The sequence below is a fragment of the Bacteroides difficilis genome (genome assembly GCF_048319815.1).
Classification (GTDB): domain Bacteria; phylum Bacteroidota; class Bacteroidia; order Bacteroidales; family Bacteroidaceae; genus Bacteroides; species Bacteroides zhangwenhongii.
In genome coordinates this window covers 5,359,074-5,416,744 of sequence record NZ_CP182814.1, presented here as the reverse complement: position 1 = coordinate 5,416,744, position 57,671 = coordinate 5,359,074, and the positions used below count along the sequence as shown (strand labels likewise).

At 45.6% G+C, this 57,671-nt stretch carries 44 protein-coding genes and 1 riboswitch (2 of these 45 cut by a window edge); of the genes, 26 read left to right on the top strand and 18 right to left on the bottom strand.

Going from position 1 to position 57,671, the window contains the following annotated elements:
• Positions 1–2,196, bottom strand: partial view of an inorganic phosphate transporter gene (locus tag ACNOGP_RS21250; protein WP_195474960.1) — the 5' portion only. The gene continues 48 nt to the left of window position 1, outside the view; the window shows 2,196 of its 2,244 coding nt (coding positions 1–2,196); it begins with the start codon at positions 2,194–2,196; its stop codon lies beyond the left edge, outside the window.
• 369 nt (positions 2,197–2,565) lie between these two features.
• The gene (gene ppk1 / locus ACNOGP_RS21245; protein ID WP_418213666.1) at positions 2,566–4,896 is read right to left on the bottom strand and encodes a polyphosphate kinase 1; all 2,331 of its coding nucleotides are present in this window, start codon (positions 4,894–4,896) and stop codon (positions 2,566–2,568) included.
• Positions 4,897–5,078: 182 nt separating this feature from the next.
• Between ppk1 and ACNOGP_RS21240 the strand changes: the two genes are divergently transcribed.
• The 5 genes from ACNOGP_RS21240 to rfbB all read left to right on the top strand — a co-directional run bounded on the left by ACNOGP_RS21240 (position 5,079) and on the right by rfbB (position 8,334).
• Positions 5,079–5,231, top strand: a complete 153-nt coding sequence (locus ACNOGP_RS21240; protein WP_153260233.1) for a hypothetical protein — start codon at positions 5,079–5,081, stop codon at positions 5,229–5,231.
• Positions 5,231–5,731 (top strand): DUF6169 family protein, encoded by a 501-nt coding sequence (locus tag ACNOGP_RS21235; RefSeq protein ID WP_186967377.1) that lies wholly within the window; start codon positions 5,231–5,233, stop codon positions 5,729–5,731. The genes ACNOGP_RS21240 and ACNOGP_RS21235 overlap by 1 nt, the downstream gene beginning before the upstream one ends.
• Before the next feature lie 6 nt (positions 5,732–5,737).
• Positions 5,738–6,232, top strand: a complete 495-nt coding sequence (locus ACNOGP_RS21230; RefSeq protein WP_418213665.1) for a metallophosphoesterase family protein — start codon at positions 5,738–5,740, stop codon at positions 6,230–6,232.
• Positions 6,233–6,306: 74 nt separating this feature from the next.
• Positions 6,307–7,176 carry a glucose-1-phosphate thymidylyltransferase RfbA gene (rfbA, locus tag ACNOGP_RS21225; protein WP_007766688.1) on the top strand — a complete coding sequence of 290 codons (870 nt, stop codon included), beginning with the start codon at positions 6,307–6,309 and terminating at the stop codon, positions 7,174–7,176.
• Between the two features lie 21 nt (positions 7,177–7,197).
• Positions 7,198–8,334, top strand: coding sequence for a dTDP-glucose 4,6-dehydratase (gene rfbB, locus ACNOGP_RS21220; RefSeq protein WP_143865035.1), 1,137 nt, complete (start codon positions 7,198–7,200; stop codon positions 8,332–8,334).
• A gap of 37 nt (positions 8,335–8,371) precedes the next feature.
• Here rfbB and ACNOGP_RS21215 read toward each other — a convergent pair whose 3' ends face one another.
• Positions 8,372–9,262 (bottom strand): 1,4-dihydroxy-2-naphthoate polyprenyltransferase, encoded by an 891-nt coding sequence (locus ACNOGP_RS21215; RefSeq protein WP_143865036.1) that lies wholly within the window; start codon positions 9,260–9,262, stop codon positions 8,372–8,374.
• Between the two features lie 88 nt (positions 9,263–9,350).
• On the opposite strand from ACNOGP_RS21215, the gene ACNOGP_RS21210 reads away from it, so the two are divergent.
• Positions 9,351–10,409, top strand: a complete 1,059-nt coding sequence (locus ACNOGP_RS21210) for a metallophosphoesterase (RefSeq protein ID WP_418213664.1) — start codon at positions 9,351–9,353, stop codon at positions 10,407–10,409.
• Between the two features lie 42 nt (positions 10,410–10,451).
• Here ACNOGP_RS21210 and ACNOGP_RS21205 read toward each other — a convergent pair whose 3' ends face one another.
• The 4 genes from ACNOGP_RS21205 to ACNOGP_RS21190 all read right to left on the bottom strand — a co-directional run bounded on the left by ACNOGP_RS21205 (position 10,452) and on the right by ACNOGP_RS21190 (position 13,809).
• Positions 10,452–11,438: an IS30 family transposase gene (locus tag ACNOGP_RS21205; RefSeq protein ID WP_195477624.1), complete on the bottom strand. Its 987-nt coding sequence runs from the start codon at positions 11,436–11,438 to the stop codon at positions 10,452–10,454.
• A gap of 147 nt (positions 11,439–11,585) precedes the next feature.
• Positions 11,586–12,164, bottom strand: a complete 579-nt coding sequence (nadD, locus tag ACNOGP_RS21200) for a nicotinate (nicotinamide) nucleotide adenylyltransferase (protein ID WP_418213663.1) — start codon at positions 12,162–12,164, stop codon at positions 11,586–11,588.
• A gap of 143 nt (positions 12,165–12,307) precedes the next feature.
• Complete coding sequence (gene gmk, locus ACNOGP_RS21195; RefSeq protein ID WP_195629839.1) at positions 12,308–12,874, bottom strand: guanylate kinase; 567 nt, start codon at positions 12,872–12,874, stop codon at positions 12,308–12,310.
• Positions 12,875–12,930: 56 nt separating this feature from the next.
• Positions 12,931–13,809, bottom strand: coding sequence for a YicC/YloC family endoribonuclease (locus ACNOGP_RS21190; RefSeq protein WP_007751476.1), 879 nt, complete (start codon positions 13,807–13,809; stop codon positions 12,931–12,933).
• A 90-nt stretch (positions 13,810–13,899) separates the two neighbouring features.
• Here ACNOGP_RS21190 and tsaB point away from each other — a divergent pair, with 90 nt between their 5' ends.
• The 7 genes from tsaB to rseP all read left to right on the top strand — a co-directional run bounded on the left by tsaB (position 13,900) and on the right by rseP (position 20,802).
• On the top strand, positions 13,900–14,589 hold the full coding sequence (tsaB, locus tag ACNOGP_RS21185; protein WP_007766672.1) for a tRNA (adenosine(37)-N6)-threonylcarbamoyltransferase complex dimerization subunit type 1 TsaB: 690 nt from the start codon (positions 13,900–13,902) through the stop codon (positions 14,587–14,589).
• 148 nt (positions 14,590–14,737) lie between these two features.
• On the top strand, positions 14,738–15,349 hold the full coding sequence (locus ACNOGP_RS21180; protein ID WP_017142868.1) for a DUF4290 domain-containing protein: 612 nt from the start codon (positions 14,738–14,740) through the stop codon (positions 15,347–15,349).
• Between the two features lie 23 nt (positions 15,350–15,372).
• The gene (murA, locus tag ACNOGP_RS21175; protein WP_007766667.1) at positions 15,373–16,677 is read left to right on the top strand and encodes a UDP-N-acetylglucosamine 1-carboxyvinyltransferase; all 1,305 of its coding nucleotides are present in this window, start codon (positions 15,373–15,375) and stop codon (positions 16,675–16,677) included.
• Positions 16,674–17,228 carry a ribosome maturation factor RimM gene (rimM, locus tag ACNOGP_RS21170; protein ID WP_186967374.1) on the top strand — a complete coding sequence of 185 codons (555 nt, stop codon included), beginning with the start codon at positions 16,674–16,676 and terminating at the stop codon, positions 17,226–17,228. Before murA ends, rimM begins: the two co-directional genes overlap by 4 nt.
• Before the next feature lie 70 nt (positions 17,229–17,298).
• Positions 17,299–18,159, top strand: coding sequence for a M23 family metallopeptidase (locus ACNOGP_RS21165; protein ID WP_143865038.1), 861 nt, complete (start codon positions 17,299–17,301; stop codon positions 18,157–18,159).
• Positions 18,160–18,178: 19 nt separating this feature from the next.
• Positions 18,179–19,363, top strand: a complete 1,185-nt coding sequence (locus ACNOGP_RS21160) for a 1-deoxy-D-xylulose-5-phosphate reductoisomerase (RefSeq protein WP_007766650.1) — start codon at positions 18,179–18,181, stop codon at positions 19,361–19,363.
• 83 nt (positions 19,364–19,446) lie between these two features.
• Entirely contained in the window at positions 19,447–20,802 is a 1,356-nt protein-coding gene (rseP, locus tag ACNOGP_RS21155) for an RIP metalloprotease RseP (protein ID WP_418213662.1), read from the top strand.
• 296 nt (positions 20,803–21,098) lie between these two features.
• Here rseP and nrdG read toward each other — a convergent pair whose 3' ends face one another.
• The 4 genes from nrdG to ACNOGP_RS21135 form a co-directional block, all read right to left on the bottom strand.
• Entirely contained in the window at positions 21,099–21,590 is a 492-nt protein-coding gene (nrdG, locus tag ACNOGP_RS21150; protein ID WP_418213661.1) for an anaerobic ribonucleoside-triphosphate reductase activating protein, read from the bottom strand.
• Between the two features lie 173 nt (positions 21,591–21,763).
• Positions 21,764–24,157, bottom strand: coding sequence for an anaerobic ribonucleoside triphosphate reductase (locus tag ACNOGP_RS21145; RefSeq protein WP_418213660.1), 2,394 nt, complete (start codon positions 24,155–24,157; stop codon positions 21,764–21,766).
• Positions 24,158–24,185: 28 nt separating this feature from the next.
• Positions 24,186–24,376, bottom strand: a riboswitch (cobalamin riboswitch).
• A gap of 378 nt (positions 24,377–24,754) precedes the next feature.
• Positions 24,755–25,405, bottom strand: a complete 651-nt coding sequence (trhA, locus tag ACNOGP_RS21140) for a PAQR family membrane homeostasis protein TrhA (protein WP_195532726.1) — start codon at positions 25,403–25,405, stop codon at positions 24,755–24,757.
• Positions 25,406–25,425: 20 nt separating this feature from the next.
• Positions 25,426–26,325 carry a diaminopimelate dehydrogenase gene (locus ACNOGP_RS21135; protein ID WP_007751442.1) on the bottom strand — a complete coding sequence of 300 codons (900 nt, stop codon included), beginning with the start codon at positions 26,323–26,325 and terminating at the stop codon, positions 25,426–25,428.
• A 187-nt stretch (positions 26,326–26,512) separates the two neighbouring features.
• On the opposite strand from ACNOGP_RS21135, the gene ruvA reads away from it, so the two are divergent.
• Both ruvA and ACNOGP_RS21125 read left to right on the top strand, forming a co-directional pair.
• Complete coding sequence (gene ruvA, locus ACNOGP_RS21130; protein ID WP_418213659.1) at positions 26,513–27,118, top strand: Holliday junction branch migration protein RuvA; 606 nt, start codon at positions 26,513–26,515, stop codon at positions 27,116–27,118.
• A gap of 2 nt (positions 27,119–27,120) precedes the next feature.
• Positions 27,121–28,122 (top strand): DUF3843 family protein, encoded by a 1,002-nt coding sequence (locus tag ACNOGP_RS21125; protein ID WP_195532729.1) that lies wholly within the window; start codon positions 27,121–27,123, stop codon positions 28,120–28,122.
• Positions 28,123–28,241: 119 nt separating this feature from the next.
• Here ACNOGP_RS21125 and ACNOGP_RS21120 read toward each other — a convergent pair whose 3' ends face one another.
• On the bottom strand, positions 28,242–29,081 hold the full coding sequence (locus ACNOGP_RS21120; RefSeq protein ID WP_418213658.1) for a hypothetical protein: 840 nt from the start codon (positions 29,079–29,081) through the stop codon (positions 28,242–28,244).
• Between the two features lie 97 nt (positions 29,082–29,178).
• Between ACNOGP_RS21120 and ACNOGP_RS21115 the strand changes: the two genes are divergently transcribed.
• Complete coding sequence (locus ACNOGP_RS21115) at positions 29,179–30,624, top strand: CCA tRNA nucleotidyltransferase (protein WP_272721294.1); 1,446 nt, start codon at positions 29,179–29,181, stop codon at positions 30,622–30,624.
• Positions 30,625–30,669: 45 nt separating this feature from the next.
• Here the strand turns inward: ACNOGP_RS21115 and ACNOGP_RS21110 are convergent, their stop codons facing one another.
• The 3 genes from ACNOGP_RS21110 to ACNOGP_RS21100 all read right to left on the bottom strand — a co-directional run bounded on the left by ACNOGP_RS21110 (position 30,670) and on the right by ACNOGP_RS21100 (position 35,772).
• The gene (locus tag ACNOGP_RS21110; RefSeq protein ID WP_007766608.1) at positions 30,670–31,833 is read right to left on the bottom strand and encodes a M24 family metallopeptidase; all 1,164 of its coding nucleotides are present in this window, start codon (positions 31,831–31,833) and stop codon (positions 30,670–30,672) included.
• Between the two features lie 273 nt (positions 31,834–32,106).
• Complete coding sequence (gene gdhA / locus ACNOGP_RS21105; RefSeq protein WP_418213657.1) at positions 32,107–33,444, bottom strand: NADP-specific glutamate dehydrogenase; 1,338 nt, start codon at positions 33,442–33,444, stop codon at positions 32,107–32,109.
• A gap of 216 nt (positions 33,445–33,660) precedes the next feature.
• Entirely contained in the window at positions 33,661–35,772 is a 2,112-nt protein-coding gene (locus tag ACNOGP_RS21100; RefSeq protein ID WP_186967368.1) for a prolyl oligopeptidase family serine peptidase, read from the bottom strand.
• A 171-nt stretch (positions 35,773–35,943) separates the two neighbouring features.
• On the opposite strand from ACNOGP_RS21100, the gene ACNOGP_RS21095 reads away from it, so the two are divergent.
• The 7 genes from ACNOGP_RS21095 to ACNOGP_RS21065 all read left to right on the top strand — a co-directional run bounded on the left by ACNOGP_RS21095 (position 35,944) and on the right by ACNOGP_RS21065 (position 48,579).
• Positions 35,944–38,913, top strand: a complete 2,970-nt coding sequence (locus ACNOGP_RS21095) for a PEP/pyruvate-binding domain-containing protein (RefSeq protein ID WP_007751404.1) — start codon at positions 35,944–35,946, stop codon at positions 38,911–38,913.
• Between the two features lie 321 nt (positions 38,914–39,234).
• A complete protein-coding gene (locus ACNOGP_RS21090; protein WP_418213656.1) occupies positions 39,235–41,760 on the top strand; it encodes a DUF4493 domain-containing protein in 2,526 nt (841 codons plus the stop codon).
• A 23-nt stretch (positions 41,761–41,783) separates the two neighbouring features.
• On the top strand, positions 41,784–43,049 hold the full coding sequence (locus tag ACNOGP_RS21085) for a DUF4493 domain-containing protein (RefSeq protein ID WP_418213655.1): 1,266 nt from the start codon (positions 41,784–41,786) through the stop codon (positions 43,047–43,049).
• 11 nt (positions 43,050–43,060) lie between these two features.
• Positions 43,061–45,334 (top strand): DUF4493 domain-containing protein, encoded by a 2,274-nt coding sequence (locus ACNOGP_RS21080; protein ID WP_418213654.1) that lies wholly within the window; start codon positions 43,061–43,063, stop codon positions 45,332–45,334.
• Between the two features lie 57 nt (positions 45,335–45,391).
• Positions 45,392–46,084, top strand: a complete 693-nt coding sequence (locus tag ACNOGP_RS21075; RefSeq protein WP_418214787.1) for a hypothetical protein — start codon at positions 45,392–45,394, stop codon at positions 46,082–46,084.
• Between the two features lie 12 nt (positions 46,085–46,096).
• Entirely contained in the window at positions 46,097–46,960 is an 864-nt protein-coding gene (locus ACNOGP_RS21070) for a hypothetical protein (RefSeq protein ID WP_418213653.1), read from the top strand.
• On the top strand, positions 46,960–48,579 hold the full coding sequence (locus tag ACNOGP_RS21065; protein ID WP_418213652.1) for a PCMD domain-containing protein: 1,620 nt from the start codon (positions 46,960–46,962) through the stop codon (positions 48,577–48,579). The genes ACNOGP_RS21070 and ACNOGP_RS21065 overlap by 1 nt, the downstream gene beginning before the upstream one ends.
• Before the next feature lie 232 nt (positions 48,580–48,811).
• On the opposite strand, the gene ACNOGP_RS21060 is transcribed toward ACNOGP_RS21065, so the two are convergent.
• The 3 genes from ACNOGP_RS21060 to ACNOGP_RS21050 form a co-directional block, all read right to left on the bottom strand.
• Positions 48,812–50,146, bottom strand: coding sequence for an NADP-specific glutamate dehydrogenase (locus ACNOGP_RS21060; RefSeq protein WP_007751388.1), 1,335 nt, complete (start codon positions 50,144–50,146; stop codon positions 48,812–48,814).
• A gap of 164 nt (positions 50,147–50,310) precedes the next feature.
• Positions 50,311–50,487, bottom strand: coding sequence for a hypothetical protein (locus ACNOGP_RS21055; protein WP_007751385.1), 177 nt, complete (start codon positions 50,485–50,487; stop codon positions 50,311–50,313).
• Positions 50,487–52,775, bottom strand: a complete 2,289-nt coding sequence (locus tag ACNOGP_RS21050; RefSeq protein ID WP_418213651.1) for an NADP-dependent malic enzyme — start codon at positions 52,773–52,775, stop codon at positions 50,487–50,489. The genes ACNOGP_RS21055 and ACNOGP_RS21050 overlap by 1 nt, the downstream gene beginning before the upstream one ends.
• 256 nt (positions 52,776–53,031) lie before the next feature.
• Between ACNOGP_RS21050 and ACNOGP_RS21045 the strand changes: the two genes are divergently transcribed.
• The 3 genes from ACNOGP_RS21045 to ACNOGP_RS21035 all read left to right on the top strand — a co-directional run.
• Complete coding sequence (locus ACNOGP_RS21045) at positions 53,032–53,598, top strand: RNA polymerase sigma factor (RefSeq protein ID WP_004297676.1); 567 nt, start codon at positions 53,032–53,034, stop codon at positions 53,596–53,598.
• Positions 53,599–53,695: 97 nt separating this feature from the next.
• Entirely contained in the window at positions 53,696–54,691 is a 996-nt protein-coding gene (locus ACNOGP_RS21040; protein ID WP_287663893.1) for a FecR family protein, read from the top strand.
• A 226-nt stretch (positions 54,692–54,917) separates the two neighbouring features.
• Positions 54,918–57,671: the 5' portion of a TonB-dependent receptor gene (locus ACNOGP_RS21035; RefSeq protein WP_287663895.1), read on the top strand. The gene runs 489 nt beyond the window's last position; 2,754 of the gene's 3,243 nt are visible here — the first part of the coding sequence; the start codon lies at positions 54,918–54,920; its stop codon lies beyond the right edge, outside the window.

Genomic DNA, 57,671 nt, shown 5'->3' with positions numbered 1-57,671 from the left:
GGTGTAAGTCACCACGTTTTGGGCTTCCTGAACCATCGTCAGGTATACCATGCTGACGCGGATACTTCCCGACTGGCTTTGGATGCGCTGCAGTTCTTTACGTTTCAGCAGCGAGAGTTGTCCGTTAAGGTCGTTGGCGCGGCGGATTTCTTCTTCCATGTTATTGTAATCGTTGTTTTCCAGTTTTCTGCGACATTGCTGGATCAGGTAAGTGATGTCTTCGGCCGCGTCGCTGAATTCGCCTTTTTGGATAGCGTCCAATGGGTTGAAGTTGTTGTCGATGTGCTCCAGACACGGTTCGCAGAGACGGGAAATGCTGTACACCAGTTCGCTGGCGAAGTCGTTGCCCTGGTAGTAGTAAAGCCCTTTTTCGAGCACGGTGTTGTTGTCGAGACGGCACATGGCGACGGTTCCGGTACGCTTCATCTGCTTGACGAGCTGCTTCTCGAATTTGGTGGAGCCCATCGCGCGACGCAATCCTCGCAGGTTTTCGTGGAGGAAGGAGGTGACGGTGAGTTCGAAGTTCGTTTCCGCGTATTCCAACACTTTGCCGAGCTCTTCGCGGGTGTGCTTGCGCATCAGTTGCAGAGCTTCTTCGCTGTCGGTGGTCTGCATCAGTTGTTTCAGGGTCTCGTTGCCTTGCTCTTTCGCTTTGCGTTTCTTGTACATCACTTGGCTGCGTATCAGGATGAACACGGCGATGCCGATGAGGGCGATGATGGAAATGTTTCCTCCGTAGTGAAGTACGAGGGCGACGAAGAAGCAGATGGTGAAGGCGGCTCCGGCGGTGATGAACCAGCCGCCGATGACGCTCAGTACGCCTGTGATACGGTAAACGGCGGAGTCACGTCCCCAGGCACGGTCGGCCAGTGAGGTTCCCATAGCTACCATGAAGGTGACGTAGGTGGTGGAAAGGGGAAGTTTCAGTGATGTTCCCAAAGCGATGAGCAGGCCTGCCAGCACGAGGTTGACGGAGGCGCGGACAAGGTCGAACGCTGCGCCGTCGGCTATGATGGCTTCGTCTTTGCGGAAGCGGGTGTCGAGCCATTTCTTGGTGCTGTTCGGAGTGATTCGTGAGATTCCGTTGGCGAGCGCCATGCTGAAACGGACGATTGTACGGGCTATCGGGGTGCTTCCGAAGGTTTCTTCGCCTTCGTCTTGGCGGGAGAGGTCGACGGAGGTCTTGATAACGGCGTGCGCCTTTTTGGAGGTGCAGAGTGCGTAGACCATGATTGCTCCGGCTCCGATCAGGAAGTACCACGGGGTTTTGGCGGGTCCTAGCAGGGAGGTCATCAGGAAGTTGTCCGGGTTGCCCGATCCGTTGGCGGTGTAGTCTATGAAGGAGGAGAAACCGGCGAGGGGAACGCCGATGAAGTTGACGAGGTCGTTGCCGGCGAAAGCGAGGGCGAGGGCGAAGGTGCCCATCAGCACGACTACTTTGAAGACGTTGACTTTCAGCCAGTGGAGGACTTGCATCAGCAGGGTGAAGAATACGAAGAACACGGTGATGAGCGGCAGGGTGTTGTCTTGTATCCAGTGTTTGTTTTCGGGTGTCATGAAGGAGCTGTCTTTCAGCCCTTTGATGAGCATGAAGTAGATGATGGAGGTGGCGGCGATGCCTCCGAAGAGGGCTATGCTGTACTTCATCTTTTTGGTGTAGTTGAAGGTGAATATCACACGGGCAATCCACTGCACAAGCATTCCGAAGAAGAAGGCGATGGCTACGGATACGAAGATTGCCATGATGACGGAAAGGGCTTTGTCGGTGTTGATGAGGTCGCCCAGCGCGAGGGTGTCGCTGTTGTGTACTTTGATGAGCGCGAGGGCGAAGGTTCCTCCAAGTAGCTCGAAGACTAGTGAAACGGTGGTGGAGGTGGGCATGCCCATTGAGTTGAAGACGTCGAGAAGTACTACGTCGGTCAGCATGACGGCAAGCAGGATGCACATGATTTCGGCAAAGTAGAAGTGCTCGGGCTGGTAGATGCCGTGACGGGCTATGTCCATCATCCCGTTGGACAGGGAGGCGCCGATGAAAATGCCGACACCGGCTATGAACAGGATGGTCTTGAACGATGCGGCTTTGGCGCCTACCGCGGAGTTCAGGAAGTTGACCGCGTCATTGCTCACGCCGACAATGAGGTCGAACACGGCAAGGACGAACAGAAAAATGATAATGCATAGGTAAATTGTCTCCATAAATGTATGTATGTAATTTCGGACGCAAAGGACGGAATTTGACGTTGCAGGGAAATGTCATAGATGTTACATTTGTGTTACAATCTTCTTTCTTTTGTCTTGAAACAAAAGAAAGAAGCAAAGAAAAATTCAAGGCTTACTTTTTTCTCCTACTCGCTTCCTGCACTCCGCTGAAGGGCAGAAACTCGCTTCGCTCAAACAGTCTGCCCTTCTTTACGCTCCGTTACGGGAGCTCGCTTGACGGAGAAAAAAGTAGGCCGGGGGAAACCATGCGGATGGGGTGGGGAGGAGACGGGGCATGGTGCTGGTCTTTGGGGTTGCTGGGTGTTGTTGGGCATGGCTGGGGTGGTTTTTTTGGGGGACTGGGTGTTATTGGGGCATGGGTGGTTGGTCTTTGGGTTGCTGGGTGTTATTTGAACAAAGCCAGTTATATAGGGTGTATTGCGCTCGGATGGCGGGGGTTCCGGGTGTTCTTTTTTTGAATATGTTTTGTAGCTTTGCGTCTACTCGGCAGGCTTTTTGGTTGTCGGCGAGTTGGATGGTAAGCATTTCGATTAGGCTGTTGCGCAGGTCGGGGTCGAGGACGGGGGTGATGGCCTCGATGCGGCGGTAGAGGTTGCGACGCATCCAGTCGGGTGAGCCCATGAAGACTTTGGGATTGCCGCCGTTGCCGAAGTACCAGATGCGGGCGTGTTCCAGGAAGCTGTCTACGATGCGGGTGATGCGGATGTTGCGGCTGTACGGCTGGTCGGGGATGAGGCAGCAGATTCCGCGAATGATAAGGTCTATCTGCACACCATGTTCGGAGGCTTCGTAGAGGCGGTCTATCATGGTGGGGTCTTGAAGGGCGTTCATTTTTAGGATGATGCGGGCGGGTTTGCCTTGATCGGCTAGGGCGATCTCACGGTCGATGAGGCGGTTCAACTCTGGGATGAGGTTGAAACGGGCGACAAGGAGGGTGGTGAACTTCGGGTCTTCTTTGCCTTGAAGGGTGCGGAAGAGGTTGTAAAGGTCGTTCACTATTTCTTTGCGACAGGTGAATAGTCCGCAGTCGGCATAAAGTGTGGCGGTTTTCTCGTTGAAGTTGCCGGTGCTGATGTAGGCGTAGCTGGGGATTTTCTCACCGTTCAGCCCACGACGGCGGATAAGGGCTACTTTGGCGTGCACTTTCAGACCGGGAATGCTGTATATGATTTTTATGCCGGCGGCTTGCATCATTTCGGCCGTGGCTAGGTTGTTCTCTTCGTCGAAACGAGCTTTCAACTCTACAAATACTGTGACTTTCTTGCCGTTCTGGGCAGCGGCTATCAGGGTGTTGATGACGGCGGAGTTCTCCGCCACACGGTATTGCGTCACCATGATTTCACGGGTTTCCGGATTGTGCACGGCTTCGTAAAGGAAGTGGATGAAGTGCTCGAAGGAGTGATAGGGGTAATAGAGCAGCAGGTCTTTCCGGGCGACGTAGTTGAAGATGGATTCTTTTTCGTCGAGGATGGTGAGTTTCATCGGCTTCGGCTTTTCGGGGCTGTGGAGTGACTTGCCGCCGGAATTAGGGGACGATTTATCATTGCTAGGAAGTGATTTGCCTGTACTAGGAAGTAGTTTGCCTGTGTTGGGAAGTGATTTGTTGGGGTTGGGGAGATGGCGCAGGTCTTCCAGGTTCAGGTGTTTGTCGCCGGGAACGAGTTCGTCGCGGTGAATGTGAAACGCGTCTACGAGAAAATCCAGAAAGTCGTGCGGCATGGCACGGTCGTAGACGAAGCGGCAGACGTCTCCTATTTTACGCTTCTTTACTTTCTTCTTGAGCTGGGCTACGAGGTCGGCACTGCTGGCGGTGTCGTCAATTAATATGTCGGCGTCACGGGAGATTTTTATACTGTAACACGACTCGACATCATAACCGGGAAAAATTAGATTGAGGTTCGCCTTGATGATGTCTTCGACAAACATCAGGTAATGATTTTTTTCATGACACGGCAACTCGATGAAACGGGGGACTTTTGCGTAGGGCTGCTTCATCACGAAGTAAAGAGGAGGACGGGAGGATTCGAGGATGGGGGATCCTTTTTCTTCTATTCCTTCTTTTGCTTCTATATCTTCTCTTGCTTCGTTTCTTTCTCTTTCTTCGTTTCTTTCTCTTGCTGATTTTATTGCTCTTTCTTCTCTTGTTTCTTTTCCTTCTTCTCCTTCTTTTCTTTCTTCTTTCGGATAGAGTCGGATAGCGAGATAGAGTCGGTTATCTCGTAAGAAAGAGACGATTTTGTCTTTGGAAACGGGTACGGGTTGCAGGTAGGGGAAGATTTCTTCTTTGAAGAAGTCTTTGATAAACTGCTGATGGAACGGTTCTACATGGCTGTCTTGATAAAAGATGATGTGGTTCTTTTGTAGGGCAGGCAATATTTTTTGTTCGTAGATGCGTACACGGTCATCTAGTTGCCGGTTGACTTCCCTGTTGATTTCCTCTACAAGTTCGCGGGCGGATTGTACGCTTTCTTCATCACTTTCCGTTGCGCCGGAAGCAACAGCTTTGTGGTCTGCTACACGGATTTTATAAAATTCTTCGAGGTTGGAAGAGTAGATGGAAATAAAGTTGATGCGTTCGTAAAGGGGGAGACGCTCGTCCAAAGCCTCCAGCAACACGCGGTAGTTGAACGATAGCCAGCTGATATCTCGCTTGAAATATTTATATTTGTTTTCCATGTGCTTTAAGATTTTTCCAAATATAACACCTTTATAGGATTAAACAAAAAAATAAAGATGAAAAACAAGAATCCTATTCTTTTGTTTGTATGAATATAGCAGGATGAAGGATAAATTGATGAAATAAATTGTTTATTGAGGATTAATTCGTATTTTTGCATAAAAATGAAGCCGTTAAAACGATGACAATTAAGAAATTTAAATCGAAAGAGGAAGCGGTAAAAGCTATTAAAGAGGCTGCTACACGCAAACGTATTTGGACTGAACAGGTTCAAAGCGGACGCTCTGTGTCTGAATTGAAGGACAAGGATTTCAAGTTGGTTAAGTTCTGCTGATGTATTGCCTTTCCATAGAACAGATTAACCGAATCTCACCTTACAAAGTAGAAATTGCAAGCGATGGTAACTCACTGCTATTCCATACCCGATATGGATTGGTGTATGAGGTGGGGTTTGTGGAGGATTATACTTTCTTTGATAAAAATACTTATCAGTTTTTTATTGTAGAGAAGAATGGAAGTCGTTTTCTCAAAGATCCACTGGTGAAAGAAACTGTATGGGCTATTATTGAGGTGTTCTTTCGGGAGAACAGTAATGTTTTGCTCTATGTTTGTGATACATCGGATGGTAGGCAGGCTAGTCGTGACCGATTGTTTGATATTTGGTTTTATGAATATGAAAAACAGGAGGAATATATACATTTGACTGCCAAAGTGGAATCGGATTCGATTTATTATTTTGCTTCTGTGATATTAAAAATAACTCATCCTCATTTGGATGAGATAAAAGAGGCTTTTGACGTTTTTACGGAGGATATGAAAGATAAACTTTCTTAAGGAGATATGATAAGAATTGGATTATTATCCGATACCCATGCTTATTGGGATGAGAAATACCTGGAGTATTTTGAGTCGTGCGACGAGATTTGGCATGCCGGCGATATCGGTTCGGTGGAAGTGGCGGAGAGGTTGGCGGCGTTCCGTCCTTTCCGGGCAGTCTACGGAAATATTGACGGACAGGCTATCAGGAAGCTGTATCCGCAGGTGAACCGTTTTACGGTGGATGACACCGAAGTGCTGATAAAACACATAGGCGGCTATCCGGGAAAGTATGATCCTTCGATAATTGGAAGTCTGATGACACGCCCGCCTAAGTTGTTCATTAGTGGGCATTCTCATATATTAAAGGTGAAGTACGACAAAACGTTGGATATGTTGCACATCAATCCCGGAGCTGCGGGGATGTCAGGATTTCATAAAGTGCGTACATTGGTGCGCTTTGTCATCGAGCGGGGGACGTTTAAGGACTTGGAGGTTATCGAGTTGGCGGATAAATAATTTTTCATATTATTTTTGTCATCTCGGATTTCTTTCCGACCTTTGCACTCAGTTTATGAATAACGAAGACGAACATGAAGGGAATTATTCTTGCCGGTGGTAGTGCCACTCGCCTCTATCCGCTTTCTAAAGCGATCTCCAAACAGATAATGCCTGTCTACGACAAGCCGATGATTTACTATCCGCTGTCTACACTGATGTTGGCGGGGATTCGTGAGATTTTGATCATCTCAACTCCGCGTGACTTGCCGATGTTCCGCGATTTGCTGGGGACGGGTGAGGAATTGGGTATGTCTTTCTCTTACAAAGTGCAGGAGCAGCCTAACGGGTTGGCGCAGGCTTTCGTGTTGGGAGCCGATTTCCTGAATGGAGAACCGGGCTGCTTGATTCTTGGAGATAATATGTTTTACGGGCAAGGTTTCTCCGCCATGCTTCGCCGGGCTGCCAATATAGAGAAGGGAGCTTGTATATTCGGCTATTATGTGAAAGACCCTCGCGCGTACGGCGTGGTGGAATTTGACGAACAGGGAAAGGTTATTTCGCTGGAAGAGAAACCGGCAGTGCCGAAAAGCAATTACGCCGTTCCCGGATTGTATTTCTATGATGCCACCGTGACGGAAAAAGCGGCGGCTCTTCGACCCTCAGCACGTGGAGAATACGAAATAACAGACCTCAACCGCCTGTATCTGGAAGAAGGCACTTTGAAAGTGGAACTTTTCGGACGCGGATTCGCGTGGTTGGATACGGGAAACTGTGACAGTCTGCTGGAGGCGTCCAACTTTGTTGCCACCATCCAAAACCGACAAGGTTTCTATGTCAGTTGTATTGAAGAGATAGCCTGGCGTCAGGGATGGATTCCGACCGAACAACTGCTGCTGCTGGGACAACGCCTCGAAAAGACCGAGTACGGCAAATATTTGATAGAACTGGCGAAACAATCCTAAAATCAACATAAAAAGTAAAATATGAAAACTTATCTAGTGACCGGTGCCGCAGGTTTTATCGGTGCAAATTACATCAAATACATCTTAGCGAAGCATAGCGATATAAAAGTCGTGATATTGGATGCATTGACGTATGCAGGTAACTTAGGGACAATTGCGAAAGACATTGACAATGAACGTTGCGTCTTTATCAAAGGTGATATCGGGAGCCGCGACGTGGTAGACAGCCTATTTGCTGAATATCGCTTTGATTATGTGGTGAATTTCGCTGCCGAAAGTCATGTTGACCGTAGTATTGAAAATCCACAACTGTTCCTGATAACCAATATTTTAGGAACACAGAACTTGCTGGATTGCGCACGCCGCGCATGGGTGATGGGTAAGGATGAACAAGGATACCCCACTTGGAGAAAAGGAGTGCGTTATCATCAAGTGTCTACCGACGAGGTGTATGGCTCGCTGGGAGCCGAAGGGTATTTTACGGAGACAACTCCGCTCTGCCCTCATAGCCCGTACAGCGCATCCAAGACGAGTGCGGATCTGTTTGTGATGGCTTATCACGACACTTATAAAATGCCGGTAACGATTACTCGTTGCTCCAACAATTATGGTCCGTATCATTTCCCGGAAAAACTGATTCCGTTGATTATCAAGAATATACTTGAAGGAAAACATCTGCCTGTCTATGGCGATGGAAGTAACGTGCGCGACTGGCTTTATGTGGAAGACCACTGTAAAGCTATCGACCTTGTTGTGCGTGAAGGACAGGAAGGCGAGGTGTACAACGTGGGTGGGCATAACGAGAAGACAAACCTCGAAATCGTGAAGCTGACAATCTCTACTATTCATCGGCTGATGACGGAACATCCGGAATATCGCCAGGTGCTCAAGAAACGGGTGAAAGATGAGAACGGGGAGATTTCCATCGATTGGATCAACGAAGAACTGATTACTTTCGTCAAAGACCGTCTGGGACACGACCAACGTTACGCCATTGACCCTACAAAGATAACAAATGCACTGGGCTGGTATCCCGAAACGAAATTTGAAGTCGGCATCGTGAAAACCATCGAGTGGTATCTGAACAACCAAACTTGGGTGGAAGAAGTGACCAGCGGAGATTATCAGGGATATTACGAAAAGATGTACGGAAAGTAGATTAAAAGAAGTGATTAAATGGGGAATGATCTCGTTTTCAAAGAATCATCCCGATAGCTAAAAGAATTCCCATAAACAGCATATTACGTGAGGTCTCGCCTAATATGCTGTTTAATTTTTTACCGCTGTGTATTTTTACCATTCGCCTCCAGGTGAGGACGTGGGGAACCAGGTAAAGTTGCGGAAGAAGGGCAGCGTAAATATGTCCTTCGCGTAAGAAATATAGGCAGAGTAGGGAAGCCGAAATGCCTAGCAGCAGATAGAAATAGCGTCCGAACTTCTCACCGAAACGGACGATGACGGTCCGTTTTCCGCTACGGGCATCCGCTTCGCGGTCTCGATAATTATTGACAACTAACAGTGTGTCGATTAATAGTCCGCAAATGATGGAGGCGATGGTGACATCCGGTGTCCACGTCAGTGCCTGCACGTAGTAAGTTCCGCCTACGGGAACAAATCCGAAGAAAATGATGACTAACACGTCTCCCCAACCGTTGTAGGAGAGGGGATAAGGTCCGGTAGTGTAAAGGAAGGCGAATAATACACAAAGCGCTCCTATGATGATCAACTCCCATCCGGCAAAAAGTAATAGCGTGCAGCCGATCAGGCAGGCAAGTGTGACGGTAACGGCAATTCCGGTTTTCATTGCCTGCGGTGAGATCCATCCTTGTGCGCAAGCACGTTCGGGACCCAACCGGTCTTCACGGTCGGTTCCTTTGAGGAAGTCGAAAAGATCGTTGATGAAATTCGCGGCTATTTGCATCAGACCGGCAAACAGGCAGCAGACAAGGGCAGGCAACCAATGGAAACGTCCGTCCATTGCCGCTAGGGCTGTACCGATTAAAACCGGAGTGATAGCTCCTGTGAGAGTCTTAGGCCGTGCAGCTAATAACCATGCTTTCAGTGAATTACGCTTTACTTCTTCCATGCTTTAATATTTTATAAAGAGTTTTGATGGACAAAGATACATGATTTTTCGTATCTTTGCACCCCTAAAAACTTCAAACTAAGAGAAGATGAAGAAATCTATTTATCCGTTTCTACTGCTGACGCTGCTTTTACTTGTTTCCTGCAAGTCGAAAAAGAGGATGGTAGCAACCTTGCCGCGTCTTGTTTTGAACACAGACTCCATTGTTGCGGATACGTCCAACGCCATAGCCGGACTGTTTGCTCCGGATCACTCGCAACTCAAAGATCTGAACGTTTCGAAAGGCAGGAAACGCAGAGCCAAGAAAGATAAATCTTCTGCTGATGCATATAAATCGGAGGATTGGGTACTTCGCGGTACGAAAATAACTTCTTCCGAAGTGGACGTTTCCTCCGTTTATTCAGGGGTGGATCGTGTCGTGAAATATGACTTTACCCACCGGGACGTTCCCGAAGCCTTCGAGGGTTTTCGCATCGCTTTTATCTCCGATTTGCATTATAAGAGTTTGTTGAAAGAGAAAGGGCTGAATGATTTGGTTCGTCTGCTGATTGCCCAAAAAGCGGATGTACTCTTGATGGGCGGCGATTATCAGGAAGGTTGTGAGTATGTAGAACCTTTGTTTTCGGCGCTTGCACGGGTGAAGACACCGATGGGGACCTACGGGGTGATGGGGAATAACGATTACGAGCGTTGTCATGACGAGATTATCCGCACGATGAAGCATTATGGAATGCATCCGTTGGAACACGAAGTGGACACACTCCGCAAGGACGGTCAGCAAATTATCATTGCCGGTGTGCGCAATCCTTTTGACTTGGGGCAGAACGGAAAGTCCCCCACGTTAGCCCTTTCTCCCAGAGATTTCGTTATCATGCTGGTGCATACTCCGGACTATGTGGAAGATGTTTCTGTAGCCAATACAGATCTCGCTTTGGCAGGGCATACGCATGGCGGACAAGTACGTGTGTTCGGGATTGCTCCGGTGTTGAACTCGAATTACGGCACACGTTTCCTCACCGGCCTGGCTTATAATTCGGCTAAAATTCCTTTGATTGTAACCAACGGGATCGGAACCTCCCAATTACCAATTCGTATCGGTGCTCCGGCGGAGGTTATAATGATTACTCTGCATCGGTTGAAGGAATAAGTACACGCTGAATTCAATTTGTAAATGCGACACCTCCTTATTTTATAAGTTCAATTTTTTCTTGAGCTGCTTAATCTTTCTAAAATTTTGTGCCTCTTTGGGTGATAAAAATCCCAATCTTTTTCTTGGTCTTTGATTAATTTCTAATGTAATTTCCTCTATATATTGGTGTGTAATATATTCGAACGAAATGCCTTTCGGTATATATTGCCTGACTAATCCATTTAGGTTTTCATTTGCTCCTCTTTCCCATGGGTGATGTGGTTTTGCAAAGTAAAAATCTATCCCTAATTCTTTCGCAATATATTGGTGGTCTGCAAATTCTGATCCATTGTCTGAAGTAATTGTATGTATTCGCCCTTTATATGGTCTCAATAGTTGCACGGTTGCTGCCGCCACATATTTAGCTTCCTTACTTGGCAACTTGTATGTCCATAGCCACCCAGTTTTTCTTTCATTTATTGTAAGAATAGCCCCTTTATTATTCTTTCCAATAATAGTATCCATTTCCAAATCTCCCCATCTCTTTTTTTTCTCCACAATAGCAGGTCTTTCCGAAATATCCTTGCGATTGGGAATACATCCTCTACTATTATGTGCGGAACCTCTCTTTCCATGCTTCCGCCCCTTTCTTCTAAGTGACCGATATAAATCCCCGCCTTTTCGTTTATCGTCCCATATCCACTGATAAAGCCTCTCCACGGAAACCATCGGGAAGCCTAGCCCCTTACATCTTCCTACTATTTGTTCCGGGCTATAATTCAGCTGGACAAGCATGGCTGTGGCTCTGGCCTTGACACACTCTGTGAATTTCTGTGGACGAATACGTTGCTCTTTACGACGTTCGTAACGATACTGTGCATAGTCAGCATCATAAGAGTCCGTGGGATTCCATTTATTGCGACATAACTCACGATAAAGGGTACTACGATGAATACCCAGCAAATGGGCTATTTCATCTTTTTTAATTCCTGCTTGCAGATACGCTTGTAATTTGTATCTTTGTCCTTCGGTTAATTGTTTCATCATGCGACTGATTTGGTAGGAGATTGAGGGAGCAAGATAGAAACTTTATTCCAAGGGAGAAGCAAGATGAAGATTTTTTTCATCCGCTTCTCTCTAAAAATATTTTTCTAAACTATATTCTCACTCAACTGTCGCATTTATAACTTGAACTTAGGCACTTTCTATTTGCTCCCACACCTTCGGATGCAGGAAATACCGGACATCCTTTCCCGCCTTCAGCGCCTCACGAATGAATGTGGAGCTGATTTCAAACACTGGGGAATGGACGAGGCGGACAGTTTCCGGCAATTCTTCCGCTGCTACGGGAAAGCCGGGACGGGGGTAAATAATGATGTGGTTCTCTTTAATGATGCGCTCCGACTGAAACCAGCGGTCGAAACGCGCCCAATTGTCCGAACCGATGATGAGGTGAAACTCACGGTCGGGATAGGCTTCGCGCAATTTTTCGAGCGTATATACACTGTAAGAAGGACGGGGAAGATGAAATTCAAAATCCGAAGCACGGAAATGGGGGTAATCGCTGATACACAGTTCTACAAGCCGGAGACGCAGTTCGTCACTCCATAGCTCATCCTGCGTTTTCAGAGGGTTTTGAGGAGTAACCATGAACCAGATTTCATCCAAGCCTTCGTACTCGCAAAGGTAATTGGCCAATGCGAGGTGTCCGATATGAATCGGGTTGAAAGACCCGCTGAATATTCCGGTTTTCAGTCGATGGCTTTTTTTCATTGGTTGCTTCCTTCCTTTATTGGTTATTTCCTTTATTGGTTGCTTCCTTTCGTTGGGTTCCTTCCTTTCGTTGGGTTCCTTCCTTGTTATAAGCTACTTTTTCCATTGGATTGGTAACTGGAACTCCCTTTTCCAACTTTAGTTTATTTCTCCAGAAACTCCTTAATCACTTTCAGCGTTTCGGCTTTGGCCGTTTCTAGGTTATCATTCACGATGATGCAGTCAAATTGCGGAGCGAAGCTCAATTCATATTCCGCTTTGGAGATGCGGCTTTCTATCACTTCGGGAGTGTCTGTACCTCGTCCTTCCAACCGGCAACGTAATTCCTCCACCGAAGGCGGTTGGATAAATACCGACAACGCACGCTCACCGTAAAACTTCTTGATATTGCATCCGCCTACCACATCAACGTCGAACACGACATTCTGTCCGGCTTCCAATTGCTTTTCCACCTGCTCTTTCAGCGTCCCGTAGTAACGGTCTTTATACACTTCCTCGTATTCCAAAAATTCGTTGTTCTCGATGCGGCTACGAAACTCTTCCGGAGTAAGGAAGAAATATTCCACCCCATGCTGTTCCGTTCCGCGTGGAGGACGGCTGGTGGCGGAGATAGAAAACGCAAGATTCAAATTCTGCGTCAGCAGATAATTGATGATTGTAGATTTCCCCGAACCCGACGGAGCGGAGAATATAATTAATTTGCCAGTCATAGTTAAATTAAGAATGAATAATGAAGAATGAAGAATGAAAGATGAGAGACGTTCGTCTACATCACGTTCAGTACCTGTTCTTTAATCTGTTCCAGTTCATCTTTCATCTGAACCACGATTTTCTGCATTTCGGCATGATTGGACTTGCTGCCCAGTGTATTGATTTCACGTCCCATTTCCTGAGCGATAAATCCCAATTTCTTGCCTTGTCCGTTGCCGCTTTCCAGCGTACTGATAAAATATTTCAGATGGTTGCTGAGGCGTTGTTTCTCCTCGTTGACATCCAGCTTTTCAATATAGTAAATCAACTCCTGCTCCAGGCGGTTTTTGTCGTAGTCCACACTCAGCGTCTTTTCGAGAGCGTCTGTGATACGTTCTTTCACCTTTTCCACACGTTCTTTCTCGTAAGGAGTAATCTTTTCGAGCAGGCTTGTGATGTTGGCAATCTTCTCGCGGAACTTCTTTTCCAGTGCAGCCCCCTCCTGTTTGCGGAAATCCACCAGATGCCCGATCGCTTCCGCTACAGCAGCGTGCACCGCTTTCCATTCTTCCTCCGTAAGTTCCTGAATTTCAGTCTTCGTCATCACGTCCGGCATGCGGAGCAATGTCTGAAACCAGTCGGCAGGAAGAGGAATATTAAGATTTTCCGAGATAGCCAGAATCTGTTTGTAGTAGCCCTCCACAAGAGCCTGATTGATAGGAGTAGCGCTTTCCGCCCCCTCTTTCTTCTCGATCCACAGGCTGAAGTCCACCTTGCCGCGTTCCAGCACTTTGGAAATCTCGTTACGGATTTCGATCTCTTTTTCACGATAAGCCGGAGCGATGCGAGTGGAAAGATCCATAGCCTTGCTGTTGAGCGACTTAATTTCTACATTTATTTTTTTATCAGGGAGTTCGGCTGTAGCTTTGCCGTAACCTGTCATCGATTGTATCATAAATCTTAAAGTTTTGTGCAAAAGTACACGATTATTTTAAGAATTGGAAATTATCATGTAAATTTGCGACAATTTAATAAGCTGATTTTTATGTCGTGTATACTGAATATTGAAACCTCCACCTCCGTTTGCTCGGTGGCAATCAGTGAGGACGGAATGGTTCCGTTTGTGGAAGAAGACCTGAAAGGCCCTTCACACGCCGTTTCTTTAGGAGTTTTTGTCGATGAGGCATTGTCATTTATCGACAGTCATGCTATCCCGTTGGATGCGGTTGCGGTCAGTTGCGGGCCGGGATCTTACACCGGACTCCGGATCGGGGTTTCTATGGCGAAGGGCATTTGTTACGGACGCAACATTCCGTTGATCGGGATTCCGACGCTTGAGGTGCTGTGTGTTCCGGTCTTGCTGTATGAGAATCTTCCCGAAGACGCTTTGCTCTGTCCTATGATCGACGCCCGCCGTATGGAAGTTTATGCAGCCGTTTACGACCGTGCCTTAGATGTGAAGCGTGCCGTTGCAGCCGATATAGTGGACGAAAATTCCTATCTGGAGTTCCTGAACGAACGACCGGTTTATTTCTTCGGTAACGGAGCTGCCAAATGCCGCGAGAAGATAACGCATCCCAATGCGCATTTTATCGACAAGGTGCATCCGTTAGCCAAAATGATGTTCCCGCTTGCAGAAAAGGCAATAGCGAAAGAGGATTATAAGGACGTGGCCTACTTCGAACCTTTCTACCTGAAGGAATTCGTTGCTTCCACACCGAAGAAACTCCTTTGATGAATTGGTGATGAGCAATTAATTAGTTAATGAACGATTGGTAATGAATGATTAGTTAATGAATGATTGGCAATTAGCAATAACTTGATAAGCAATAAACAATTAATAATAGACGAAAGTGATTTTCAACTTTCAACTTTTTAAGATTATGCAATATAATACCCAACAGAAAAGAATGCCGCTTCCCGAATACGGGCGCAGCATACAAAATATGGTTGACTATGCGTTGACTATACAAGACCGTGCGGAACGTCAGCGTTGTGCCAACACGATTATAAATATCATGGGCAATATGTTCCCTCATTTGCGTGACGTGCCCGATTTCAAGCATAAACTTTGGGATCATTTGGCCATTATGTCCGGTTTTGAGCTGGACATCGATTACCCTTACGAGATTATCCGCAAAGACAATCTGGTGACCCGTCCGGAACACATACCTTACTCTACTACCCGTATGCGTTACCGTCATTACGGTCACACTTTGGAGATACTGATCAAGAAAGCCATCGAATTTCCCGAAGGAAATGAAAAGAGGAACTTGATAGCCTTGATCTGTAACCACATGAAGAAAGATTACATGGCGTGGAACAAAGACACGGTGGACGACCGGAAGATAGCCGAAGACCTTTATGAACTGTCCGACGGCAAACTCCAGATGACCGATGACATCATCCGCCTGATGGCTGAGCGTTTGAGCCAGAACTACCGTCCGAAGATGAACTACAATAACAATCGTCAGAATAACAAGAGACGATATTAAGAAATTTAATACCCCGAACATCAATGGCTTCATTTGTAATCGAAGGAGGACACCGGCTCTGCGGCGAGATTCATCCGCAAGGTGCCAAAAACGAAGTTTTGCAGATCATCTGCGCTACGTTGCTGACTGAAGAGGAAGTGACGGTGAACAATATACCTGACATTTTGGATGTCAACAACTTGATTCAGCTCTTGCGTGAGATGGGAGTGACGGTTGCAAAGAAAGGCATTGATACTTATAGCTTTAAGGCCGAAAATGTAGACTTGGCTTATCTCGAAAGCGATGAGTTCCTGAAGAAATGTTCCAGCCTGCGGGGTTCCGTCATGCTGATAGGTCCGATGGTCGCCCGTTTCGGCAAAGCGCTGATCTCCAAACCGGGAGGGGACAAGATTGGTCGCCGTCGTCTGGATACCCACTTTGTCGGCATTCAGAATTTGGGGGCAGACTTCCGCTACGATGAGGAGCGTGGAATCTACGAGATTACCGCCAAACAACTTCGGGGCAATTATATGTTGCTGGACGAGGCTTCCGTCACCGGAACAGCTAATATCGTGATGGCTGCCGTGCTTGCCAAAGGCACTACCACTATTTATAATGCAGCCTGCGAGCCTTACGTTCAGCAGCTTTGCCGCTTGCTCAACCGGATGGGAGCGAAGATTAGCGGTATCGCGTCCAACCTGCTTACCATCGAAGGGGTGGACAAACTGCATGGCACACAGCACACCGTACTGCCCGATATGATTGAGGTCGGCAGCTTTATCGGTATGGCAGCCATGACGAAAAGTGAAATCACCATTAAGAATGTTTCTTACGAGAATCTGGGAATCATCCCCGAGAGCTTCCGCCGCTTGGGCATCAAGCTCGAACAGAGAGGCGATGATATTTACGTTCCCGCACAGGAAACATACGAGATAGAATCTTTTATCGACGGCTCCATCATGACGATAGCCGACGCCACCTGGCCGGGACTCACTCCGGACTTGCTGAGTGTCATGCTCGTTGTGGCGACACAAGCCAAAGGCAGCGTGCTGATTCATCAGAAAATGTTTGAAAGCCGCCTGTTCTTCGTAGACAAGCTGATTGATATGGGAGCTCAGATTATTCTCTGCGACCCTCACCGTGCCGTAGTCATCGGCCACAATCACGGCTTCAAGCTGCGCGGCGCCCGCCTGACTTCACCGGACATACGTGCCGGTATCGCCCTGCTGATTGCCGCCATGAGCGCCGAAGGAACCAGTACCATTAGTAACATCGAACAGATAGACCGTGGTTATCAGAACATCGAAGGACGTCTGAACGCCATCGGAGCCAGAATCACCCGGATATGATAAAGAAAGAAGAAGTATATAAAATAGGATTGTTCAATAAGCCGCACGGAATTCACGGTGAGTTGCAGTTTACCTTTACGGATGATATTTTTGACCGTGTGGACTGCGACTATCTGGTCTGCCTGCTCGACGGAATTTTTGTACCCTTTTTCATCGAAGAGTACCGTTTCCGTTCCGACTCCACCGCTTTGGTGAAGCTGGAGGGGGTCGATACCGCCGAACGTGCCCGGACGTTTACCAATGTCGAAGTCTATTTCCCTGTGAAGTATGCGGAAGAAGCCGGAGACGGTGAATTGTCCTGGAACTTCTTCGTCGGTTTCCGCATGGAGGACACTCGTCACGGACTTTTGGGCGAGGTGGTGGAGGTGGATACCGCTACCGTCAATACCCTTTTCGTAGTCGAGAAAGACGGTGAGGAACTGCTGGTTCCCGCCCAAGAGGAATTTATCGTAGGCATAGACCAGAGACGGAAACTCATCACCGTAGAGCTTCCCGAAGGGTTGCTCAATTTGGAAGATTTGGACGCGGATGATACGGATTGTCCCGTATAATCCGTATCTGAAGAGGAACATAAATCGGTCCTCCTTTTTAATTTTTAATCTTTAATTTTTAATTGTTCAAATGCCAAAGAGAAGACGAAGCAAAGCTTTCTGGAAAAATTTCAAGTTCAAGTATAAACTGACGATTGTCAATGAAAACACGCTTGAAGAGATTGTCGGGCTTCGTGTGTCCAAGCTCAATGGCCTTTCCGTGTTACTCAGCGTACTGACGGTGTTGTTTCTGATCGCAGCCTGCATCATCGCTTTCACCCCTTTGCGCAACTACCTTCCGGGTTATATGAACAGTGAGGTCCGTTCCCAAATCGTGGGTAACGCCTTGCGGGTGGACTCTCTGCAACAGGTGCTCAACCGGCAGAACCTCTATATCATGAACATTCAGGACATTTTCAGCGGCAATATACCCGTCGACAGTGTGCAGACGCTCGACTCGCTGACTACCGTCCGCAAAGACACCTTGATGGAACGCACCAAGCGCGAAGAGGAATTCCGCCGTCAATACGAAGAAACAGAGAAATACAACCTGACTTCCATCACCTCCCAGCCGGATGTGACGGGACTTATCCTGTACCGCCCGACGCGGGGAATGGTTTCCGACCGCTTCGATGCGGAAAAGAAACACTACGGAACGGATATTGCCGCCAATCCCAATGAAAGTGTGCTGGCAACGATGGACGGAACCGTTATTCTGAGTACCTACACCGCCGAAACAGGCTACCTGATCGGTGTGCAACATAGTCAGGATTTGATATCGGTTTATAAGCATTGCGGCTCTCTGCTCAAGAAAGAGGGTGACCGTGTGAAAGGGGGCGAAGCCATCGCTTTGGTGGGTAACAGTGGAACTCTCAGCACGGGTCCGCACCTGCATTTCGAGCTTTGGTACAAAGGCCATCCGGTGAATCCTGAGAAGTATATCGTTTTTTAGTGAGGAGAATATATAAGAAATGAATATAGAAACTAATAAAAAGAAGAAACAAATAGCCATTTTAGGCTCTACCGGGTCTATCGGCACACAGGCATTGCAGGTGATAGAGGAACATCCCGATCTGTACGAGGCATACGCGCTGACGGCCAACAATCGTGTGGAGCTGCTGATAGCTCAGGCGCGGAAGTTTCAGCCGGAAGTTGTCGTGATAGCCAACGAAGAGAAATATACCGAACTGAAAGAAGCTTTGAGCGACCTGCCTATAAAGGTATACGCGGGAACTGACGCCATCTGCCAGATAGTGGAGGCCGGTCCGATTGATATGGTATTGACGGCGATGGTCGGTTATGCCGGACTGAAACCTACCATGAATGCGATTCGGGCAAAGAAAGCCATTGCATTGGCGAATAAGGAAACGTTGGTCGTGGCGGGAGAACTGATTAATGAACTGGCACAGCAATACCGTACACCGATTTTGCCGGTGGACTCCGAACATTCCGCTGTTTTTCAGTGTTTGGCAGGAGAAGTCGGCAATCCGATAGAGAAAGTCATACTGACCGCTTCGGGGGGACCTTTCCGTACCTGCACGCTGGAGCAGCTTAAGTACGTGACCAAGACGCAAGCCTTGAAACACCCCAACTGGGAGATGGGGGCCAAGATTACCATCGACTCCGCTTCTATGATGAACAAAGGTTTTGAGGTTATCGAGGCGAAGTGGCTGTTTGGCGTTCAGCCCAGCCAGATTGAAGTCGTGGTGCATCCGCAATCCGTGATCCACTCTATGGTGCAGTTTGAAGACGGGGCGGTGAAAGCGCAGCTCGGTATGCCTGATATGCGTCTGCCTATCCAATACGCCTTCTCCTATCCGGACCGTATCAGTGCCTCTTTCGACAGGCTTGATTTCTCCAAATGCACGAACCTGACGTTTGAACAGCCCGACACGAAACGGTTCCGCAACCTCGCTCTCGCTTACGAAGCGATGTATCGGGGAGGGAATATGCCTTGCATCGTTAATGCGGCCAACGAAGTGGTAGTCGCTTCTTTCCTGAAAGACGGTATCAGCTTTCTCGGCATGAGTGATGTGATAGAGAAGACGATGGAACAGGCTACGTTTATAGCCAACCCCACGTACGATGACTATGTAGCGACCGATGCGGAAGCGCGGCGAATCGCTTCCGGACTGGTGGGTCGGCAAAGTCTTTAGTTCCTCCCCAAAAAACTATTCATTCGTGTGGATAGTAAAAAGTAAATAGTAATTCGTAAAATATAAATTGTAATATAATAAACATGGAAACATTTTTGATTCGTGCCCTCCAATTGATTATGAGCTTGTCTTTGCTCGTTATCATTCATGAAGGCGGGCATTTCCTTTTTGCCCGTCTGTTTAAGGTGCGTGTAGAAAAATTCTGCTTATTCTTCGACCCCTGGTTCACTCTGTTTAAGTTCAAACCCAAGAAAAGCGAAACGGAATATGCCGTAGGCTGGCTGCCGTTGGGCGGTTATGTGAAGATTGCCGGTATGATTGACGAGTCGATGGATACCGAGCAGATGAAGCAGCCTGAGCAACCGTGGGAGTTTCGTTCCAAACCCGCTTGGCAACGCCTGCTCATTATGGTTGGCGGGGTGCTGTTCAACTTCCTGTTGGCGCTGTTCATCTATTCGATGATTCTTTTTGCATGGGGCGACCAGTATATAAAGGTACAGGAAGCTCCTCTCGGCATGGACTTCAACGAGACCGCCAAGTCTGTCGGCTTCAAAGACGGTGACATACTGCTTTCTGCCGATGGTGTTCCTTTCGAGCGATACGACGGTGATATGTTGAGCCAGATTGCCGACGCCCGCGAAGTAAGCGTACTGCGCAACGGTGCGAAAGCTTCAGTCTACATTCCCGAAGACTTTATGCAACGCCTCCTGGTGGACAGTGTCCGTTTTGCCTCCTATCGTTTTCCGTACGTTGTAGATAGCGTCATGGTCAACTCTCCTGCCGCGCAAGCGGGTATTTTGCCGGGCGATAGTATCATTGCCCTGAACGGAACGCCTATCTCTTTCTCCGATTTCAAGGAAATGATGGCGGAACGTAAGAAAAACGAGGCTGCGCTTCTCAATGACAGTATCGACCCGCGTTTGATCACCCTCACTTATATACGTGGCGGTGTGGAGGACACGCTGAGTATGCGTGTGGATTCCGCTTACCTGATGGGTGTGACCGCTTGCGTGTTGACCGACCGTTTGTTGCCGATGGTGAAAAAGGAGTATGCTTTCCTCGAATCTTTCCCCGCAGGTATCTCGCTCGGTGTCAAGACGTTGGAAGGCTATGTCGGAAATATGAAGTACCTCTTCTCTAAAGAAGGAGCCAAGCAACTGGGTGGCTTCGGAACGATTGGCAGTATTTTCCCCGCAACGTGGGATTGGCATCAGTTCTGGTACATGACAGCTTTCCTGTCCATTATTCTGGCTTTCATGAATATACTGCCTATTCCCGCATTGGACGGTGGTCATGTGCTCTTCCTCTTCTACGAGATGATAGCCCGCCGCAAACCGAGCGACAAGTTTATGGAGTATGCCCAGATGACCGGTATGGTCCTGCTCTTCGGTCTTCTTATATGGGCGAATTTCAATGATATTTTGAGGTTCTTCTTCTGAATCTCTTGAAGGAAATCCTGTTTTCATGAAGTTGCGATTTCAGCAACTTCATGAAACTTTATAAAAGTGGAAATACCTTCCGATTACAGGGAATCAAGAGCGTATTTGTATAGCAAATAGCTTATAATCAACGAACTAACATCCCTGTTTTCTTGAATACAAAAAAGGCGTTTTAACACAGTGTTAAAACGCCTTTTTTGTATTCAAGGAACCGCCTTTTCTCTCTACCAAGAACCGCCCTTTCTCCATTTCCCTTCCCGCCTTGTCCCGCGAAAAGCCGGACTCTATGTTAAAATTTAACGGTTCAGCTTCAGAATCCTCTGATTACTGCTTCCTCTGAACTCCAGATAGGGAGAGAAAAGCGACTGCTCGAAACGTCCGTCCACCAGTACGTCGATATAGGTTAGTATTGCCTTCAAGCGGGGTTGTTCCTGAATCTCTTCGTACGTATAACCAGTGTAGCACCATACGTTCATCCCGGTTTCCTCCTTCACCCGCCTGACGAGCGACAGGAATGCTTCCGGATTATAGAACGGATCTCCACCGGAGAATGTCACCCCATCCAGCAGCGGATTGGCTTTAATCTCCTTGATAATGCCTTGAATCTTCTCCTCTGTCAACCGTTCCCCCGCTTTCGGATTCCAGCTTTCCGGATTGTGGCAGCCGGGACAGTGATGAGAACATCCGGCAAGGTAAATAGAATACCGGATCCCCTCACCATCTACTATCGTCTCCGGATAAACCGTTAATAAGTTGAGAGTGGAGAGTTGAGAGTTGAGAGTTTTCATAATTGGTTGAGATAAAGTAATTTAAATAAAAAAAGTGGGAGATAAGAGTTAAAAGCTAAGAATTAAGAACTAAGAACTTGTAGAAGTTGAGAATTAAGAGTTGAGAGTTAAGAATTAAGAGTTAAAACATCATCTCCCTTCACTCTCAACTCTCAACTCTCCCCTCTCAACTTCTACAAGTTCTTTACCCGGTCCTTTTCTTCTGCTCGTTTGGCAGAGTTCCACGAGCTTAAATCACCGGTCAGATAGCCTGTGATGCGACGCATACGGAGGATGCTTTCGCTTTGGCAAACCGGGCATTTATCAAAAATCACCCCTTTGTAACCGCAGTTGTGGCACGTATCCACCGGATGATTGATCGATCCGTAGCCGATTCCCTCGTCGTGCATCACTTTCACGATTTTGGCGATGGCGCGTACATTTTTCTGTGCTTCGCCGTCCAGTTCTACATACGTGATATGCCCACCGCGTGTGATGGCGTGGAAAGGAGCTTCGCACTTGATTTTCTCTACAATGCTAATCTGCTCTTTTACATCCACGTGGAAAGAGTTGACATAATAATCCCGATCCGTCACTCCAGGAATCTTCCCGTACTTCCGTCTGTCCATTTTGGTGAAACGTCCGGAGAGTCCTTCGGCGGGAGTAGCCAGAACAGAGTAATTCAAGTTGTATTTCGCTTTGTATTCGTCTACTACCTTATTCATTTCCATCACCGCTTCGTACAACGTGCCCCATGCCTTCCGGCTGTGTCCGTGCCCCTCTCCGTAGAGTGCCACCATCGCGTTGTGTCCGCCGATGAATCCGATTCCCAGCGTTCCGCTGCGCAATACGTCGCCCACCTGCTCGTTCGGATTCAAGTCCGCACCGCCTTTCCATACATTATTCCCCATCATGAAAGGAAACTGGCGTGCAAGAGCTGTACGTTGGTACTGATAACGTTCGTAAAGCTGGTCTGCCACCAAAGCAGCCATAGAGTGCACGGATTCAATGAAAATCTCCTTAGCCTTCTGTTCTATGGCAGCCGTGTTGCGTTCGTCCTCTATCAGATTCTCCGCCTTGATGCGGGCTTCGATGGCGAGTCTCGGCATATTGAGCGTGGTGAAAGACAGATTGCCTCGTCCCAATGATGACTTTTCTCCTGCCACGTTTTCAAACACACGGGTGCGGCAACCCATCGTTGCCAACTCGTAGATGTACCGTTTCGGATCATCCGCTTTCCATTTCTCGTTCGTGTTGAAAGGCGTGTCGAGGAACATGAAGTTCGGGAACAATGCTTTTGCGGTTGTCTGGCAGGCTTTCAGCAGCAGATCGAAGTTGGGAGCTTCGTAACGGTCGTTCATGGCCTCTTCTATATTCTCCGCTTTCATAGCCTTTTCAAAATCCTTTTCCGAGTAAGACACCCCGTCCTTCACCTTGAAAATCTGAATGGGGAAGACGGGCACTTCACCTCGTGTGCCCAGTCCCTCGATTGTGGCTTTCAGTAGCTCTTCAATCACCATGCGGCCTTCGGCGGAAGTGTCCGTACCGTAGTTTATCGAGCTGAATACCACCTGGTTACCTCCGCGAGAGTGCATCGTGTTCAGGTTGTGGATAAATCCCTCCATCGCCTGATGCGTGTCCTTGCGGGTCTGCTGATAAGCCTTTTCCACAATTCTTGCGAGGTGCTCCTTGTCTATGATGATCTGCAAGGCTATCAGAGCGATGCGTAATGTCTCACGTTCGGTTTCGGTGGACTTGATGGAGGGAAGATACTCCTCGATCAACGTGCGGATAGCCTTTTCGTCCGCCTGGCTTCCGTTTTCCATCGCCACGTAGAAGTTGATGAACGAAGCCAGATGTTTGCGGAACGACTTCGCTACTCCTTTCGCCATGAAGAAATCGAAGGCGGGGATTGCCTGTCCTCCGTGTTGCTCGTTCTGGTTGGTTTGGAAAATGATGGTTGCCAGCGTGGCGTAGCTCTGAATACTCTGTGGCGTGCGGATACTTCCGTTCTTGGTACGGAATCCGCGTTCAAAGAGGTCGTCCATGTCATACTGGATGCAGGTCGTCGTCTTTGTCGGATAGTAATCCAAGTCGTGGATGTGGATGTCGCCCAATTGGTGTGCTTCCGCAAAACGTTTCGGCAACAGGTATTTATAGGTATAATCTTTGGTCACTTCGGAGGCGAAAGTCATCATTTGCCCGGCAGGCGTGTGGCTGCTCATGTTGGCGTTGCTCAGATTGACATCGTTCTTGTCGATGGCGACGATACCGTCCATCACGTGCTTCATCTGGGTTTTCTTGTCCCGTTCCGTGTTCCGCCATTCGCGATAGATAATGTACTTCTTCGCTACTTCAGGGCGCACCTTCATCAATGCTTTTTCCACCAAGTCCTGAATCTCCTCTACGGTAATGGTAGGGGTGGCAAATTGGCTGATTACGTTCATCGTGATGTCAGCCACCAACTGCTGTTCATCCTGGATACCGGTTGCATTGAATGCCTTACTGATCGCATTCTTGATCTTACTGATAGAGAAATCTTCTCTTTTACCATCACGTTTGATGATACAAATTTCCGCGTAGTTCATAACTTTAACTCCCGAAAGTGATTAATAATAAGTTGATTCTGATTCCGGCAGGTCTTCTGACTTATCCCTCCCCCGCAACACCTTCCCACACCCGTTGTCGATGCAGTGGCTTACCGTGCGGATTCTTAGAGAATTACAGCAGCGGGTACTGTCGCCGATTTGCACAGCGTTCCCTCATTGACTAAACCTCTTTTTAGTTCCGAAACCGGATACAAAGATAGAAGATAATCCAATAGCTTGGTTCGCTTTTAACATTAAATTTTGGGAAACTTTTCTTTCTCACTGATACAGAAAGTTTTCCGTTTTGGAAAACTTTTCTTTAAGTTATTCTTTGAAAGTTATGTGAAACTCTCCGTTGTTCTTCTTGTCTATATTATGATGGGTTATTCGTTAATTTTTAGATTTAACTACGTTAAATGTTAACGAATATCTGATATCTATTAAACCGTGTTATAAATGTTCCTGCTTTGCCTCGAAAATTTGGAGATATGAGGAAAGTCCGTATCTTTGTACTGTGTTTTTCATAGTATTAGATTTAAGGTTAATAAAGATTGGCTGTCTGGGATAGATGGCCTTTTTTTTGTCCGTATGCGTCCTTTATAAAACCAGCCAGATTGCCACGATGTGCCCTACGCTTCCGCCGAGACAGAACAGATGGAAAGCGGCGTGCATATAAGGCTTGCGCAGCGAATAGAATACAGCTCCTGTAATGTATGAAATGCCTCCGCCTATCAGCCACCAGAAAGCGGGGGAGGCACCGGCCATTTCCAACTGATCGAGAAGAGGCTTCATTGCCACCAGTATACATGCCCCCATACCCACATAACAAACCGTTTCGAGATTGCTATGCTCTTTCAGCTTTTTGAAACTAAGGATGAAACCGGCAATGGCGGACAGCCAGACAAATGCGAAAATACCCCATCCCCAACCGCCTGCATGGCGCAAGACGAGTAGTGTGAACGGAGTATAAGTGCCTGCTATGTGCAGATAGATGGCTCCGTGGTCAAATTTACGGAGCTGTTCTTTCAGTGCTCCCGGACGACTGCCGTGATACCAGGTAGAACTGACGTAAGAAGAAAGCATTCCCGCCAGATAGACAATCACGCAGGGCACTGCCCATTGCGGATCAGCAGCAACGGAAGCTTTTCGCAGTAAGAAATATCCTGCTACGATTCCGAGAAGAATGCCTGCCCCATGACTGAGGGTGTTCGCCCATTCTTCCCGGTTGCTATATCGTTTGTTTTTCAATGTCCCTCGACTAAATCCGACTAAACCAAATGTCCGATCCACTCTTCGCGGTCGCCCGGAAGGAGGTCGATTACCGGAATTTCTACCATTGTGTAACATCCCGGTTGCTGTTTCATGGAAGCGCGCGCCACGCACACCAATACCTGTGCGGTCAGTGCGGGGTTGTTGATACGCATATTGAATTCGAACAACTGGTTCTGGGTTTTGCCGGATACGCCCTTGCGGGTCAGGTTCACGCCGTGTCCCATGTCGAGCAGAGCGTCTACGCTCGGAACGAGTTTCACGTGTGTTTCATCGTTCACAAAGTAAGGATCTGCTTTGATGGCAGCAGCTACTTCTTCGAATTTATATCCGTCTTTCAGTTCGATGTATACCATGCGGCGGTGGATTCCCGTTCCGGTCGGAATAGTCATGGAAAGGGCAGCCTTCACTCCATCAATCGCTTTCACGGCTACGGTGTGTCCCATGCTCATACCCGGACCGAAGTTCGTGTACGTGATGCCTTTCGGAGCGATCGCTTCCAGCATGGTGCGTACGATGGAGTCACTTCCCGGATCCCATCCGGCAGAGATGATCGATACGGCTTTATGCTCTTTGGCGGTAGCGTTTAGTGTACGGCGCAAGTCTACGATGCCGGTATGGATATCGAAACTGTCCACTGTATTAATGCCCATCGCCAAGTATTCTTTGGCATATTTCTCTACGCTGCGGGTCGGCGTGCAAAGAATAGCTACGTCTACCTCTCCCAGCTCTTTTATGTCCTTCACTACTGCGTAGTTTGCTAACTCTTCCGGTTTGTTCTCTGCTCCGGCACGGCGAACGACTCCGGCTATTTCGAAATCAGGTGCTGCCTGAAGCGCTTCAAGTACATAATGTCCAATGTTGCCATAACCAACGATGGCAGCTCTTACTTTTTTCATTCTTTTCTTGGTTTTAATGAACAAATTTCTTTCTTTTGCCTGCAAAAGTAAACAATTTACTACTAACTTTGGTTCATCTGCTTTAATATTTTTATTTTTTTCATATTCTTCGTATCTGATGTATAAAAGAATAATCTGTGAGAATCAGTGTAATCTGTGGTGAGAAAGTTTTATCTTTGTACCCGTTATGATAGAATACATTAGAGGCGAGCTTGCCGAACTTAGTCCGGCAACCGCAGTGATCGACTGTAACGGGGTGGGCTATGCCGCCAATATATCTCTGAACACCTATTCGGCCATTCAGGGAAAGAAAACCTGTAAGTTGTATATATATGAAGCCATTCGTGAGGACGCTTATGTGCTCTACGGATTTGCCGAGAAGCAGGAGAGGGAGATTTTCCTGTTGCTGATTTCCGTGTCGGGCATTGGCGGGAATACGGCGCGTATGATCCTCTCCGCCCTTTCGCCTGCCGAGCTGGTAAACGTCATCAGTACCGAGAATGCGAACTTGTTGAAGACGGTGAAGGGAATCGGGCTGAAGACTGCGCAACGGGTGATTGTCGACCTGAAAGATAAGATAAAGACAATGGGAGTGTCCGCTGCCGGTGGAAGTGCCGTTGGCGGTATGCTGCTGCAGGCTGCCAACGCGGAAGTGCAGGAGGAAGCTGTGGCTGCATTGACGATGCTTGGCTTTGCTGCTGCGCCTTCGCAGAAGGTGGTGCTGGCTATCTTGAAGGAAGAGCCGGAAGCTCCGGTGGAAAAGGTTATTAAACTGGCTTTGAAACGATTATAATGATGAGGCAATCAAAGATTTATATGCGCCCGTGGCTTGAGATTCACCACCGGACGAAGAAAACGGATACGGACGAGTGGTACATGGGGTTGGCCAATGAGCTGTTGCCGTTGGTGATGACTTTCCCTTTGTATGAAGGAAACCCGGACGTAGCGGAAGACCAGCGTCGGTTGGCTCTGACGTGCGCTCTGTATCTGGAGGACTGCGTGGCGGATGCGGGAAACTGGCGGGAATTTATCCATTGGCATAAGAAGAGTTATGGTCGTTATCTGCCGTTCTATTCGTTGACGGAGGATTACTTGCCGGACGAGATTAACCGTGAGGATATCGCTTTTCTTCTGTGGGCGCTCAGTTCGACGAGCAGTGACAGTTTCCCGTTCAACGATGTGGAGAATCCGTTGGATGAGACGTTGCTTGAGTTGGCGGATGTACTTTACGAACGTCTGGATGCGGCTTTCGAGTCGGCTCCTATCAGTGATGAGCTGGCTTCGAACTGGATGATGGACAGGAGGCTGATGGAAAAGGAACGTGAACCTCTGCCTGAGATTGTGCCGGGAGCGGCATTGCCGGCGGATGTGGAACATTTTCTGGAAGCCGGTAAGGGCGAACCGCTCATGTTCTTTGACTCGTATGATGCCCTGAAGTTTTTCTTCGTCCATTCTCTGAAATGGGAAGACGATGAAGAGGCTTTGTTGCCCGAACTGGCGGAGTTTGACAACTTTGTTGTCTATGGCAATCCGAAAGGCGTGCTGGTGGCTCCGGATGTTGCCAAATACTTTGCAGCGGGGAATAATCCGTTGTATGACGCTGCGACAACGGAGGAGGAAGCATACGAGATGTTCTGTGAAGGGGGATTGTGCCCGTTCGATTTGTTGAAGTATGGCATGGAACATAACTTGTTGCCGGAGGCTCAATTTCCGTTTGAGAACGGAAAGGCATTGCTTCACGACAACTGGGACTTCGTGGCTCGCTGGTTCCTGAGAGAATTTTATGAAGGGGACTAATAGGTAGCGTTATGCCGATCAAGAAAAGTAACAACCCTTTTGCCGGAAAGGCTAATAATCAATTGAACAGACGGGTGAAGTGACCCGTCTGTCTTTTTATCTTAGAGTGATGGCTTTCATTATTTATCCGTCGGTTCTTCCTGTGCTTTCCGTTCTTTCTTCTTATTGATAAATCCGATTTTCAAGTTGGCGGCTTCCTGTTCTTTCTTTATCTCCTGCATGGCGGAGAGGATTTGCGCCAATTCGTAGACATTTGCCGCAGCCTGGCGGTCGGTCGGGCTCATAGTCGTTTTATAGGAGCGGTCGCCGATAAATTCCACACGGATATTCTTGTCCTTGTTGAAGTTGATGAAGCCGATAACGTTACCGTCCTCACCCAGTTTATAGTCCGCTTTCTCTATTTTCTCGTTCATGTCGGCTGTCTCGTAGCTGTCTTTGGAGGCGGGAGTTTCTGCGAAGCTGCCGTCGGGAGCAATCACTTTGACCCCTACGTGATGGATGTTGCCGGAACCACAGTAGATGGAAGTCATGCTCATCTTGCCCAGTTCGTCCACCTGAAAGCGGAGGAAAGAACGGTGCATGTTTTTTTCGACAGTCTGCGTAGGCCATAGATAATTGCCCACCTGTTGGTATTCCGCATCTTTCTCAAGGATGAATTTGTCTTTGATGGCGTTAAACTCCTCAGTCTTGGCCCGGAGGGCGCTGTCCAGGTAAGCAAGCGTTTTCTGCTGCGATTTCGTCTCTACATCCAGCATCAATGCCTGTCCCGCTTTGCGTGCCTCGAACGCTTTGGGATACAAAATCTTGATACTGTCGATCTGCGACTTGGCTTCTTCATAGTCGCCACGTTCGTAGGCCGCTTGGGCAACCATCAGTTTCTCATTGGCTTTTTTCTCGATTCCATTTCCGCAGGCAGCCAGTGCCAGTGTTCCGCAAAAGAAGATTGTTAGTTTTTTCATCACAAATTCTGTTTACTATTTGGTTATTTAGGGCAAAAGTACGAATATATCCCTTATTTTTGTAATTTTGTCCCCTCAAAACTTATAACTAAGAAGAATGATAGAGTTGACTCAAGAGGAATTGAAGCAGCATTTTAGCGAGCCCATCTTCGGGAAAATAGCCGAAACGGCCGATACGCTCGGTCTGGAGTGTTACGTCGTAGGCGGCTATGTTCGTGATATTTTTCTGCAACGTCCCTCTAAAGATATAGACGTGGTGGTGGTAGGCAGTGGGATAGCGATGGCGGAAGCGCTCGGAAAACATCTGGGACGCGGCGCTCATGTCTCTGTCTTCAAGAACTTCGGAACAGCACAGGTGAAATATAAAGGTACGGAAGTGGAATTTGTGGGGGCGCGCAGAGAGTCCTACCAACGGGATTCCCGCAAGCCGATTGTGGAGGACGGGACGTTGGAAGACGATCAGAACCGTCGTGACTTCACAATTAATGCCCTCGCCGTCTGCCTCAATAAGGGACGCTTCGGTGAACTGGTAGACCCGTTCGGAGGACTGGAGGATATGAAGGAGAAGACGATCCGCACTCCGCTCGATCCGGACATCACCTTCAGTGACGATCCGTTGCGGATGATGCGTTGTATCCGTTTTGCCACGCAGCTGGGATTTTATATTGACGATGACACGTTCGATTCTCTTTGCCGAAATAAGGACCGGATTGAAATTATATCGCGCGAGCGTATTGCCGACGAACTCAATAAGATAATTCTTTCACCGATTCCATCGAAAGGTTTTATTGACTTGGACCGTAGCGGACTGCTCCCGTTGATTTTTCCGGAGCTGGCTGCCTTGCAAGGGGTGGAAACCCGGAACGGGCGTTCGCATAAGGATAATTTTTATCATACGCTCGAAGTGCTGGATAATATCAGCAAAAAGACCGACAATCTTTGGTTGCGTTGGGCTGCCTTGCTGCACGACATTGCCAAACCTGTGACTAAACGTTGGGAACCGAAGGCGGGGTGGACTTTCCATAATCATAATTTTATCGGTGAGAAGATGATTCCGAATATTTTCCGGAAGATGAAGTTGCCGATGAATGAGAAGATGAAGTATGTGCAGAAGATGGTCAGTCTCCACATGCGTCCTATCGTGATAGCGGATGATGTGGTGACGGATTCGGCTGTCCGCCGTCTGCTTTTTGAGGCGGGGGATGACATCGACGACCTGATGACGCTCTGTGAAGCGGACATCACTTCCAAAAATATGGAACGTAAGCAACGTTTCCTGAATAACTTTCAACTGGTGCGGCAGAAGCTGAAAGACCTGGAGGAAAAAGACCGGATTCGCAATTTCCAGCCCCCTGTGAGCGGTGAGGAGATCATGGAGACTTTCGGATTGCAACCGTGCCGGGAGGTGGGGACTCTGAAAAGTGCGATAAAGGATGCGATTCTGGATGGAGTGATCCCGAATGAATATGAAGCTGCCCGCACCTTTATGTTGGCACGGGCAAAGAAGATGGGGCTGACACCGGTTATTCAAACAGATATGTAAATCATTTTATTGGGTTGTTTGAATAAGGTTTGTGTCCGGACGAGTTTAACTCAGCTCAATGATTTCTTCACGGCAGTTCGTCAGTTTCTCGATGCCTTCGTTCGTCACCACCCAAGAGTTTTCTATACCTACAGGACCTACTCCCGGAAGTACGATTTTCGGTTCGAGGGCAAACACCATGCCCGGTTCGAGTTCCTGCTTCATGCGGGGGGCCAGTACGGGAGCTTCGTTGATTTCGAGGCCGATGCCGTGGCCGATAAACTTCGCTTGCTGGTTGGTTCCCATGAATTTGTCTCTGAATCCGGCTTCCGTCGCTATTTGGATGGCGGTGTCATACAGTTGCTCGCAGGCAACACCCGGACGGGCAATGGAAGCTATTTTTTCCTGAATATCCAGACAGACCTGATGTGCCGCATAAGCTTCTTCCGGCAGTTTCCCGATAGAGAACACCCGGCTCATGTCGCCCATATATCCGTTGAAGTTGCCTCCTAAATCGACCATGACGCTTTGTCCTTCTTTCAACGGAGTCTTGTTGGCTCCTCCCGGCAGGGCAGGGTCGAGACCTTGTCCGCCCAGTGCGAAGTCGTATGGAGAAGGATATCCGGCGTTGTCTCCCGTGAGTACGCTGCCCATGAAGATTTCCATGCTGCGTCCGAACACCCGGAAAATGCCCAGACACCCTTGCAGGCGCATCAGACGTTCTATCTCGATAGAGAATTCTATATCCGTCATTCCCGGACGGTATACGCTCGGAATCTGTTCGTAAGCTTTCGCATGGGCAATGCCCGAACGGCGTAACATCTCGATTTCAACCGGTGTCTTCACACTACGTGCCTGACGGATCAGCGGAGTGCCGTTCACCACTTCGGTCTCGGGGAAGAGACTTGCCAGACGGCAATATTCCGTGTAAGGAAGTTCGTCGCCCTCCAACATCAACTTGGTCGGCATGGGCAATCCGTTTTCTTTCAGCAGATCGACAATCTGTTCCGGTTTGCGGATAGGGAACGAATGTTCGCCTGTGATATTATTGGGACGTTTGAAAAACAGCAATGCGGGTGAATGGAGCGGAAGATAAAGGTAACCGCTGACAACGCAGCCGTATGTATAAATCAGATTTGTATTACAAGTAATGAGCGCAGCGTCAATGCCCTGCAACGCCATCAGACTGCGAATCTTATCGCGACGGAATTTTAATTCGGGTTGTAGCATTTTTATTTAGTTATTTATTTATTCGATAATGCCGCAAAGATAATTAATTCCCATCGAAAATAACGTTAATCTCATAAAAATAGCGCCACCCGCGTCCTGTCACAGGAGGCGAGTGGCGCAAACCACAAATACAAATACAACTAAACAAAGTCTTCTAAATGAATCTAGAAATTAAAAATTAGAAACTAAAAATTAAATAATTTGTGAATCCCAAGCCAACCAGCTCCCGTCCACCTTCTATTTTTCTGCCTTTTAATTTTTAATCTTTAATTATCAAATGACGCCTTGTCCCATCATTGCATGGGCTACTTTCATGAATCCGGCAATGTTGGCTCCCTTCACATAATTAATGTATCCGTCGGGCTCCGTGCCGTATTTCACACATTGGGCATGGATGCCGTGCATGATTGCATGAAGCTTTTCATCCACTTCTGCGGCACTCCAGCTGAGGTGCATGGCGTTTTGAGACATTTCCAGTCCGGATGTGGCAACACCGCCTGCGTTGACTGCTTTACCCGGTGCGTACATCTTTTTATGCTCGATGAATAAATTGATGGCTTCCGGCGTACAGCCCATGTTGGAAATTTCTCCGACACAAAGTACGTCATTTTTTATGAGATTTTGTGCATCTTCTCCATTTAATTCATTCTGAGTTGCACAAGGAAGTGCAATATCAGCTTTTACTTCCCACGGACGCTTGCCCTCGACGAAGGTCGCACCCGGATATTTTTCCGCGTATGGAGCAACTATATCATTGCCCGAAGCCCGAAGCTCCAGCATATAGTCTATCTTTTCGCCACTGATGCCGTCGGGATCGTAAACGTATCCGTCCGGTCCGGAGATTGTAATCACTTTAGCACCCAGTTCGGTGGCTTTCGTGGCTGCCCCCCAAGCTACGTTTCCGAACCCGGAGATAGCGACGGTCTTACCTTTTATATCAATTCCTTTTGCCTGTAACATCTGGTTCACGAAATACAAACCGCCGAAACCGGTAGCTTCGGGACGAATCAGAGAACCGCCGAACTCCAATCCCTTGCCGGTGAAAGTTCCTGTAAATTCACGCGTCAGCTTCTTGTACATACCGAACATATAACCCACTTCGCGTCCGCCTACGCCGATATCACCGGCGGGAACATCCATATCCGGACCTAGGTGACGCCACAGCTCCAGCATGAACGCCTGGCAGAAACGCATGATTTCAGCATCGCTCTTGCCGCGTGGTGAGAAGTCGGAACCGCCTTTGCCGCCACCCATAGGCAGAGTGGTCAGTGCGTTCTTGAAAGTCTGTTCGAAGCCGAGAAACTTCAGGATGGAAAGATTGACGGAAGCATGGAAACGGATACCGCCTTTGTACGGGCCGATAGCGTTGTTGAATTGTACGCGGTAGCCGAGATTGGTCTGCACTTCGCCTTTATCGTCCACCCACGTCACACGGAAAGTAAAGATACGGTCGGGTTCGACCAGTCTTTCTATGATTTTGGCTTTTTCAAATTCAGGATGTTGATTGTATATATCTTCAATGGACAGAAGAACCTCTTTGACAGCTTGAAGATACTCAGATTCACCGGGATGTTTTGCCTCCAGAGAGGACATGATTTTTTGGATGTTCATGATACTATAGTTTAAAAGGTTAATTCTGATAAAATGTCAACTAACTATCTGCAAATATAGGGAAATATTTGAAATGTGATTATTTTCAAGGCGTTATTTTGATTAAATAATGATAAAATGATAGTTTTGGAGTCCAAGAAGCGCAAAGCCCCGCCACCTGTGATGTAAAAAACAGGTAACGGGGCTTCTATGTGTTCGCAAATAGAAAGCCGGTCTTTAGAATTTCGGTCTCATGCCCAGATTATACATGATGAATCCGTAAATGTCGGCTTGCTCTTCCAGTACCTTTGCCATAGGTTTGCCTGCACCGTGTCCGGCTTTGCTGTCGATGCGGATCAAGGTCGGATTGGTCCCGTCATTGTCGGCTTGCAGGGTAGCGGCAAACTTGAATGAGTGGGCGGGGACTACCCGGTCGTCATGGTCGGCAGTGGTTACCAGAGTTGCCGGATATTTTGTGCCCGGTTTCAGGTTGTGCAATGGAGAGTAACCTCTGAGGTATTCGAACATCTCCTTGCTGTCTTCACTGGTGCCGTAATCGCTGGCCCAGTTCCAGCCGATGGTAAACTTGTGGTAGCGGAGCATATCCATCACACCTACTTGCGGGATGGCTACGCGGAAGAGGTCGGGACGCTGCGTCATACAGGCGCCTACCAACAGACCGCCGTTGGAACCGCCGACAATCGCTATCTTGTCTTTATCGGTGTATTTCTGGCTGATGAGATATTCAGCGGCCGAGATGAAGTCGTCGAACACGTTCTGTTTCTGCATTTTGGTTCCGGCTACGTGCCAGTCCTCACCGTATTCGCTGCCGCCACGCAAGTTGACTTGGGCATAGATACCGCCGTTTTCGAGGAACGGGATGCGGTTGGAGCTGAAGCCCGGATTGAGACTGATACCGAAACCTCCGTACCCGTAGAGGAATACCGGATTTTTGCCGTCTTTCTTCAAGTCCTTCTTATAAGTAAGGAACATCGGAATCTTCACACCGTCCTTGCTGGGGAAAAACACCTGTTCCGTTACGAAGTCGTCCGAGTTGAACTGCACTTTCGGGGCACGGTACAGTTCGTAGCTGTTCTTGTCCATATCATATTTATAGGTAGCGCCGGGAATGGTGAACGAGGTAAATCCGAAGAAGCATTCCTTGTCATCCTTGTTGCCGCTGAATCCTACCGAACCGAGCGAGGGCAGTTCGATTTCCTGCAATTGCTTGCCGTCGAGGTCGTAAACGTATGCGTGATTGGAGGCGTCTTTGTCGTATGTGAGGAACAGTTTGCCACCGATCACTTCCGCGTTGGAGAGCACTGCTTCCGATTCGGGCACGAGTTCTTTCCAGTCTTCCAGTTTCGGATGGTTGATGTCCGCCACCATAATCCGGTTTTTCGGTGCGCCGTAGTTGGTGTAGATATAAATCCGGTCGCCGATTACTTCAATTGGGTAATATTGGTAATCGAGGTCAGTGGTGAGCTGGATGAAAGGAGAGGCGGGCTTTTTCAAATCCCGTATGAACAGGTTGTTCCCTCTTCCGGCTCCGGATTCGGTCAGGAATAGAATACGTTCATCCTCGCTGGTGCCGGAGGTGTAGAAACGTTTCGGATAAGCCGGATTCTGGTAAATCAGCTTGTCTTTCGATTGGGGTTCGCCGATCTTGTGGTAATAGATCTTATGATTCTCGTTCACGTTGGAGAACTCTTTTCCTTTGGTCGGAGCATCGTAAGCGCTATAATAGAATCCGTCTCCCTGCCAGGCAGCGTCGGTGAATTTGGCCCATTCGATGTGGTCTTCGAGCAACTTGCCGCTTTCGGTGTCCATCACGTAGATTTCAGACCAGTCGGAGCCGCTTCGCGAGATGGTGTACGCGGTGTATTTGCCGTCGTGTGAGAAATAAAGTCCCGTGAGGGCCACTGTGCCGTCGTCCGACAATTTGTTGGGGTCGAGGAACACGCGAGGCTCGCCGTCCAATGAATCTTGTACGTAGAACACGCTTTGATTCTGCAAACCGTCGTTCTTGCTGAAATAATATTTGCCGTGTTTCTTGACAGGAGCGCTGATCTTCTCGTAATCAGCCAGTTCCGTCAGCCGTTTCAAGAGGTTCTCCCGGAAAGGTATTTGGCTCAGATACTCGTTTGTCACTTTGTTCTGCGCTTCTACCCAAGCGGTGGTAGCTGCGCTGGTATCATTTTCCAACCATCTGTAAGGGTCGGGAACTTGCGTACCGAAGTACACGTCTACAGTGTCTACTTTTGCCGTCTCGGGGTAGACCGGCTTTTTTTGTTGGGGAGCGCATGACATTACCATGATTCCACTCATTAATAAAGTTACTTTTTTCATGTGAATAAAAAGTCTTTTTGAATAAACTTATTGGTACAAAACTACAAAATAATAAGAGATAAACAAGTAAACTTTATAAAGAAGATGGTGGAAAATGAGATTTAAAGAATTAACTTTGCAAAATGTGATTTTGAAACAAGACGATTTGGTATAAGAAAGGAGAATAATTCTATGCTTAGTAAATATAAATTAAACCAGCTTTACTTCAAAGATACCCAGTTCGCCAATTTGATGACCCGGCGAATTTTCAACGTGCTGCTGATAGCCAATCCGTACGACGCTTTCATGCTCGAAGATGACGGACGTATCGATGAGAAGATTTTTAATGAATATACTTCGCTCTCTCTGCGTTATCCGCCCCGTTTCTCGCAGGTGTCTACCGAAGAGGAGGCATTGGCGCAGTTGGAAAGTATGTCATTCGACCTGGTGATTTGTATGCCGAGTACGGGAGATAATGACAGTTTCGACATCGGACGGCATATCAAGGAGAAATATGAACACATTCCTATCGTCATTCTGACTCCTTTCAGTCACGGTATTACCAAACGGATTATCAATGAGGATCTGAGTGCTTTCGAGTACGTTTTCTGCTGGCTGGGCAATACCGATTTGCTGGTTTCTATCATTAAGCTGATGGAGGACAAGATGAATCTGGAGCATGACGTGCAGGAGGTAGGAGTACAGTTGATACTTGTTGTGGAAGACGGCATTCGCTTCTATTCTTCCATTCTTCCCAACCTGTATAAGTTCGTGTTGAAGCAGAGTCAGGAGTTCTCTACAGAGGCTCTGAATGCGCACCAGCGTACGCTTCGTATGCGCGGACGGCCTAAAATCGTGTTGGCGCGTACGTATCAGGAGGCAATGAATATTTACCGTAAGTATCAGAATAATATATTGGGGGTGATCACGGATGTACGTTTCCCGAAGGTGGAGCGGGGAGAGAAAGACGGTCTGGCGGGTATCAAGCTGTGTGCCGAGATACGTAAGAATGATCCGTTCGTACCCTTGATTATCCAGTCGTCCGAGTCGGAGAATGCTTCCTATGCGGCAAAATACGGCGCCAGCTTTATTGACAAGAATTCCAAGAAGATGGATGTCGACCTGCGCCGTATCGTTTCCGATAACTTCGGTTTCGGTGATTTTGTTTTCCGTAATCCGGAGACGGGGGAGGAGATTGCCCGTGTACGGAATCTGAAAGAGTTGCAGAATATCCTGTTTGCCGTTCCTGCGGAATCATTCTTATATCACATTAGCCGTAATCATGTGTCCCGCTGGCTTTATTCGCGGGCTATGTTTCCCGTGGCGGAGTTCTTGAAACCGATTACATGGAGCAGTCTTCAGGATGTGGACGCCCATCGCCGCATTATTTTTGAGGCGATCGTGAAATATCGCAAGATGAAGAATCAGGGAGTTGTTGCCGTCTTTAAACGGGACCGTTTCGACCGTTATTCCAATTTCGCGCGTATCGGTGACGGTTCGCTCGGAGGTAAAGGGCGCGGACTGGCTTTCATAGATAATATGGTGAAGCGTCATCCGGAGTTTGATGAGTTTGAGAATGCACGGGTAGCCATTCCCAAGACGGTGGTGCTTTGTACGGATGTGTTCGATGAGTTTATGGACACTAATAATCTGTATCAGATTGCCCTTTCGGATGCGGATGATGATTTGATTCTGAGGTATTTCCTGAAAGCGAAGTTGCCGGACCGGTTGGTGGAAGACTTCTTTACTTTCTTTGATGTGGTGAAGTCACCGATTGCCATCCGTTCTTCGTCTCTGTTGGAAGATTCCCATTATCAGCCGTTTGCGGGGATTTACAATACGTATATGATTCCTTATCTGGACGATCGCTATGAGATGCTGCGTATGCTTTCCGATGCCATCAAGGGAGTGTATGCTTCGGTATACTTCCGTGACAGCAAGGCTTATATGCAAGCTACGTCGAACGTGATAGACCAGGAAAAGATGGCTGTCATCTTGCAGGAAGTCGTTGGTAACCAATACGGAGAACGTTATTATCCTTCCATGTCCGGTGTGGCACGCTCGCTCAATTATTATCCGCTGGGTGATGAAAAGGCGGAGGAAGGAACGGTGAATCTGGCTCTTGGATTGGGAAAATATATTGTGGATGGCGGTATGACGCTTCGTTTTTCTCCTTATCATCCCAATCAGGTGTTACAGACTAGCGAGATGGAAATAGCTTTGAAAGAGACTCAGACCCGTTTCTATGCGTTGGATTTGAAGAATGCAGGGCATGACTTTTCGATCGATGACGGCTTTAATCTGTTGAAACTTCATGTGAAAGAGGCGGAAAATGACGGTGCTTTGCAGTATATCGCTTCTACATACGACCCGTACGACCAGATAATCCGGGATGGCTTGTATCCGGGCGGACGCAAGGTGATCACGTTTGCTAATATCCTGCAACATGATGTTTTCCCGTTGGCTCGTATTTTGCAGTTGGTTTTGAAATACGGGGAACAGGAGATGCGTCGTCCGGTTGAGATTGAGTTTGCGGCAACGTTAAGTCGTGATCAGGATAAGACGGGTACTTTCTATCTTTTGCAGATCCGTCCGATTGTGGATAGCAAGGAGATGCTGGATGAGGATTTGAACGATATACCGGATGATGAGGTGATTCTGCGCTCGTATAATTCGCTGGGACATGGCATTATGAACGAGATTCAGGATGTTGTCTATGTGAAGACGGACGGCTACAGTGCTTCCAATAATCAGGCTATTGCTTGGGAGATAGAAAAGATCAATCAGCAGTTCTTGAACGAGGGGAAGAACTATGTGCTTGTCGGTCCCGGACGTTGGGGAAGCAGCGACACGTGGCTGGGTATTCCGGTGAAGTGGCCGCACATCTCGGCAGCCCGTGTGATAGTGGAGGCGGGACTGACTAATTACCGCGTTGATCCCAGCCAGGGTACGCATTTCTTCCAGAATCTTACCTCGTTCGGAGTGGGTTACTTCACGATCAATGCCTTTATGAATGATGGTGTCTACAACCAAGAGTTCCTCAATGCGCAACCGGCTGTGGAAGAAACGAAGTTCCTCCGCCATGTCCGCTTTGAGAAACCGATAGTGGTCAAGATGGATGGAAAGAAGAAACTTGGGGTGGTGCTGATGCCGGGAGTGTAGGTGGCTTTATATAAAAATGAAATTGGTGGAAATAAAGAGGAACTATAATTATATTATGAGCCTATTTAAAAATAACACTCGTGTCTAAATCAATAGATCTTATATTCAATAAATGTAGGGGAGTAACGTTCTGTTTTTCATCTAAAAGGTGAGATTCTTCTGTGATAGGCTTAAAAATATGGCTTTTTTTTAAGGTCGGACAGGTTAATTGTGTCCTCATTTTCAGATTTTGGGATAAATCTTTCTTTGGATACTTTATTATAAAGAAAGAAAACTGTATTTTTGCGGTCGGTTTTTAAGATATAAAGAGATTCTAGAGAGATGAGTAACAGACAATTAGTAAAACTGGCTTTTTGTGTATGTCTCCTACCTTTCTTTTTTTCTTGTTCTTCGGAACGTGATGAGGGAAGTGAAGGAAATGGAACATTACGTGTACAAGTTAGTGCAAATGCCGAAGTATTAGTGGGAACAAATACTCGGGTTAATGATGGAATAGAACAGGAAGTGCCCGATGTCAATGATTTCTCTTTTTCTATATTTAAAGGAGAAACTCTTCGTGGAGAGTGGGCTACGTTAGCTGAGTTTTTGGCTGATGATGAGTTGACTCTTCGGTCTGGTAATAACTATGTAGCGAAAGCTTCGTATGGCGATGTCAATAATGAAGGTTTCGAGTTGCCTTATTATGAGGGAAATCAGCCGTTTGTTATAAAGCGGGGACAGACCACCACTGTGGAAGTGACCTGTTATCTGGCAAATGCTAAATTGTCGATTGTCTATACAGATGAATTTAAGGACTACTTTTCTGAGTATACGGCTGAAGTCACTACTTCGCTTGGCAATACAGTGAACTATGTTTCTGATGAAACACGTTATGCCTATTTCAAGCCGGGAGAAGTACAAGTACGTGTGAAGGTAAAAAAGAAGGAAGGTTATTCACAGGAAGTAACTTTGAAAGTTGGCGAAGATTATGCTCTTGAAGCTCGCCATGCCTATATTCTGACACTTGATTTGGATGCAGGTACTCCTTCTATTAATATATCATTTAGTGATGATATTCCTAATCAGGAACCTGTGACAATCATTGTCTCGGATGAGGCTTTAAGTGCTCCGGCACCTTATTTTACAGCAAATGGGTTTAATGATGACCAACCGATTGACGTTGTTGAAGGAAAATCAGCGGAAGCTTCAGAAGTGTATGCTTATTTGAATGCGGCCGGTGGAATAGCTCATTGTTATTTGACGACTCATTCTTCTTCGTTGATTGAACAAGGATGGCCTGAAACTGTGGACTTGACTAGTGTGTCTGCAGAAAATCTGAGCGCAATGCAGAAGTTAGGGTTTCAGATGGCAGGATTGGGTGACAAAAAAGATAAGATTGCAAAGATTGACTTTACGAATGTAGTACCTTTTTTGGAATATACCGAAGAGGGTACAGAACATCTTTTTGAGTTGCGGGCTACTGATAAATTGTCTAAAGAGAATGTGGAACCATTGAAATTTAGAGTTTCCAGTAAAGATAATCTGTTTGCGGTGAGTGCAGGACAATCAGTGCTTTATGGTACGACAAAGATGAAGGCTAATTTAACTCTTGACGGTGATCCCGCCAAGGTGACCTATTGGTTGAAGAAAGGCGAGATAGAACAGCAAGTAGTGCCAAGTTCCATAAAGTCGAATGGAACATCACATGATTTGGTGTTTAAGTTTGATGAATCCCAATATGCTGATATTCAGATGGAGGCTCGGTATTTGCGACGTAAAGGAACATTGAATTCGGCTATGGGAGATCCTGTGGTACTTAGTTTGCAGTATCCAGGAGATGTTTGGACGAAACAGGCTACGTTGCAGTTAAAAGGAAATGTAGATGGATGGAATTTCCTATGCTCTCAGAAGGATAATGACGGAAATGATGGTGTATGGAATGCTATAAATTGTCCTTTGTCTGGTTCTATCATTTCTTTGACTAATTTAATTCCGGCTACCGGTTACACTTATCAATTTACCAAAAAAGATGAAGAAGGTGATATTGTGGGGGCTTCGAATCAATTGAGTATTGAGACGGAAGCAGAATTGCAAGTTCCTAATTCGGATTTTGAAACGTGGAGTGAGAAGTTTGTGTGGAAAGGAACAGGAAAACCTGGCAGTATAGATATTTATACTTTTTACCCTTATGAGGATAGTGATTTGGATCCTTGGTGGAGTACACAGAATGATTTGACTACAGCTAAAGCAGGCATTTACTCTTATTATTATGTAGCATATCCAGGAACTACTTATGTGAATTCTTCTTGGTCGGCTAGTACTAGAATGAAATTATCTACGTCTCCAATTAATGGTTCATATTCTGCAGAAATAGCAACTATTGGATGGGGGGAAGGCAGTACCTGTACAACAGGATTACCTTGGGGAGGTTTGAGTTGTAACAAGAAAACATCTGGCACTTTGTATATTGGAAAATATGATATATCAACAGGAGAAGTTCATGGACATACTTTTGCTTCTCGCCCTACGCAAATGACTTTTAATTATCGTTTTTACTCATATAATGGAGAAGCTGCTTCCGCTTCGATTCAAATAGAACATAGAGAAGGAGATAATATTGTTAATTTAGGAAATGGATATATGAATTTATCGACAACTAACACTGATAAGGCTACTTTAAATATATCCTATTCAAATGAAGAATTACAACCGACACATATATCTATCGTGTTTTTGTCATCAACCTCTTCTAGTCCGGCTATTAAAGAATATAGTGGAGAGATTAATACTTGGAGTGGTAATGCCGATACTCGTGGTATAGGAAATGTCTTAGTAATAGATGATGTACATTTAGAGTATGCTAAATAATAAATTAAAGTGAATTGATGAATATGAAACAATTAGTTAATATATTAGCAGTATTTGTAGCAAGCTTTTTCATTTTCTCTGCTTGCGATCGTGAAAAAATGGATTTCGGTAACGAATCAGATGGTTATGGACAAATCCAATTGTCCTCCATGCAACTTTCTGTGGATGTAAATGCTACACCACTGTCTCGTGCTGCCACAGTAGATGTTGGTAGTTATATCGTTGGTATTTACAATGAAGACGGAACAACTTTAATTTCCGAATGGAGATATAGTGATATGCCTGAAATATTTCAATTGAAAGTCGGCAAATACAAAATCATAGCCCATTCTCCAGATGGAGGGGAACCAGTGTTTGATGTTCCTTATTGTCAAGGTTCGCAGAGTATTGAGATACAAAAAGATCAAGTGACCAATGTTGCTAAGATAGAGTGTAAGTTGCATTGTATTATGGTAAAAATAGGTTATACGGACGAATTGAAACCGCTTTTGGGAGACGATACCGAAGTTACGGTAACAATAAATAGCAATGATCAACTTACGTTTAAGATGGGAGATGAAGTACGTGCTGCTTATTTTCCTGCCAATGAAAGCGGTAATATTGTCGATTTCAAATTTTTGAGCACTCTGACGGAAGATGGAATAAAAGATGAAGTACAGACAGTGAATACACGTTCGGTATCCGGTGTATCAATCGGTTATCTTGTAACCATGACTTATAAATTGAGCGATGCTGACGGTGATCCGAATACTGGAGGTGATGCTAATGCTTCTGTGAAAGTGGACAATAGCTGTGATGTGGAAAATATAAATGGTGGTGTTCGTCCTGACGAACCGGAAATAGATGATTTTCCGGACGGTGGGGGTGATGTGGACGGAGAGCCTACGATTACCTGCAAGAAGTTTGATTACGTTCTTGATGAGACTGTGACTGAAGAGAACCCATTGGAGATTATTGTGAAACTTAGTGCGTCGGAAACTATCGGACATGTGAATGTGCAAATAGAAGCGGGTGATGATTTGTTTGGAAATGCTATCAAAATGATGTTTGGTGAAGCTGGAACTTTTGATTTGGCTGAACCGGGAGAATATAAGGAAACATTGACAAGTCTTGGTTTTCCTGTGGAAGAGCAGGTTGTAGGAAAAACGGAGCTGGATTTTGTAATTACTCAATTTACACCGTTATTGAAGAATTTTCCAAGTGAGAAACCACACAAATTCCATATTACTTTAATTGATCGGAAAGGGCAGAGTGTATCGAAGACGTTAACATTTACGATAAAAGAATAAATAGGTAAGAAATGAAGATGAAAGAATATTATTTATATTGGTTATTACTTCTTTTCTTTTTCACAGGATGTCAACGTGACGAATATACTTCGACTGATGGTGAGGGGAGTCTTCGGTTGTCTGTCGGGATGAAGAATGATTTGAAAGTAGTAGCTACCCGTGCTCTTACATCGGAAGAACAAGCTATCTTGGAGAAAGACTGTAAGGTTCGTATCTACCAACGTGAAAAAGAGGATTTGAAACTGGTACGTAAGTATCAAGGAGTAGAAAATGTACCAGCTGACATATTGCTTGCTTCCGGTGATTACCAAGTAAAGGTGACAGCTGGAGAGATGGTTTCTGCATCATTCGATAAGAAATTTTATGAGGGTATAAAGTCTTTTACTATAACAAAAGGGGCAGATGTAAAAGTTGATGTCGTGGCTAATGTAGGTAATACAGTGGCTACTGTAGCTTTTGCAGAGACAATGAATCCTTATTTTGAAAATTGTACGGTGGGGGTGGCTGTAAAGGCTGAAAATGGAATTCTTGATTTTACGGCAGATGATGCCGGAAAATTAGGATATTTCTCTGTTCCTGTTGCTTGCGATACGCTATTTTGTACATTTGAGGCAACCAATAAGCTTACCGGAGCACCGTTTGTACATATAGATACGATTCCCGATGTGGTGTCGGCTACACTTTACAACTTGACTTATGAATTTAAGGAATCGGAAGTGGAAGTGCCGGATACCGGAGGGGGAATGATAAATTTAGTGGTGGATGTAACTCCTATTGGAGAAGTGGAAACAGAAGAGACGATTTATCGTCGACCGTCTGTTAAAGCTGAAATGGGGGGACAAAATTTAGTCTTGACACAACCCGCATACATGAAAATAGGTGATGGAGAGGATATGACGGTGATGATAAAGGGTTCTACAGAACTGACGCAGATTGAAATAGCCTCTGAACAGTTTCCGGATTTTCTCGGTGCACCTACTGCGCAACAGGCTTTTGACTTGAAAAATCTGACAACTGAGGAAGAAGATCTGCTCGCAAATGGCGGAATCACGATCGATAAAAAAGAAGCTTCTTTGGGGCACGCTATGGATATAAAGCTTTCCGCTTCACTAATCCGGAAATATACAGCGGAGAATGGTACACGTAATATTCGTTTTTCTGTAACAGACCAGAGAGGCTATCAGCGTATAGTAGACTGGCAAATTGTGGCTTCTGATATTGCAGTACAAACAGTCGCTATTCCGGATGATAAGAAATATCTTATATGGGCAACAAAGGCGACTTTGTTCGGTGAAGTACTGCCGGAACGAGAACCACAATCAGAATTGTCATTCCGCTACCGGAAAGTGGGAACTACTGAATGGCAGACGGTGCCTGCGGTACGAAACGGCTCTGTACTTACCGCTGAGGTGACTGGATTGAAGAATGATGATAATGAACTCTTCTCTGAATATGAATATCAAGTTATGGAGGGGACAATGGCATCCAATGTAAAATGTCAGTTCACGACAGAAAAGACGCTCCAATTGGAGAATTGTGGATTTGAGGAGTGGTCGGGAAGTGCTCCTGCTTATATAGCTCCGTCTTCTAATGATAGTGATATTTTTTGGGATAGTGGGAACCATGGTTCTGCAACTTTAGGAAGGGATGTTACAACGCCAGACACCAATGTTAAGCATAGTGGAAATCGTTCAGCTAAATTGACTTCACAAAAAGTTGTTACTCAGTTTGCAGCCGGAAACCTGTTTACTGGAAGGTATTTACAGACAGAGATGAGTGGTTTAAAAGGGGATGGCATTCTAGGTTGGGGACGTCCGTTTACGTCTCGTCCGATAGCATTAACAGGTTGGATACGTTATAATTCCGGAAAAGTCAATTATGCTGATTCACACATAGGTAACAATGAACAAGATCAAGGATATATTTTTATTGCTTTGGGAGATTGGCAAGAAGAGACTTATACGTATAAAGGTGTCACATATTCTTGGGAACGGATTGTTGCTACTAAAGTACCGAAATTGTTTGATCATACTACGGAAAATAAAGGAACAATAGCTCATGGTGAACAGACATGGATGCAGTCGACAGACGAGGATTTGAACGGAACAAAAATGTATCCTTTTACGATTCGGCTGGATTATTGGGATGAAGAACGTATTCCTACTACTATTATAGTGGTAGCTTCTGCAAGTAAATTTGGAGATTTCTTTGCAGGAAGTACAAGCAGTGTCATGTGGCTTGATGATCTGAAACTCATATACGATGAAAGTGAAATAACGGAATAAGTGAATAATATGAATTTAGTGAAAAAGACTGTGTTTTTCTTACTGCTAATTATTGGCATGGGAATGGTTACTGCTCAGGCACAAGAGTTTAAACGCAATATAGAACCTCGAACATTTGTTCCGAAAGGGCAGTGGATTGTAGGAAGTTCTGTTTCTTATTCCGAACATAATGAACAAAATTATCAATTTCTGATTGTTGATGGTTTTAATTCTGACGGATACACGTTTAAGGTAAGTCCTATGTTTTGTTATGCTTTGAAAGATAATTTGGCTGCCGGAGGACGTTTTTCGTATGGACGTACGCTGACAAAATTGGATGGGGTGACATTGAATCTGGATGATGATACTAATTTTGATGTAAATGACTTATATCAGTTGAAGCATTCTTATAGTGTGATTGGCATTCTGAGGAACTATATAAATATAGGTACTAGTAAGCGATTTGCTCTTTTTGCAGAGACACGTCTTGAAATGGGAGGAAGCCAGTCGAAAGTAGTAACGAAGAATGGCGGGAAATTGAGCGGTACTTATTCGACTACTGCTGATTTCGGATTAGGAGTTGCACCTGGAATTGTTGCTTTTATTAATAATTATACTGCTGTGGAAGTCAGTGTTGGAGTTCTCGGACTTGACTTCAGCAAGGTGAAACAAACAACAGACCAAGTGTATGTTGGTGAACGTTCCTCTAGTTCGGCAAATTTCAAGATTAACCTGTTTTCCATTGGTTTAGGTATTGCATTCTATTTATAAAAAAAGGAGAAAATGAGTAGTAGATTAATCTATATATGTGTTGTCATTCTGTTGGTTGGCATACAGGAGATTCGGGCACAGCAGCGGGATACCATTGTAATACGTGATACCGTATATGTGGATAAAGCGGAGTTGGAGCAGGTGCATGCGGAAAAGGATATTGTGGAAGACAATACCGGACTGATTCGAATCAAACCGATCGGACGTTACGACCGTGGTATCATCAGCTATCGTTTTATTCCGAAGAAAAAATGGATGGGCGGTTTGACTTTCTCTTATGTTAATTTTGACAGTGATGACAGTAGACTGTTATTTTCAATATTGAAAGATTTTGATTGTAATTTCAAAACGTTCTCTGTTAATCCGTTCGTCGGATATGCGTTGGCGGATAATTTGATTGTCGGTATGAAACTGGGTTATAGTCATACGATTGCTGATTTGGGTAATGTGTCGTTAAATATTGATGATGATTTGAATTTCTCATTAGACAATATCCGTTATACGGAAGATTTACGATCGGTCGGCATATTTCATCGCTCATATGTAGGGCTTGACCGTGGTAAACTTTTCGGCTTGTTTAATGAGACTACGCTGACTTACAAACGAGGTTCTTCTAGTTTCTCACGTGGAGAAGGTGAAGAATTTAAACGCACCGACACAACGATAAATGAGTTGCACCTAGGCATTAATCCCGGATTGGCGGTATTTATTACGCAAAATGTTTGTGCTGAATTATCCTTTGGCGTTGTCGGATTTAAATATCGTACAGAGAAACAAAAGAACAATCTGGGTGAAGAGGGTAAACGTAGAGACAGCGGCGCCAATTTTAAGATAAATCTTTTTAATATAAATATAGGTTTAACCTTTTGTATGTAATGAAAATGCGAGCTATATATAATTTATTGCTAGGTGCTGCTGTGATTACTTTATTACAGGGGTGTATCAAAAATGATATCGATTATCCACAAATAGCTTTGTCCATAACCGGAATGCAGGTAGAGGGACAAAAAGAAAATGCGGTAATCTCGGAGAAAGACCGCACTGTGACTTTGAAATTGGAGGAGAATGTCAATCTGCGAAAAGTTCATGTGACTAAGCTTTCGGTGACAGAGGGAGCTAAGAGTACACTTGCTCCACAAGATATAATAGATTTAACTAATCCTTATGAGGTGATATTATCTCTTTATCAGGAATATCGATGGAAAGTTATTGCTCAGCAAGATATTGTACGTATATTTAAAATGGCAAACCAGGTAGGGCTGTCTGAGATAAATCCGGATACGAAAGTTGCTATTGCCAATGTGAGGAAAAATACTAAATGGAAAGAACTGGACCTCTTGGAGCTGAAATTAGGGCCGAAGGGTACAACATATAATGGAAAAGCGGAAGTGCCGGAACTAAAATGGACACTCTATTCCAATTATGCCTCTGCACAGGTAAAGGTGAAATATCAGGATTTCTTTGAAGAAAATTGGGAACTTCGTGTTTATCGAAAAGATAAAGATGTGGAAATGAAGCGCGCAGACGGTTGGGTAAACGTGGCATGGCTGTATGCGGAAGGTATAGAAGGTTCTGATAATGGATTTGAGATTCGAGAAACCACAACCGAAGAGTGGAGGAAAGTTGATAATTCATATATTACAGCGGATGGCGCAGCCTTTTCCGCTCGCATACCGCATTTGAAGGAACAAACGACTTATGTTTGTCGTGCGTATTCAGGTGAGGATTATAGTGAGGAGTTGCCTTTTACTACTGGAATAGCCAAACAATTGCCGAATGCTAAGTTTGATGAATGGCATTTGAAAGGTAAAGTTTATAATTTTTGGGCAGAAGGTGGTGAGGAATTTTGGGGAAGTGGTAACAAGGGAGCTTCCATTCTCCGGAGTATAACGACACCGGACGGAACGAATACTTGGAATGGACAGGCGGGAACTTCCGTAAAGATGGAATCTATGTATGCCGTTATCAAATTTGCTGCCGGAAATCTGTTTGCCGGTTATTGGTACGATTTTGCTGAAGGTAGTTTTACAGATGGACATTTAAAATTTGGTCGTCCGTTTACCGAGCGTCCCACGAGGTTGACGGGATATTATAAATATACTACTGGTCCGGTTAATCAAATGGATAAAGATTCGGATAAGTATGATGAACTATATCCTTTATTAAAGGATAAAGATGATACTTGCATCATTTGGGTTGCTTTGGGAGATTGGGATGCTCCGATAGATATTATCACTGCTAAGACTTCCAGTAAGCGTAAAATGTTCGATCAGAATGATCCTCACGTCATTGCCTACGGAGAATTTACTCAGGGAAAAACAATTAATAACTTTGAACCTTTTGAGGTTGAATTGGAATATCGTGACACCAATCGGGTTCCTAACTATATATTGGTAGTATGTTCGTCCAGTAAATATGGAGACTACTTTTTCGGTAGTGATCAAAGTGTGATGTGGGTAGATGACTTTACTTTGGAATATGATTATAATGATTAGATTTTTATTTTTTCAAAAGAGATGAATACTATAAAAAGAGCATGCAAAGATAGTTGTGACGACACCCGGGTCTCAGACATACCAACATCCGGGTCTCATGTATGCTGACACCCGGGTCTCAGTATGCACGACACCCGGGTGTCGTACAAATTGTTTGTGCATAAAAAAACTCCCGTTCTTCCTTTCGGAAGGCGGGAGTTTTTAACTATAGCTTATTTATATCTGTGGCTGATTATACGATACCTTGTGCCATCATTGCTTTGGCAACCTTCATGAATCCGGCTACGTTAGCACCTTTCACATAGTTTACGTATCCGTCAGCTTCAGTACCGTATTGAACGCAAGCTGCATGGATATTCTTCATAATGCTCTTCAACTTCTCGTCTACTTCTTCAGAGCTCCAGCTCAGTTTGATAGAGTTCTGAGTCATTTCAAGACCGGATACTGATACACCACCTGCATTGGCAGCTTTACCCGGAGCATAAAGGATTTTGGCTTCTTGGAATACGCGGATAGCTTCCGGAGTAGAAGGCATATTAGCACCTTCGGATACAGCTATCACACCGTTAGCAACCAATTTCTTAGCATCGTCACCATTCAATTCATTCTGAGTTGCAGAAGGCAGAGCGATATCTGCTTTCTCACCCCAAGGACGAGCACCTTCTACATATTTGCAGCCATATTTTTCTGCGTATTCACGGATACGGCCACGATACAGATTCTTCAATTCCATGATGTAATCCAGTTTCTCACGGTCGATACCGTCCGGATCATAGACGTAACCGTCAGAGTCAGACATAGTCAGAACCTTACCGCCGAGTTCAAGAACCTTTTCTGCGGTGTATTGAGCAACGTTACCGGAACCGGAAATCAAGCAAGTCTTACCTTTCAAGTCAGTACCTTTGGTTTTCAGCATTTCCATCAGGAAGTAAATGTTACCGTAACCTGTCGCTTCCGGACGAATCAGTGAACCTCCGAATTCGCGGCCTTTACCTGTGAATGTTCCAGTGAACTCGTGAGTCAGTTTCTTGTACATACCGAACATGAAACCTACCTCGCGGCCACCTACACCGATATCACCGGCAGGAACGTCCGTCTCAGGACCGATGTGACGCCACAATTCCAACATGAAAGCTTGCACGAAGCGCATTACTTCTGCGTTTGATTTACCACGGGGAGAGAAGTCGGAACCACCTTTACCGCCACCCATAGGCAATGTAGTCAGTGAGTTTTTGAATGTCTGTTCAAAGGCAAGGAACTTCAAGATAGAAAGATTCACGGATGAGTGGAAACGGATACCGCCTTTGTACGGGCCAATCGCGTTGTTATGTTGAACACGGTAACCCATGTTAGTCTGAATGTTACCTTTATCATCCATCCAAGTCACGCGGAACTGATATACTCTATCAGGGATACACAAACGTTCGATTAAGTTTACTTTATCGAACTCAGGGTGTTTGTTGTATTCTTCCTCAATAGTAGAAAGTACTTCTTCTACTGCCTGATGATACTCCGGTTCATTGGGAAATCTTCTTTTCAGATCGTCTAATACCTTTGCTGCATTCATAATCTTTTTTTCTTTTATTGGTTGTTTAAAATTCGATTATCTATTTCTCTTATACGGTTGCAAAAGTAAAGATAAAAATTAAACTATCAAACATTTTATAAAGAAAAATGCGATAAAACATCAAATTTGATATTTTATCGCATTAAAAATGGGAAAAAAGATATTTATTTATTCCTTTTTATCGACTTATAAACAGGAATGAATACTAATGCTGCCGAAATGACAAGCATTACTACTGTCATCCCATCAATTCGTTCGGCTTTTGTGAGAACTAAATAGCAAAGCGCCAACCAAAGCAGGCTGATGCAAACTATTTGTGATTTGGATAACGGTCTTCTCATTAGCCTTCTTTTTTCTTCTTGTCTACGATAGCGTCAATTACTGCTACAGCTGTAATATTAACGATATCACGTACAGAGCTTTCGAAATCGGTGAAATGAATCGGTTTGTTCAATCCCATTTGGATAGGGCCGATAAATTCCGTATCCGGATCCATTGCTTGCAGCAGTTTGTAACCGGCATTCGCTGAACTCAGGTTCGGGAAAATCAATGTATTCACATCTTTTCCTTTCAGACGGGTGAATGGATACTTGGTATCACGCAATTTGCGGTTCATGGCGAAGTTTACCTGCATTTCACCGTCGATTGCCAATTCCGGATACTCTTTCTGCATATAGTTTACGGCTTCATGCACTTTTACAGGGCTTCCTGTTGTATCAGCACCGAAATTAGAGTAAGACAGCATGGCCATTACCGGAGTATGGTTGAAGAAACGGACTGTTTTGTCGGACAGCTTGGCTATATCAATCAATGTGTCGGTATCGGGGTGGCGGTTAATTAATGTATCTGCCAGGAAGTAAGTACCCTTCTTGGAGTTCAGTATGTGCATGGTTCCGAAATGTTTGAATCCCGGTTGGATGCCGATCACTTCTTTGGCAACCTTGATTGTGTTGCTGTATCTTGTATAAAGTCCGGTGATGAACGCATCGGCGTCTCCGGTTTCTACCATCATCATACCGAAGTAGTTGCGCTCGAACATTTTATCGTTGGCTTCTTCATAAGTAAAGCCTTCGCGTGCACGTTTTTCGGCTAAAATACGGGCATAACGTTCGCGGCGTTCCGACTCGTCCGGATGGCGGAGATTTACAATCTCGATACCCTCCAGACTCAGATCCAGTTCCTCTGCTAATTTACCGATAGCCTCATCGTTTCCTAATAAGATAGGATGACAGATACCTTCCGATTTTGCTTCAACGGCAGCTTTCAGCATGTTGGGGTGGATTCCTTCTGCAAATACAACACGTTGCGGGTTGCGGCGGGCAGTATCATACAGTTGGCGGGTCAGTTTGGATTCGTAACCCATTAATTCGCGCAGATGTACACAGTATGCGTCCCAGTCCTTGATTTCCGTACGGGCTACTCCACTTTCCATCGCAGCTTTTGCTACAGCGCAAGACACCTCTGTGATGAGGCGTGGGTCTACCGGTTTCGGGATGAAGTATTCCGGACCGAAGGAAAGGTTGTTTACATGGTAGGCCGCGTTAACAACATCGGGTACCGGCTGTTTTGCCAGATTGGCGATAGCGTGTACGGCCGCAATCTTCATTTCTTCATTGATGGCTTTGGCATGAGTGTCCAATGCGCCACGGAAGATATACGGGAAGCCGATTACATTATTTATCTGGTTCGGATAGTCGGAACGTCCGGTTGCCATCAATACATCGGGGCGGGCTGCCATAGCGTCTTCGTAGGAAATCTCCGGAGTCGGGTTGGCCAACGCGAATACGATAGGCATAGGAGCCATGCTACGTACCATATCCTGACTCAATACGTTTCCTTTTGACAGGCCGAGAAATACGTCTGCACCTTTGATGGCTTCTGCCAGTGTATGTATGTCCGTGCGGTCAGTTGCGAAATATTTCTTCTGTTCGTTCAGGTCAGTACGTGTTTTGCTGATAACACCTTTACTGTCCAGCATGACAATATTTTCGAGACGTGCACCCAGTGACACATACAGTTTAGTGCAAGATACGGCAGATGCACCGGCACCGTTCACAACGATTTTTACATCTTCGATTTTCTTTCCGGCTACTTGCAGGGCGTTTACCAATCCGGCACTGGAGATGATAGCGGTACCATGCTGGTCGTCGTGCATCACAGGGATATCCAGTTCTTCTTTCAGACGGCGTTCGATTTCAAAGCATTCCGGAGCTTTGATGTCTTCGAGGTTGATACCGCCGAAGGTGGGAGCGATAGCCTTTACGGCTGCAATGAATTTTTCCGGGTCTTTTTCATTGACTTCGATATCGAATACGTCAATGCCGGCATAGATTTTGAAGAGCAGACCTTTACCTTCCATTACCGGTTTGCCACTCAATGCGCCTATGTCACCTAGTCCGAGTACGGCTGTACCATTGGAAATAACAGCAACAAGGTTACCTTTCGCAGTATATTTGTATGCGTCTTGTGGATTCTTCTCAATTTCGAGGCAAGGTTCTGCCACACCGGGAGAGTATGCGAGTGCTAAATCTGTTTGTGTACTATACGGTTTGGTAGGGACTACCTCGATCTTACCAGGTTTGCCCTGTGAGTGATAGAGCAAAGCGGCTTCTTTGGTTATTTTAGCCATAGTATCTGTATTTTTTATTAATAAGTTATCATTTGGCTGCAAATGTAGGAATAAAAGTTATATATTGTAGTCTCTTGTTGGTAATTTCTATTAATTTTATAGCAAAATGGCTGAAGTTATAATCTGATATGTATTTATATCCTATTTTTTTTAGGTGCTATAATATTAATTTATTGAAATTTCAATAAATACTTTATCTGTTAATTTAGTTATTTCGCTATTTTTGAATCGATATATGATTTAACCTTATTTTATAATGATTACCACCCAGCAACTTCAATTATTGAAAGAAGGAAATAAAAATGCTTTTGAAGCATTGTATCGTGGATACAATGCTCGCATTTATAATTTTGTCCTTTCTATGGTGAGCAATGCCGGGGTGGCGAAAGATATCACACAAGATATTTTTCTCCATATCTGGGAGAAGCGGCTTAATATCGATTTGGAAGGGAATTTTGACGGCTATCTTTTTAAAATATCCCAAAACATGGTATATCATTATGTAAGACGCGAACTCCTGCTTCAAAATTATGTAGACAGGCTTGCGAATGAGTCATCTGACGAATCCGTAGAGATAGATGAAGAACTGGATTATTTGTTTTTGGAAGAATATATCCTGAAACTTTTAGAAGAACTGCCTCCAGCGCGTCGGGAAGTTTTTATGCTTTACTGGAAATCAGGGTTGAACTATCGTGAGATAGCCGATCAGTTGAATATCTCGGAAAAGACTGTTGCCACGCAGGTACACCGTTCTTTGGATTTCTTGCGTGACAAACTGGGAATAATTGCCTTTTCAGTCTCTCTCTTCTTACATGATATCTAACACAAAAGTTTTAATAAAAGTTAATATTTGAATTATGTCGATTTCTCTGTAGTCCTTTTCTATCTCTCAAGACTAGTATAAATAGAACAGGAAAATTATGGAGCAACACGATTACATAGTACTATTGGAAAAATTCTTCAAAAAGGAGGCCTCTTCTGAAGAAAGAAGGATACTTATTGAATGGATTCGTAAACCCGGAATTCGTAATGAGTTTAATCTGCTTTGCGAGCAAATGTGGAAAGAAGCAGCCGTTGAAATTGATAAGACAGTGGAGGAAGAAATGTGGAACCATCTGCAGAGGAATTTGGATGAGCCCAAGATACTTTCTCCGAAGAAACGGCGCTGGCAACCTATTATATATAAGGTGGCAGCCACCATCTTATTACCGGTTTGTTTGGGACTGGCCACTTACTTTGGGGTAGAACATATAAATAAGGTATCACAAGACCCTTTCATGATGGCCGTAGATTATGGACAGAAAGCGAATCTGACTTTGCCTGATGGAACGAAAGTCTGGTTAAATTCGGCCACTCATCTTTCTTATGATGCGGAGTATAATAAATCCGACCGGAAAATCTATTTGGACGGAGAAGCCTATTTCGAGGTGGCGAAAAACAAGGAAAAACGTTTTATCGTCTGTTGTAATGATCTGGAGATAGAAGCGTTGGGAACTACCTTCGATGTGAAAGGCTATCGTGACGATCATTCCGTCACGACGCTGCTGGCAGAAGGAAGCGTCAGGGTTTCTAATAAAACGGATGCTACCTTGTTGAAACCCGGGGAAAAGGTAGAATACAATAAGAACAAGCAGACATTTACTAAATCGGCAATTTCGGATATGCGTGAAATCGATTTTTGGCGGAACAATATGTTGATTTTTAATTCATCATCTTTAGCGGAGATCGCGACTACGCTAGAGCGGATGTATGGAGTGAAAGTCGTGTTTGACTCCGAGAAACTGAAGAACGTGCTATTTTCCGGAACCATCCGGAACAGCAGCTTGCATAATGTATTTTACATTATAAGCCTTACTTATCCTTTAACTTATGAGTTAGAAGGAGATACGGTGAGAATAGGAAGTAGTATTAACTAAAAAAGACAATTTATGGAAGACACCTCATAATAAAATAAAGAGGGTAGAATTATGTAGCAGCATAATTCCACCCCGAAATCAAATACGGTTTATACATGATAGTAAAAAAGAAATTTTCCTTATGTGGATAAGGGAAAGGGAATCCTTTTTGCTTCACGATTTTACAAAGATAATAAAAAGTCTAATTTTCAGACTTATATTTTAAAGAATTTAAAGCTAATTACTAATGAGAAAACAATTACATATCATATTCAGGCTTGTTATGTTCAGTTGTATCTTGTTGTTTGTGTCTCAAGAGGCAAGTGCACAGATCACTTTCTCTGTGAAGAATCAGACGATACGTCAGACGATACGAGTGATTGAAAAGAAGGCCGATTACAGCTTCTTTTATACGGATAAGCTTCCCGGATTGGATCAAAAAATTTCATTGACAGTGAACAATGAAAGTATTGATTCGGTTTTAGAAAAAGTTTTCAAAGGATCATCTATTAGTTATAAAATAGAATCGGGTAAGCAAGTGGTGCTTACTCTGAAAAGTGAACAGAACGCTCCCCAAAAAGGCGATAAGAAAACAATCACCGGTGTTGTGGCCGACCGGAGGGGAGAACCCTTGATTGGTGTCACAGTGAGAGTGGAAGGAGAGAATATTGGAACTGCTACTGATATAGACGGTCGTTTCTCTTTGGAGGCTCCTGTGGGGGCAAAGGTCAGCTTTTCTTATATCGGTTATGTCTCCCAATCTCATACAGTCAATAAACAGAATGTATACAATGTGTCATTGAGTGAAGATTCGCAAGTACTGGAAGAGGTAGTCGTAGTGGGATATGGTTCTATGAAACGGAAAGATATTACGACTGCGGTATCTGTTGTTTCCACGGCAGACATTGAAGAGCGTCCGATCATGACAGCTGCACAGGCTATTCAGGGAAAGGCAGCCGGTATTCAGGTTGTACAGCCGTCGGGTATGCCGGGTTCCGGAGTGACAATCCGGGTGAGAGGAGCCACTTCGGTACAGGCATCCAATGAACCGCTGTATGTGGTAGACGGTTTGCCGTCGGATGACATTTCGAATATCAGTCCGAATGATATTGAAAGCATGCAAATTCTGAAAGATGCCTCATCGGCAGCTATTTATGGAGCACGTGCGGCAAACGGAGTAGTGTTGATTACGACTAAAAGAGGAAAGATCGGTGCACCGCAAGTGAAAATGAGTGCTTATGTGGGTTTCTCTAAATTAGGGAAAAAAATAGATGCGTTGAATACAGAACAATATAAAGACTTGATGAAAGACTTGAAAGCAGTTTCGGATGTTGCCCCCAATATCCCCGAAAGTGAAACGCGCTATGTGGACTGGACTGATTTATTCTTCGGTACGGGTGTCAATCAGAACTATCAGTTGTCTGTGGCAAATGGAACCGAGAAACTGCAATATTTTGTTTCCGGAGGTTATTCCGACGAACAGGGTATTGTGGAGAAAGCACATTTCAACCGGTATAATTTCCGTGCAAACCTGGATAGTGAGCAGACCAAATGGCTAAAGATGGCACTCAATTTTGCATATTCGCATACAGGCGGACAATGGGTGAACGAAAGCCGTAGTTCTTTGCGTGCCGGTTCCATCTTATCCGTTGTGAATACTCCTCCGTTTATGCAGAAATGGAATCCATATGATCCGAACGAATATGATGAACAGGCTTACGGTGCACGTATTCTGAATCCGCTGGCTGCCAATGCCGCAGACAGTAACACGAATACAGACCATATAAATGGCTCACTCGGCTTCACGGTTGACATACTCAAAGGACTGAAGTTTAAAACCACTTTTGGCATTGAACTGACCAATGAACATTGGGACTACTATCTGGACCCGATTTCAACTTCGGACGGACGGGGTACAAAAGGACGTGTGGAAGAGAGTTTCTCACGAAACTTTGAATGGCTTTTTGAAAATTTGCTGACCTATGATTGTTCATTCAATAAACATAACCTTTCTATTTTGGGAGGGGCTACCCAGCAGCGTGCACAATATAACGGTTCGTGGATGGCAGGTTTCGACCTGGCAGAGTCTTATCCCGATATTCATTCCATCAGTGCCGCCAATCAACTGGATAAGGATGCTTGCGGTTCTTCTGCTTCCGCATGGACGCTGGCCTCTTTTCTGGGGCGTGTAGCCTACAATTACGACAGCCGTTATTTGCTGACGGTTAACTTCCGTGCAGACGGTTCTTCTCGTTTTGCCCCGGGACATCGTTGGGGTACTTTCCCTTCTGTTTCCGCAGGTTGGAGAATTTCAGGCGAAAAGTTCATGCAACCTTTGCAAGACATTGTTACCGACCTGAAATTACGTGCCGGATGGGGTATGAATGGTAACCAAGGCGGTTTTGGAAACTACGCTTACATGGCTTCCATGAGCGTCAGTAAACTGCCCGTTTCGGAGGGAAACTTATATCCGGGACTTGCCATTAAACCCGGCTCGGCAGCCAATAAAGAACTGACCTGGGAAAAAACAAGCCAATGGAATCTGGGACTCGACCTGACCATGTTTGATTCCCGCTTATCCTTCTCGGTAGATGCTTACTACAAAAAGACCACCGATTTACTATTGACAGTTAGCCTTCCGGAGAATGTGGTGCCGAGCAGTGTGACAAGAAACGACGGTGAGATGGTGAATAAAGGTATGGAGTTCACTCTCTCTTCCCAGAATTTTAAAGGTAACTTTCAGTGGAATACCGATTTCAATATATCTTTCAACCGGAATAAGCTGACGAAGCTCGGTTTGAATAAAGTCTATTATTATGCTGAAATGTACGAATCCAAGGAGAAAGCCGTCATCCTGAAAGAAGGTCTTCCGTTAGGCACATTCTTTGGTTACATATCAGAAGGCGTTGATCCGGAAACCGGAGATATTATCTATCGTGACTTGAATGGTAACGGTTTTATCGATCCGGAAGATCGCACTACTTTGGGAAATGCCCAGCCC

Coding starts and splice junctions, on each gene's coding strand:
- ppk1 (WP_418213666.1), bottom strand. CDS start 4,896: ATGGAAAACAAATATAAATATTTCAAGCGAGATATCAGCTGGCTATCG.
- ACNOGP_RS21240 (WP_153260233.1), top strand. CDS start 5,079: ATGACAATTAAGAAATTTAAATCGAAAGAGGAAGCGGTAAAAGCTATT.
- ACNOGP_RS21235 (WP_186967377.1), top strand. CDS start 5,231: ATGTATTGCCTTTCCATAGAACAGATTAACCGAATCTCACCTTACAAA.
- ACNOGP_RS21230 (WP_418213665.1), top strand. CDS start 5,738: ATGATAAGAATTGGATTATTATCCGATACCCATGCTTATTGGGATGAG.
- rfbA (WP_007766688.1), top strand. CDS start 6,307: ATGAAGGGAATTATTCTTGCCGGTGGTAGTGCCACTCGCCTCTATCCG.
- rfbB (WP_143865035.1), top strand. CDS start 7,198: ATGAAAACTTATCTAGTGACCGGTGCCGCAGGTTTTATCGGTGCAAAT.
- ACNOGP_RS21215 (WP_143865036.1), bottom strand. CDS start 9,262: ATGGAAGAAGTAAAGCGTAATTCACTGAAAGCATGGTTATTAGCTGCA.
- ACNOGP_RS21210 (WP_418213664.1), top strand. CDS start 9,351: ATGAAGAAATCTATTTATCCGTTTCTACTGCTGACGCTGCTTTTACTT.
- ACNOGP_RS21205 (WP_195477624.1), bottom strand. CDS start 11,438: ATGATGAAACAATTAACCGAAGGACAAAGATACAAATTACAAGCGTAT.
- nadD (WP_418213663.1), bottom strand. CDS start 12,164: ATGAAAAAAAGCCATCGACTGAAAACCGGAATATTCAGCGGGTCTTTC.
- gmk (WP_195629839.1), bottom strand. CDS start 12,874: ATGACTGGCAAATTAATTATATTCTCCGCTCCGTCGGGTTCGGGGAAA.
- ACNOGP_RS21190 (WP_007751476.1), bottom strand. CDS start 13,809: ATGATACAATCGATGACAGGTTACGGCAAAGCTACAGCCGAACTCCCT.
- tsaB (WP_007766672.1), top strand. CDS start 13,900: ATGTCGTGTATACTGAATATTGAAACCTCCACCTCCGTTTGCTCGGTG.
- ACNOGP_RS21180 (WP_017142868.1), top strand. CDS start 14,738: ATGCAATATAATACCCAACAGAAAAGAATGCCGCTTCCCGAATACGGG.
- murA (WP_007766667.1), top strand. CDS start 15,373: ATGGCTTCATTTGTAATCGAAGGAGGACACCGGCTCTGCGGCGAGATT.
- rimM (WP_186967374.1), top strand. CDS start 16,674: ATGATAAAGAAAGAAGAAGTATATAAAATAGGATTGTTCAATAAGCCG.
- ACNOGP_RS21165 (WP_143865038.1), top strand. CDS start 17,299: ATGCCAAAGAGAAGACGAAGCAAAGCTTTCTGGAAAAATTTCAAGTTC.
- ACNOGP_RS21160 (WP_007766650.1), top strand. CDS start 18,179: ATGAATATAGAAACTAATAAAAAGAAGAAACAAATAGCCATTTTAGGC.
- rseP (WP_418213662.1), top strand. CDS start 19,447: ATGGAAACATTTTTGATTCGTGCCCTCCAATTGATTATGAGCTTGTCT.
- nrdG (WP_418213661.1), bottom strand. CDS start 21,590: ATGAAAACTCTCAACTCTCAACTCTCCACTCTCAACTTATTAACGGTT.
- ACNOGP_RS21145 (WP_418213660.1), bottom strand. CDS start 24,157: ATGAACTACGCGGAAATTTGTATCATCAAACGTGATGGTAAAAGAGAA.
- ACNOGP_RS21135 (WP_007751442.1), bottom strand. CDS start 26,325: ATGAAAAAAGTAAGAGCTGCCATCGTTGGTTATGGCAACATTGGACAT.
- ruvA (WP_418213659.1), top strand. CDS start 26,513: ATGATAGAATACATTAGAGGCGAGCTTGCCGAACTTAGTCCGGCAACC.
- ACNOGP_RS21125 (WP_195532729.1), top strand. CDS start 27,121: ATGAGGCAATCAAAGATTTATATGCGCCCGTGGCTTGAGATTCACCAC.
- ACNOGP_RS21120 (WP_418213658.1), bottom strand. CDS start 29,081: ATGAAAAAACTAACAATCTTCTTTTGCGGAACACTGGCACTGGCTGCC.
- ACNOGP_RS21115 (WP_272721294.1), top strand. CDS start 29,179: ATGATAGAGTTGACTCAAGAGGAATTGAAGCAGCATTTTAGCGAGCCC.
- ACNOGP_RS21110 (WP_007766608.1), bottom strand. CDS start 31,833: ATGCTACAACCCGAATTAAAATTCCGTCGCGATAAGATTCGCAGTCTG.
- gdhA (WP_418213657.1), bottom strand. CDS start 33,444: ATGAACATCCAAAAAATCATGTCCTCTCTGGAGGCAAAACATCCCGGT.
- ACNOGP_RS21100 (WP_186967368.1), bottom strand. CDS start 35,772: ATGAAAAAAGTAACTTTATTAATGAGTGGAATCATGGTAATGTCATGC.
- ACNOGP_RS21095 (WP_007751404.1), top strand. CDS start 35,944: ATGCTTAGTAAATATAAATTAAACCAGCTTTACTTCAAAGATACCCAG.
- ACNOGP_RS21090 (WP_418213656.1), top strand. CDS start 39,235: ATGAGTAACAGACAATTAGTAAAACTGGCTTTTTGTGTATGTCTCCTA.
- ACNOGP_RS21085 (WP_418213655.1), top strand. CDS start 41,784: ATGAAACAATTAGTTAATATATTAGCAGTATTTGTAGCAAGCTTTTTC.
- ACNOGP_RS21080 (WP_418213654.1), top strand. CDS start 43,061: ATGAAGATGAAAGAATATTATTTATATTGGTTATTACTTCTTTTCTTT.
- ACNOGP_RS21075 (WP_418214787.1), top strand. CDS start 45,392: ATGGGAATGGTTACTGCTCAGGCACAAGAGTTTAAACGCAATATAGAA.
- ACNOGP_RS21070 (WP_418213653.1), top strand. CDS start 46,097: ATGAGTAGTAGATTAATCTATATATGTGTTGTCATTCTGTTGGTTGGC.
- ACNOGP_RS21065 (WP_418213652.1), top strand. CDS start 46,960: ATGAAAATGCGAGCTATATATAATTTATTGCTAGGTGCTGCTGTGATT.
- ACNOGP_RS21060 (WP_007751388.1), bottom strand. CDS start 50,146: ATGAATGCAGCAAAGGTATTAGACGATCTGAAAAGAAGATTTCCCAAT.
- ACNOGP_RS21055 (WP_007751385.1), bottom strand. CDS start 50,487: ATGAGAAGACCGTTATCCAAATCACAAATAGTTTGCATCAGCCTGCTT.
- ACNOGP_RS21050 (WP_418213651.1), bottom strand. CDS start 52,775: ATGGCTAAAATAACCAAAGAAGCCGCTTTGCTCTATCACTCACAGGGC.
- ACNOGP_RS21045 (WP_004297676.1), top strand. CDS start 53,032: ATGATTACCACCCAGCAACTTCAATTATTGAAAGAAGGAAATAAAAAT.
- ACNOGP_RS21040 (WP_287663893.1), top strand. CDS start 53,696: ATGGAGCAACACGATTACATAGTACTATTGGAAAAATTCTTCAAAAAG.